This window comes from Streptomyces sp. NPDC058864 (assembly GCF_042742985.1).
In the GTDB taxonomy this organism is placed as follows: domain Bacteria; phylum Actinomycetota; class Actinomycetes; order Streptomycetales; family Streptomycetaceae; genus Actinacidiphila.
In genome coordinates this window covers 1-57,671 of sequence record NZ_JBHYMQ010000039.1, presented here as the reverse complement: position 1 = coordinate 57,671, position 57,671 = coordinate 1, and the positions used below count along the sequence as shown (strand labels likewise).

Here is a 57,671-nt window from a genome sequence, read left to right as displayed (position 1 = left end):
CGCGATCAGCACCAAGATCGTCCCGACGAGCGTCCTGGGGTCGCTCGACGTGGCGAGCGGTGAGCCCGGCGATTCGCCGGCGGTGCGCCGCGGTCCGTCCGCGGCCATGGCGGTCGACGGCCGGAACCGGGTGGCGGTGGCGGCGTTCGCGGCACCGGAGGGCACGAGCTACACGGGCTCGGGCACCCCGTTCGTGGCGGACAACAACGCCACCGGGCAGGTGCTCGTCGTCGACCTGGCGACCGGCGGCGTGCTGCGGACGCTCGGCGGGTTCCAGTTCGGCGGGCACGGCGGCGAGTTGGTGCACGGCGGCCTGATGAACTCCGTTCAGCTGGACCCGGCGACCCGCACCGGCTGGACGTACGGCCCGTACGACGGACAGATCCACCAGTTCTCGTACTGAGCGCGAGTCCGGGGCGGGGAGCGGCGCGCGCCGCTCCCCGCCCCGGCCGGCGTGCGGCCGCTCCTCAGGCCGGTGCGGTCAGCGGGCGCGCGGCACGGCGCCCGCGCGGCGGGCCGGTGACCGCCCAGCCGTACACCGGCCCGACGACCGGGCGGACGACCGGCCGGACGACGGTCCAGAGCGCGCGCACGCAGGCCAGGAGCCCCCGCGGGCGCGGCCGGTGGGACGGGTGCGCGCGCCGGTGCCTACGGTGCGCGCCGTGGGGCTGTGCGGGGTCGGTCGTGTTCATGGGGATCACCTCGTCGTGGCGGGGCCGTCGTCTCGGGTGCTGCCTCGCCACCAGCAGACAGGGGGACGGACGGCGCTGTCATGCCCCGTGATCGCGGGGCTTGCCGGGCCTCCGCCGTCCTGCTAAGCCCGGCCCGGACGCCGGCGCCGTCATCGTCGAGTACACCCTCAACGACCGGACACGGCCGCCACGTCGGCGCGGGTGCGACGCGGCACGGCGGGGCCTCGGGGTTTGCGTCCCCCAGCGGGACGATGATCTACTTGCTTGGCGCAGCAAATACCCTCCCGGCCGTGGCGTACCACCGCCGCAGGGACCGCTGCGAAGCCGGGGGCCGCCTCGCCCGGCGGCCCGGCCCGGCTCGTAACCACGACGAACGGACACAGATGAAGAGAACACTGACCCGGCCCGGCGCCCGCCGCCGGGCCGCACTCGGTGCTGCCGCCCTGACGGGCATGGTGACGCTGCTGGGCTTCGGAGCGGGAACCGCCGGCGCGACGCCGGCCGGTCACGGCGGCCGGGACCACGTCGCGCTCGGCGACTCCTACGCGTCCGGTCCGCTGATCCCCGAACAGGTCGACGCGGCCTGTCTCCGGTCGAGCCGCAACTACCCCTCGCTCGTCGCGGCGCGCACGCACGCCCGCCTCACCGACGTCAGCTGCTCGGGGGCGACCACCGCGGAGATGACCGCGCCCCAGGGCAGCGCCCCGGCGCAGCTCGACGCCCTGGGACGCGGCACGGACCTGGTCACGCTCAGCATCGGCGGCAACGACATCGGCTTCAGCAGCGTCATCGCCACCTGCGCCGGCGTGACGGCCTCCGACCCCACCGGAGCCCCCTGCCGGGCCCACTTCACCGCCGACGGCCACGACCAGCTCGCGGAGCGCGTCGCGCAGACCGCTCCCAAGGTCGGCACCGTCATCCGCGACATCCACCGGCGCTCGCCCCACGCGCGCGTCGTGGTGGTCGGCTACCCGGACCTGTTCCCGGACGACGGATCTGCCTGCACCAGCCCTTCGACGCCCTTCGCGGCCGGTGACTTCGGCTACCTGCGCGACACGGAGAAGACCCTCAACGCCATGCTGGCCACCCAGGCCCGCAAGGCCGGCGCGCGTTACGTCGACACGTACACCCCGACCGTCGGTCACGACATGTGCGCACCGACGGGCACGCGCTGGATCGAGTCCCTCGCCCCCGCGACCCCCGCGGCACCCGCGCACCCCAACGCCCTTGGCGAGGAGGCCATGGCCGGCGCGGTGCTCCGCACCATCGCCCGCCACCACCGCTGACCCGGGATCACCCCTGGTCCCCGGTCGGCGCCGGGGCCGTGCGGTGACGAGGGCCCGCCTCCCCTCGGGGAGGCGGGCCCTTGCCGTGTGCCGCGGCGTCAGGCCTTGCGCATGTCCCGGTAGGTCTCCAGCACGCGCAGCCACACCTCGCTGATCGTCGGGAAGGCCGGGACGGCGTGCCACAGCCGGTCCACCGGGATCTCACCGGCGATGGCGACGGTCCCGAGTAGAGCAGTTCCTGCACCCCCGGGCCGACGAAGGTGACGCCGACGACCGTGCCGCGGTCCGGGTCGATCAGGACGCGCGCCTTGCCCCGGTAGTCCTCGACGTACTGCACGGCACCGGCGAGGCGCCCGATGTCGTAGTCCACGACGTCCACGCGCCGCCCCGCGGCCTCCGCCTCACGGGTCGTCAGGCCGACGGACGCGACCTCGGGGTCGGTGAAGACCACCTGCGGCACGGCCTCGGTGTCCGCGGTCGCGGCGTGCGCTCCCCACCGGCCGTCGTCGACGGGTTCGCCCTTGGCCCGTGCCCCGATCACCGCTCCCGCGATGCGGGCCTGGTACTTGCCCTGGTGCGTCATCAGGGCACGGTGGTTGACGTCACCCGCCGCGTACAGCCAGCCGTCGGCGACGGCCGTCACCCGGAAGGTGTCGTCCACGGCCAGCCAGTCGCCCGGGGTCAGGCCGACCGTCTCCAGGCCGAGGTCCGCGGTGCGGGGGGCGCGCCCGGTCGCGAAGAGGACCTCGTCGGCGACCACCGTCCCGCCGTCCGCCAGTGTGACGCGTACGGGACCGTCCGGGCCGTCCTCGCGCGCCACCGCTGCCACGGAGGCGCCGAACCGTACGTCCACACCCGCCTCGCGCAGGGCGTCGGCGACCATCTCCCCGGCGAACGGCTCCATACGGGGCAGCAGTCCGCCGCTCCCCCGGACCAGCATGGTCACCTCGGAACCGAGCGCCCGCCACGCGGTGGCCATCTCGACGGCGACGACGCCGCCCCCGACCACCACCAGGCGGCCGGGAGCCTCGCGGGCGCTCGTCGCCTCGCGGTTGGTCCACGGACGGACCTCGGCGAGCCCCGGCAGTTCGGGGAGCCGCGTGGTGGTTCCGGTGGCGACGACGACGGCGTGGCGCGCCGTGAGACGGACCGTCCCGCCGTCCGGCGTGGCCACGACGACACGGCGGGGGCCGTCCAGGCGGCCGTGGCCGCGGACCAGGTCGACGGAGACGGAGTCCAGCCACTCCACCTGGTCGTCGTCCTTCCAGTTCGCGGAGAGCCGGTCGCGGTGGGCGAGGACCTCGGCCACGTCCAGCGGTCCGCCGACCGCGCCCTTCAGGCCGGGTATGCGGCGGGCGTCGGCCCGTGCCACCACCGGCCGCAGCAGTGCCTTGCTGGGTTCGCACGCCCAGAACGAGCACTCGCCGCCCAGCAGTTCGCCCTCCACGAGCACCGTGGCCAGTCCGGCGGCGCTCGTCCGGTCGGCCACGTTCTCGCCCACCGGTCCGCCGCCGATGACGACGACGTCGTATTCCCGGGACGTGCCACTCATCGATTGACCCGTCGTTTCGTCGGTCTTCATAACCTGCTTCCAAGGGGGGCCGGAGGGAACCCGGTCAGGGGCCCGCGGTGCCGCGGAGGGGGGATCCACGGCACCGCGGGGGTTTCGGGGGGAGGGTCGGTCGTCGGGGAGGGAGTGCGGGATCAGCGTCCCGGCAGGCGCTCCGTGACCTCCTGGAGCGCCCAGCCGTTGCCGTCCGGGTCCGTGAAGGTCGCGAAGGAGCCGTAGCTGACGCGTGCCGGGTGCGGGCCGGCGACCCGGGCGGTCTCACCGGCGTGGTGGAAGACGCCGCCCGCGTCGTGGAAGACCTCGCTGATGTCGACGCCGCGGGCCGCCAGGTCGGCGCGGGCCGCCACGATGTCCTCGACGATCAGGTGGAGGCCCTGAACGGAGCCCGGGGCGGCCGTCGTCACGCCGTCGCCGAAGAGGATCGAGGCCCCGGATCCCTCCGGCGTGAAGTGGACGACGCGGAATCCGTCGTCGCCGACGTAGTCGACGTCCAGCCGGAAGCCCATCGCCGCGTAGAAGTCCTTCGCGCGGTCCACGTCGGACACGGGCAGCACCACAACCTCGAGCTTCAGTTCCATCACGTTCTCCCAGTTCTGCAAATCGTCACCGCTTTAACTGGTGATGAGCATGGCCCAGCGGTACGTAACCTGTCAAGGCGGTGACGCACAGTCTCCCCCCACGGGGGTTGGTGTGGGGGTTGCCAGAATATACTTGACGAGTCAATTAACCCCCATCGTGATCTCGGCACGTCCACTCTTTCGTCGACCGAATACGCGACCGGTGTCATCACCGTGTGCACGGCGGCCACCAGCCGCCGCGCAACAGAGGCTGACCAGCAGCCCCGACATCACCGCCAGGCACCCTGTAACCGTCTCCGTGTACGGAGCGGGCGATATCCGGCGAATTGCCATCTCGCGGTAACTCTGCGTGCGGGATGCATGAGGTGTCCCCGAAAAACGGAAGCAGTTCGGTGCGCGGGAGGATGACCTCGGCTTCTGTGCGTTTGCGCCGGGTCAGGCGGGCTATCCACCCAGTGTCGGGGTCCGTTGACGAGCGGTCGCCCAGGCCGCCGGTCCCCGCAGGGGAAGGAGCCGACCGATGACAACCGTCAAGGACATGCTCGCGACCTACCCTGCTGACCTTGGCAACGTCGACCGGGAGAAGCTCAGCCGCTGCATCGAGGAGTGCATCGCCTGCGCGCAAGCGTGTACCGCATGCGCGGACGCCTGCCTCTCCGAGGGCATGGTGGGCGATCTCGCAAAGTGCATCCGCACCGACATGGACTGCGCGGACATCTGCACCGCCACGGCGTCCGTCCTGTCCCGCCACACCGGGTACGACGCCAACGTCACCCGCGCGATCCTTCAGGCATGCGCGACCGCGTGCAAAGCCTGTGCGGACGAATGCGGTCGACACACCGGGATGGAGCACTGCCGCATTTGCGCCGAGGCGTGCCGTTCTTGCGAGCAGGCCTGCAGTGACCTGCTGCAGGCACTCGGCTGACCTGGCCGGAACCACCGATGTGACGTGGAGGACGCCAGGGATCTGGCACATCCGGAGAGCCGTTACGGCGACGCGGAATACGAGGGCCTCGCTGTCCGTCTGCGACTGGCAGTCGAGGCCCTCTCATGACCACGCCTTCGGTGCCCAGCAGTGCTTCAGGAGGCGCGTGAGCCCTCACAGTCGCAGTGCCCGCCGCAAAGCCCCGTTCGGTTCGTAGAGCTTCGCCTCGCTCGTGGGCAGGTCCGAACGCGCGGCGCTGATCACACGGTGCCGCACGCGGTCATTGACCTGGGCCAGAACGACCTCTTGCAGCGCGTGGCCGGCCGCGCCGATCTGGGTGAGGACGTCGACCTTGTGCGGACGAGCCATGTGGTCGGACTTGTGAGCCGCGTACCCGGGCGGGAGTTCACGCCTGCTTCGGCGGGTCATGGCGAGTGGCCTTCCTCGCGGGTGCCGTGAACCTGCGGCGCGCGGTAGCGATCAGGTGCGGAGTCGAAGGCTGCAGCGCAGTGCGATGAGCAGAAGTAGTAGGTGTCCCGCTCGTACTCGCGTTGTTCGGCCGCGTTCACCGGGTCGACGGGCATTCCGCACACCGGGTCGGCAGTGATCTCACGCCGGCCTTTCTCCGCGGTGGTCTCGCTTGCCGTCAAGCGATCGGCCGCGCTCTCGACCCGGGGCTGTGCCGGCGGGGTGAGGGCAGCAGGAAGCGAGGTGGGATGCCAGCGGCGCAGGCGGGAGGAGTTGGTGACGACCGACAGCGAGGACAGGGCCATGGCTGCTGCAGCGATGATCGGGCTGAGGCGGACGCCCCACAGCGGGTAGAGGACGCCTGCCGCAACGGGGATGCCGACGGCGTTGTAGATCAGAGCGAAGAACAGGTTCTGGCGGATGTTGCGCATGGTTGCCCGGGACAGCCGGATGGCTGTGACGACACCGATCAGGGAGCCGGAGATCAGGGTGATGTCGGCGGCTTCGATGGCGACGTCGGTGCCCGTGCCGACGGCCAGGCCGACATCGGCGGCGGCCAGCGCCGGTGCGTCGTTGATGCCGTCGCCGACCATGCCGACGGTGCGGCCCTCGCGCTGCAGACGGCGGATCTCGTCGGCTTTGTGTTCGGGCAGGACCTCGGCCAGCACGCGACCGATGCCGACCTGGGCGGCGATGGCGGCGGCCGTTCGGGCATTGTCGCCGGTGATCATGACGACTTCGATGCCGAGATGGCGCAGAGCGGCGATGGCCGCGGCCGAGTCCTCCTTGACCGTGTCGGCGACGGCCAGAACGCCCGCCGGCCCTCCGTCGACGGCGACCAGGACGGGGGTGGCACCGTCCGCCGAATACGAGGAGGCGACATCGGCGAGATCACGGGTGTCGATGCCGACGTCACCGAGCAGCCGTGCGGTGCCGACCAGGACGGCGCGGCCGTTCACCGTTGCCTGAACACCCTTGCCTGTCACCGAGTCGAACCCGGAGGCGGCGGGCGGAGTGAGCCCGCGCTTCCGTGCACCGGCAACGATCGCTCCGGCCAGCGGGTGCTCGCTGTCGGTTTCGGCGGCAGCCACCAGATCCAGCAGTGAGTACTCGTCGAAGCCCGCTGCAGGATGGACCCCGGTCAGGACCGGGGCGCCTGCGGTGATGGTGCCGGTCTTGTCGAGGACGACGGTGTCCAGTTTGTGTGCGGTCTCCAGGGCCTCCGCGGAGCGGATCAGAATCCCTGCTCGGGCGCCCTTGCCAGTGCCGACCATGACCGACAGCGGCGTGGCGAGTCCCAGGGCACAGGGGCAGGCGATGATCAGCACCGAGACCGCGGACACCAGGGCCAAGGTCAGTGCCGGTGCCGGACCGGCGGTGAACCACACCGCGAAGGCAGCGACCGCGATGGCGATCACGACGGGCACGAAATAGGCGGAGACGGCGTCGGCGAGACGCTGGATCGGCGCCTTGGACGCCTGGGCCTGCTGAACGAGGCGGATGATCTGCGCGAGCATGGTGTCGGCGCCGACCTTGATCGCGCGTACCCGCAGGGATCCGGTGCCGTTGACCGTCGCGCCGATGACGCTGTCACCGGCCCGTTTGGTGGCGGGCATCGGCTCGCCCGTGACCATTGACTCGTCGACGGCCGAGGACCCGGACAGCACTACCGCGTCCACCGGCACCTTCTCCCCGGGCCGGATGACCACCTCTTCGCCCACGGCGACGTCCTCCACGGGGATCTCGGTCTCCGCACCGTCGTGGATCACGCGAGCGGTGCGCGCCTGAAGCCCCAGCAGGGCGCGGATGGCCTCGCCGGTGCCGGCCTTGGCCCGGGCTTCCAGGAGCCGGCCGAGCAGGATCAAGGTGAGGATGACGCCGACCGCTTCGTAGTACACCTCGCGAAGCTCATTGGGCAGCACACCCGGCGCGAAGGTGACCAGCAGGCTGTACCCGTAGGCGGCCGTGGTGCCCAGGGTGATGAGGCTGTTCATGTCCGCGCTGCGGTGCCGCAAGGCGAGCCAGCCCGTCACGTGGATGGGCCGGCCGGTGTAGAACATCACCGGTGTGATCAGCGCGAGCTGCACCCAGTGGTTCAGCAGCCAGGCAGGCACCCAGTCGGCGCCGAACAGTTCGTGCGCCATGACCGCGAACAGCACCGGGAGCGTGAGCACCGCACCGATCACGACACGGCGGGTCAGGTCCGTGATCTCCGCCTGCCGCTCCGCGGCGTCCGCGGCCTCCGCCTCCGCCGCGCCGGCGTCGGTCGGCGGGACCCGTGGAACCGCGTAACCGGGAACCTCGCCGGACGTCCCGCTGTCGTGTGCGCCCGTGTCGCCGTTGCCGGGTTCGACCAGGAGCGTCCCGTGGATCATGTGCATGCCGCAGTCGAAGCCGTACGAGCCCGCCCTGTCGGGGCTGAGCCGCACGGTGGTGCGAGTATGCGCGGGAAGCCCGGCGCCCACCTTGAGCTCGGGGAAGACCACCCGTGAGGTGCACTCCCCCGCCTCCTGACGGTCGAAGACCACCTCGACTGGGATCCCCTGCCGTACGCGAATGACGTTCGGGCTGTAGCCCCCGCGAACCGTCACCTCCACGCGCTGCACCCCGTCCTCGAGCCGAGCGGACCGAGCGCGCCGCGGCCCGAAAAAGAACCAGCCCAAGGCGGTTATCAGTACGGCTGAGACGATGACGACGACGAGATCGAGAGCGCCCACGGCGGATCTCCCCTCTGCGTGGTGACCCTTCCAGCCTGCCCCCGGCTACCCCTGCGGGGTAGGGGCTGCTCGACCCGGGAAGCAGGTCCCACCCGGCCCCGGCGCCTTTACCGCCGCACCGCGAAGCCGGAATCAGGCGAAGCGATTCGGTTCGGAGCAGCGCCGACCAGCCTCATCTGGCCGGCCCTCGTGGCGGTCTGCCCACCGATGATGTTCTTCATGATGCGCGGCATGCGCGGCAGCAGCACTGGCCGGAGCAGCGGAGACCATGACCCGTCGACCCCAGGTGTCCCTCCCCGGGGCATTGGCACGCGCAGGACTCAGCCACCCATCGCGCACCAATGGTGACCGCACTCCTCCCGGCCTGGCCTTGTCAAGGTGCCCCCGGTCACAGCGCGTCCCTGGTTACGATGGCGCCGTGAGCCGCATCAAGGCGATCTCCGCCTCGTCACAGCCGCAGCCGACGCTGCGGCTGCCGGCGTTGCTGGTGCTCACCGTTCTGCTCGGCTTGCTGGGCATGCATGGCCTGGCGGCGGGCAGCGCTACGCCCGTCGCTCACACCGGCGCCCACACTGCGCATCACCGGATGATGGCGGCGGAGCCCGGCCACGCGTACGCCTGCCACGACACCGGCGATCCGGCCGGCCATCACGGCGCCCACGCGGATCAGCTGTGTGTCTCGGGTGCGGTACCGGGCTCAGCGGTGGCCCCGGCCCTGACATCGTCGGGCCTGGAGTCATCGCCCCAGTTGCAGCACATCGTGGCCGCAGCCCCCAAGGAACCGAACGGCGGGCGCGCTCCCCCCTCACTGGCGGAACTCCAACTCCTGCGGATCTAGAGGCACCCCGCGGAACGGCACCTGTCCCCTCAGGACAGGGTCGCCGTCCCGCGCGCAGGCATGCCTTCATCCCCGCAGACCCCAGGAGTTACCTCAACCATGCACGCCAATCGTTCCCTTGCCCGTCGCGCCTGGCTCGTCGCCGCTGCGGCCGCCACTGGTCTGCTGCTCGCCGCCTGCGGCGGTGGCAATGACCACTCCGGAGCCACGCACGGCGCACCCGGCAACAGCGTGTCGGCCTCGGCCTCCGTCGGCGAGTACAACCAGGCCGATGTGTCCTTCGCACAGCAGATGATCCCGCACCACCGCCAGGCCGTCGCCATGGCCGGGATGGCGGCGTCCCACGGAGCCTCCAACGAGGTCAAGGCACTCGCCGAGAAGATCGAGAAGGCACAGGACCCGGAGATCGAGACGATGTCCGGGTGGCTGAAGACCTGGGGCGCGAAGGTCCCCGATGCCATGGAGGGCATGCCGGCGATGGGCGGTATGGACCACGGCGACCACGCCGCCATGCCCGGGATGATGGGACAGGAGGACATGGACGAGCTGGATGGCGCATCCGGCAAGGACTTCGACCGTGTGTTCCTGACCATGATGATCGAGCACCACGAGGGTGCCATCGACATGGCGAAGACGGAGCAGCAGAAGGGCTCGGCCCCGGACGCCACCTCCATGGCCGGTGACATCGTCACGGCTCAGACCGCGGAGATCACGCAGATGCGGCAGATGCTCGGCACCAGCTGATCCCAGAGCGCTGTGCGGGGGTGGCCTCATGCCGCCCCCGCACCGTCAGTGCAGCCGCAGTGCTCGCGTGATCAGCCGGGCCGGCGCGGTGGCCGCGTGCAGCACGACCTCCAGCGGCCCGCGCCGGAAGATCCGCTTCCATGCCGGTGCCAGAACCATCGCGGCCGCGGCGAAGCAGAGCAGAACCGGCCGCGCAGCGGAGTCGGGCAGGCCATGGGTCTGATGCAGGTTTTTGCGCGTCGCCACGAAGAGCCCTTCCTCGCAGGGCTCTCTCCGGCTCCGCCCTTGGGGGCGTTGCCGCTGCTCACGGGGGCGGTGGTGACGGATGTTCACATTGCGCATTCCGGATCATCACCCGTTTCACGGCAATGGGACACCAACGGCACCTCAACTGAACGGCGACCACCGGCCCAACAGGGAAAGAAGTCAGCAAGTGCCGTTCCCCCTCCAGCCCGCCGCCCCCGGTCCGCGTTCCGCGGCACGCCGTGGCGCCGCCGTGCTCGCCCTGGCCACCGCGCTCGGCATCGGCGCCGGGATGATGACGACCGCCCAGGCGTTCACGCCCGAACAGCTCACGTCGGCACCCGCGGGCACGACGAAGCCGGGCGCCTCCGGCCGTGGGCTCATCCCGAGCACCCCCGGCGAGTCGATCGTCACCCGCGATACCCGCACCCCGATCGCGCCCGGGCTGAACCTGACCCGCTTCGACCGCTTCGACGCCGGCGGCTGGGTCCGGGGGCAGGTGCTCGTCGCGGACCTCGCCGAGGACCGGCTCAGCGTCGACCACATATCCTCCGGCACGGTCACCGGGAAGTCCCGCGTGACGGAGCAGGCCAGGCGCACGGGCGCCGTCGCCGCCGTCAACGGCGACTACTTCGACATGAACGACACCGAGGCCCCGATCGGCGGCGCCGTTTCGCGCGCGGGCGGCCTGGTCAACTCGCCCACCGTGGGCCGCAACCAGACGGTCGCCATCGGCGCGGACGGCCTCGGCCGGCTCGCCCAGGTGTTCCTGGAGGGCGACGTCACGGTCGGCGGCACGCAGCACCTGAAGCTGGCCGGGGTCAACTCCCCCGTCCTGGCGGCCGGCGGGATCGGGCTCTTCACCGACCAGTGGGGAATCGCCCCGCGCACCAAGCCGGTCAGCGGCGCGGACCGGGTCACCGAGGTCCTGCTGCGCGACGGCAAGGTCACCGAGGTGCACTCGTCCGTGAGCTCCGGCCCGATCCCGGCGGGCACCAGCGTGCTGCTGGGCCGGGAGGCGGGGGCCGACGCGCTCGCCGGGCTCGCGCCGGGCGACCCCGTGACCGTCGCCTACAAGCCGCGCGCCGACTTCGGCGACGTGGCGGTCGCCGTGGGCGGCGGGCAGGTCCTCGTCGAGGACGGCACGGTCAAGCACTTCACGGACGGCGACACCGTCACGGCGACCTCCCGTACCAGCGTCGGCTTCTCCGCCGACGGCCGCACCATGTACCTGGTCGCCGTCGACGGCAAGCAGACCGACAGCCGCGGCATGGACCTCAACGAGCTCGGCGCCTTCATGAAGGGGCTCGGCGCGCGGAACGCCCTCAACATGGACGGCGGCGGTTCCACCACCATGGCCGCCCGGCTGCCCGGCGAGAGCACCACGGGCCTGGTCAGCAGCCCCTCGGACGGTTCGGAGCGCCAGGTCGCCAACGGCCTCGGCCTGTTCGCGGCGCCCGGCTCCGGCAAGGTCCACGGCTTCCGCGTGCGGCCCGCGCTCACCGCGGACGGCTCGGACAAGGTCTTCCCGGGGCTGCACCGCACCGTACGGGCGCTCGCCCACGACGAGACGTACGCACCGGTGTCCGCCGGGCGGGTGCAGTGGCACGGCGACGGACGGCTGGACGTCCGGGCCGGCCGGGACGGCTCCGCCGTCGTCACCGGCAAGCGCTCCGGCAGCGGCCGGGTGGAGGCCTCCTCCGGTCACCGCGCCACGGGGTCCGCGGAGCTGACCGTGCTCGCCCCCGCCGTCCGCATCGCCCCGGGCAGCAGCCTGGTGGCCCTGGACGGCCTGGACGACACCGCCCGCCTGACCGTCACCGGGTACGACGCGCTCGGCGACTCCGCCCCGATCGACGCGTCCGACGTCAAGGTCACCGGTGGCGAGGGGGTCGTCTCGGTGTCGCCCGCGGACGACGCGACGTTCACCGTGCGCGGCCTGACCGACGGCGCCTCCACCACCCTGCACCTGACGGTCGGGAAGATGACCACCGACGTCGCGGTCACCGTCGGACTGGCCGAGAAGACCTTCGCGGACCTGTCGGACGCGTCCTCCTGGACCTCGGCGAACGACCGGGCCCCCGGTGGCTCCGTCGCCCCGGCCGAAGGCCACGACGGCGCCCCCGGCCTGAAGCTGACCTACGACTTCACCCAGTCCACCGCCACCCGCGGCCAGTACGCCGTGCCGCCGCAGCAGATCCAGCTGCCCGGCCAGCCGCAGGCCGTCACCATGTGGATCAACGGCGACGGCAACGGCGAGTGGCCGCGGCTGCAGTACCGCACGGCCGCCGGTGTGACCGCCAACCTGGACGGCCCCACCATCACCTGGACCGGCTGGCGCAAGGTCGAGTTCCCCGTGCCCGTGGGCACCCCCTACCCGCTGACGTTCCAGCGGGTCCGGCTGCTGGAGACCAGCGCCGCCCGCTCCTACACCGGGTCGGTCACCGTCAGCGACCTGCGGGCCAAGGTGGCGCCCGACGTGGAGCTGCCCGTGCAGCCCAGGGTCGAGGACCCGGTGGTCGTCACCAACGGCACCGTCGACGGCCGTCCCCTGCGCGTGGCCGTGATGTCCGACGCCCAGTTCGTCGCCCGTGACCCCGGCAGCCCGCTGGTCGCGGCGGCCCGCCGGACCCTGGAGGAGATCGCCGAGGCCGAGCCCGACCTGCTGGTCATCAACGGCGACCTCGTCGACGAGGGCTCCCCGGCCGACTTCGCGCTCGCCCGCACGCTGCTCGACGAGTTCGACGCCCGCACCAAGGGCACCGTCCCGTGGCACTACGTCCCGGGCAACCACGAGGTGATGGGCCCCGGGAACACCTCCAACTTCAAGGCCGCCTTCGGTGACACGACGTCGGTCTTCGACCTCGAGGGCACCCGCTTCATCACCCTCGACTCCTCCAGCGGCACCCTGCGCGGCGGCGGCTTCGCCCAGCTCCAGCTGCTGCACGACCAGCTCCGCGACGCGGCCTCGGACCGCTCCGTCAGCGGTGTGGTGGTGTTCGAGCACCACCCGACCGAGGACCCGCTGCCGGACAAGGCGAGCCGGCTCGGCGACCGCAAGGAGGCCGCCCTGGTCGAGCAGTGGCTCGCCGACTTCCGCGCGGAGGGCCACAAGTCCGCCGCGTTCGTCGCCGGTCACGTCGGCGCTTTCTCCGCGGCGCAGGTCGACGGGGTCCCGTACCTGGTGAACGGCAACTCCGGCAAGAACCCGGCGAGCACGCCCGACAACGGCGGCTTCACCGGCTGGACGATGCTGGGCATCGACCCGCGCCACGGCCGGGTCGGCGACCCCTTCGACGTCCCCTCCGGCGACTCCGGGACCTGGCTGCGCGCCGAGGTGCACGCCCGCGCCGACGCGGTGGACATGGTGGCCCCGGCCACGCTCACGGTCGGCGGCCTGGGCCACGCCTCGGCGACGGTCACCCAGGACGGCACCCGCACCGTCCCCGTGGCCTGGCCGGTCGGCGCCACGTGGTCCGGCAGCCGGGTCGACGTGGCCGGCGCCGACGGCGGCGACCACGGGCACGGGCACGGCGACGGGGCGCCCGTCGTCACCTACGACCCCGCCACCGGGGCGCTCAAGGGGCTGCGCACCGGCACCGCGGTGCTGCGCGTGACCGTCAACGGCGTGACCGCCGAGCGGACGATCACCGTACGCCGCGGCTGAGCGATCGCATCCGGCACCCGCCCCTTCCGGGCGCTCCCTCGTACGGGGAGCGCCCGGAAGGCTCCGCCGATCGACGGAGCCGTCGCGTGCGCGGGCCTGCCCGCGGCGCGGTGCGGGCAGGCATGGAGCCGGAGGTGCGTGATCCATGCCCAGCGGTGACGTGCTGGTCCTCGTCGACGAGGACGGCCGGGTGGTCGAGTGGGGGCGTCCGGCCGAGGAGCTGTTCGGGTGCTCCGCCGAGGAGGCCGTCGGCCGGTCCCTGGGCGCGCTCCTGCGCGGGTCCGCCACGGCCGCCGGAAGCCACCGCGCCGGGCTCGCCGGCGGGGTCGCGGTACGGATCGAGCCGCTGCTGCGCGGCACTTCGGTGCTGTGGCGGGTGCGGACGGCGGGTGACCCGGCGCTCTCGCAGCAGGACGTGGCGATCCTGAAGACCGTCTTCGCCCACACGCCCATGGAACTGCTCGTCCTCGACCGGCAGTTGCGCGTGGTCCGGATGAGCGCCGCCTTCGGCACGGCGCGTGGCGCGTCGGGCGGGAGCCCGCTGGGCCGGCACTTCACCGAGGTGTACGACCTCGGCGGCCCCGAGGAGGAGGCCGCCGTGGCGCACGGGGTCCTGGAGAGCGGGGAACCGGTCCTCGACCGGCTCGTCCACGGCGCCGGGCCGCCGGGGCGGCGCGGCTGCCGCAGCCGTTCCGTCTGCTATTTCCGGCTGGAGGACGCCCGGGGCGAGGCGCTCGGACTGGTGGCCTCCGCGGTCGACGTCACCGACCGCGAGAAGGCACAGGGCCGGCTGGACCTCCTCGAGCAGGTCCGCACCCGGCTGGGGCAGGTGGCGAACGTGGGACTCGTCTGCCGGGAACTGGTGGACGCGGTCGTGCCCGCCCTGGCCGACACGGCCGTCGTCGAGATGGTCGACGACGTCGTCCGCGGGGAGGAGCCGCCGAAGGTGCCCGTCCACCAGGACGTGCCGCTGCGGCGGGCCGCGTTCCGGGGCCGGCTGCCGGCGTACCCGGTGGGCGAGGTGCGTCCGCTGCCGCCCGGCACCCCGTTCGCGGAGGTGCTGTCCGACCCGAGGGCGCGCCTGGTGCCGGTCGACGAGGACGCCACGTGGCTGGCCGCCGACCCCGCCCGGGCGGAGGCCATCCTGGGCAGCGGCACCGAATCCCTGATCGTGGCCCCGCTGGCGCTGCGCGACCAGGCGCTGGGCGTGGTCAGCCTCTACCGCGAGCAGGACCGGGACCCCTTCGACGAGGACGATCTGCGGCTGGCCTCCGCCGTGTGCGCGCACGCCGCCCTGTGCATCGAGAACGCCCGCCAGTACATGCGCGAGTGGATCATCGCCTCGACGCTCCAGCGCAGGCTGCTTCCGGGGCAGCCTGCGGACCGGCCCACCGTGGAGGTCTCCCGGCTGCACCATTCCGGCCCGGAGGGCGGCGGGGCGTGGTCCGACGCGATCCCGCTGCCCGGTGCCCGTACCGCGCTGGTCGTCGGCGACGTGGCCGGGCGGGGGATCGTCGCGGCCATCACGATGGGGCTGGTCCGGACGGCCCTCCACACGCTCGCCGCCCTCGACCTGCCCCCGGACGAACTGCTGGCCCGGCTGAGCGAGACCGCCGGCCGGCTCGCCGCCGCCTCCGCCGCGCTGCCCCAACTGGACTTCGAACCGCTGGGCATCGGCTGCGTGATCGCGGTGTACGACCCGGTGGAACTCACCTGCACCGTCGCCCGCGCCGGACTGCCGGAGCCGGTCGCCGTCCTCCCGGACGGCAGCTCGGCCACCCTGGCCGTCCCCGCGGGCCCCCTGCTCAGCGGGCCGTACGACGCCCCCTTCCCCGCGACCACCGTCGCCCTCCCCGCGGGGAGCACCCTGGCGATGGCGACGACCACGTTCGCGGAGCGGGTCCTGGCACCCTCCGCTCCGCTGCGTCCGCTCCTGGACGGCGCGGCTCGCCGGCCCCTGCCCGAGGTGTCCGACGCCATCGGGTCCGGGTTCGCCGGCTCGGGCCGGAGCGACGAGACGGTGATGCTGCTCGCCCGCACGAGGGCGCTTCCCGCGGACCGGGTGATGACCTGCGCGCTCCCGGCCGGCGCCGAGGCCGCGCCGATCGCCCGCGCGGCGGCGCGCCGCCGGCTGGCGGCCTGGGGCGTGGCGGAGGAGACGGCGTTCACCACCGAGCTCATCGTCGGCGAACTGGTCGGCAACGCGGTGCGCTACGGCGCTCCGCCCCTGCAACTGCGCCTGGTTCTCGAACAGATGCTGACCTGCGAGGTCAGCGACACCGCGGCCGGTGCCCCGCACGTGAAGCACGCGCGGACCGTCGACGAGAACGGGCGCGGGCTGTTCATCGTCGCGGGCCTCGCCGACCAGTGGGGCGTCCGCTACCGCGCCCAGGGAAAGACCGTATGGGCCCAGCAGCCGCTCGGCCCCGGCTCGGAGGGGACCTGACCACTCCCCGCGTCACCCCCGCCCGGGTCGCGCTCCCGGGTCCGCGGCCCGGGGAGGCTCGTGGTGGTCGAGGGCGGTACCCCCATGGACTTCCACGACATACCCGAGTACGTCGACCGGGCTGTCGCCGAGGCCGTCCCCTTCCTCCGGCAGCACCTCGCCGTCCCGGGCGCGGCGCGGGACTGAGGTCTCGCAGGTCCCGCCGGGACACCTATTCCCGGCACGGGGGGATGTTTTTGTCCCCTTTTCGCCGCATGTCCGGCATGTCACGGTGAAGTCACGTCGAATCCAGCAGCCGAGGAGCAGGGAAACCCACCATGACCCGCATCGGAAACCGTCACCCCAACACCGCCGAGGTCCGCGAGGACGCCGGCAGCACGGGCCGCGACCGGTGGTTCGTGGGCTTCCGCTTCCGCACCCCCCGGGGCTCCGTCGGCCGGCAGTTCTTCGTCGTCGGCGAGGCCGCGGACGCCGAGGACGCGGTGGCGATCGCGATGGCGCGGGCCTCGCTCCCCCGCTCCCGCGGCGCGCGCGAGGACGACGCCGAGATCGACGGCGTCGAGGTGCGGCGCCTGCGGTGGAACCCGCTGGGCTGGGCGTACCTCACCCGCTCCTGCGCCTGAGGGCGACACCGGTACGGGTCGGCGGCGCCTCCGGCACGACAGGAGGAGACGCCGCCGGGTGAGCGAACGGCGCACCCGCGACCCGTCGGTCGAGCGGGTGCGCCGTCGGCGTGGGATCAGCCCGCGAGGCCGCTGTTCAGCGCGGCGGTGAGCTTGATGACGCGCTCGGTCTGGATGCGGGCGGCGGTGCGGGTGGTGTCGTTGACGGGGTTGTTGCCCTGGGCGTCCACGTGGGAGGTGCCGTAGGGGTTGCCGTCGACGAACTTGGACGGGTCGGTGTAACCGGGGGTCACGACGATGCCGCCGAAGTGGTGGATGGAGTTGTACAGGGCGAGGAGGGTCGACTCCTGGCCACCGTGGGAGGTGGCGGTGGAGACGAAGGCGCTGTAGACCTTGTCGGCCAGCTTGCCCTGCGCCCACAGGCCACCGAGGGTGTCGATGAACTGCTTGAGCTGCGAGGACATGTTGCCGAAGCGGGTGGGGGTGCCGAAGATGACCGCGTCGGCCCACTCGACGTCGGCCGGCGTGGCCACGGGGATGTCCGCGGTGGCGGCGTGGTTGGCGGCCCAGGCGGGGTTGGAGTCGATCGCGGCCTGCGGGGCCAGCTCCGCGGCCTTGAGCAGGCGCACCTCGGCGCCGGCCTTCTCCGCGGTGTCGGCCATCTCCTTCGCGATCTCGGTGATGGTGCCGGTGGAGGAGTAGTAGACGATCGCAAGCTTGATCGACAAGGTGGTTCCTTTCAAGGAGGACCTGCCCCACGCGTCGGGGGTGCACGGCCCAGGGACACCGCGGCCCGTGGGGGCGGGCCGCGCTTCACTGGTTGAAGAATAAACAACATTGGGGCACCCCTGTCCACCGGTGTCCGTGCGACGAATGTCACGCGGTCCGCTTCCGAGCCCCCGCTCCACCGGCCTTCCCCCGCTCGGTGCGGGCGAGGGCGGCGGCATCCGGTGTCACGCGGTCCGCTTCCGAGCCCCCGCTGCACCGGCCATCCGCCGCGCGGTCCCGGCGAAGGCCGCGACATCCGGGCGCGAGGCCTCCCGCGGCCAGGCCAGCGCCAGTGTCGTCGCCGGCAGGTCCGCCACCGGGACGGCGACCACGTCCCGGGTCAGCCGGTCCGCGGCGGCCGAGCCGACGACGGTCACCAGCCGGCCGAGCGCCACCCGGTCGACGATCTCGTCGAGGCCCACGGGCGGGCACTCCTCCCGGTAGCCGGGTTCCTCGCGCAGCTCGGCGGTGGTCACCTCGTGCCGGGTGGCGAGCCGGTGGCCCCGCGGCAGCAGCGCGACGGGCAGCTCCTCCGCCACCTCGACCGTCCCGAGGCCGGTCAGGTCGTCACTCCCGACGCACAGCAGCGCGACATCGGCCGAGCCGTCGCGCAGCGCGCCCACCCGGTCGTAGGTGAAGACGAGTTCGGGGACGGCGCCGTCGTACGACCTGAGCAACTCCGCCAGCAGACCCGAGCCGGTACCCGGCCGGACCGCCAGGGCGAGCCGCGCGGGGGCGGCCGCCCGCCGGGCGCGGTCCACGGCCCCGTCAAGCTCCCGCAGCAGTCGCCGGCACTCGTCCAGGAAGACCTCGCCGGCGGGGGTGAGGGTGACACGGCGGCTGGTCCGCTCCAGCAGCCGGACCTCCATACGGCGCTCCAGCCGCGCGATCGCCCGTGACAGCGGCGGCTGCGCGATGCCCAGACGCTCCGCCGCGCGACTGAAGTGCAGCTCCTCGGCGACGGTCACGAAGTACTCGAGCTCACGTGTCTCCAGCCGATCCATACCTCCAGAGTATCGCCGCATGTCAGAAGCGTCATGGCTCCCGCGCACAACCCTTGGTCCACTGGGACCGGGCACCGCGGGGAACGGGTGCCCGAGACGCACGAGGAAAGGGAGGCACCGCACATGAGCACGCAGGAGCGCGAGGTCCAGGAGGTCCTGGCCCGCTATGTCCGCGCGACGGACCGGCGGGACGGCAAGGGCCAGGGAGCCCTGTTCACGGACGACGCCGTCGTACAGATCTACGCGAGGACCGGCGCCGGCGACCACGAACCCGTCGGCGAGCCCCTCGTCGGCGGGGCGGCCGTGGCCTACGCGGTCGAGCACTACATGGCCCCGCACCCCGAGGGCGGTTCCAGCCACCACATGACCGCCGACCACCTCATCGAGGTCGACGGCGACCGTGCCCATATGAACGCCCAGTTCGTCGTCTTCCGGACGCAATCCGCCCCGCGCCCCGCCGACGGGTGGCCCGCGGGCGCCTTCGGCGCCCAGGGCACGGTGGAGCCGGTCGAGTCCGGCTACTACGACACCGACCTGCGCCGGGTGGACGGCGTGTGGAAGATCGTCCACCACCGCGTCCTGATGGACATGCCGATCGCCCTCCCGGGGGCGTGATGCGGGCCGTGGTCTACCGCCGCTACGGCGGCCCCGAGGTGCTGGAGCTCGCCGAACTCCCCACGCCCAGGACGCATGTCGACTCGGTGCTGGTACGGGTGCGCGCGGCAGCGCTCAACCCCGCCGACCTGGCACTCCAGGCGGGCGCGCTCGACTCCGCCGTCGACACGTACTTCCCCGTCGTCCCGGGCTGGGACATCGCGGGCGTGGTCGAGCGCGCCGGGCCCGCCGCACCGGAGTTCACGCCGGGCGACGAGGTCATCGGGTACGTCCGCGGCGACGTGCAGCGCGCCCACGGCGGACTGGCCGAACTGGTCGCCGCCGACGTGCGCACCCTGGCGCACAAGCCCGCCGGGATGGACTTCGCCGAGGCCGCCGGACTGCCCCTCGCGGGGCTCACCGCCCGCCAGGCGGTGGTGCGCGCGCTGGACGTCCGGCCGGGCGAGACCCTCCTCGTGCACGGCGCGGGCGGCGGCGTCGGCTCCCTCGCCGTCCAGATCGCGCTGGCCCGCGGCGCCCGGGTGATCGGCACGGCCTCCCCCGCCGACCAGGACCACCTGCGCTCGCTCGGCGCGGAACCCGTCGCCTACGGCCCGGGAACCGCCGCACGGGTAAGGGAACTGGCCCCGCGCGGCGCCGACGCGGTGCTCGACACCGCCGGTGGCGGCACCCTCTCCGCGACGGCGGACGCCGCCCGTACGGGCGCCCGGGTGGCCTCCGTCGTGGAGACCGGGTTGCCGGGGGTCGTACCGGTCTTCTGCCGCTTCGACTCTGCGGACCTGGCCGCGCTGGTGGTGCTCGCCGAGGCCGGGAGGCTGTCGGTGCGGGTCGCCGCCACTTACCCGCTGGAACGCGCGGCCGACGCCCAGCGCCTGCTTGCTGCGGGCGGAACCCGGGGCAAGGTGGTGGTCGACCTCACCTGACCTGCGGCTTTGAAGTTACCGTCCGTTCTTGGTTCCATCGCGTCGGCTATGTGGACGGCAGGAATGGATGCTCTCGTGGAGAATGACGCACCGCTCGCGTGGGTCGGGGTGGACACGGTTGCGGAGCGGGCCTACCGCCTCCTGTTGTCCCGCGACAGCACGACCGTCGACGACGTGGTGTCCGCGCTGGGCGTGCCGGCGGACGAGGGACTGGCGGTCCTCGAACGGCTGCACCACGCGGGGTTGATGAGCCGCCGCTCCTCGGGGGAGTTCTTCACCGTGGACCCGCGGCACGCGCTGCGCTCGCTGGTCGAGTCGCGGGAGCGCCAGCTGGCCGCCGTGCGCGAGGCGGCCGGCCCGCTGGGGGCGCTCTTCGACGCGGCGAGGAGGGCCTCGGACGGCGGTCCCGGCACCGGCGTGATCAGCGGCCTGGAGGCCGTCGGAGACCGCTACTACCGGCTCAAGCAGACCGCGCGGACCGAGCTGTGCGCACTGGACCGCCCGCCGTTCCTGCTCGCCCCGAACGAGCCCCTCGACGAGGCGGCGGTACGGCGCGGGGTGCGGGTACGCGCCGTCTACGCCGCCGCCAGCTTCGAGGCCGACGGCGGCTGGCAGGACCTGGGCAGCCTCGTGTCGCGCGGGGAGGAGGCCAGGGTCGTGCCGGCGCTGCCGATCAAGCTGGCGATGGCCGACCGTTCGGCCGCGATGGTGTCGCTGAGCCTGTCGGCCGGGAGCGCCGAGTACCTGTACACCGAATCCCCGCCCCTGCTCGCGGCCCTGGGCGAATTCTTCGAGAACTACTGGTCCTGCGCCGCCCCGTTGACCGTCGAGCCGGGATCCGGCACCCTGCCCGCAGCTGTGCCGGAGGTGCCGGCCGCCGGAGGCGGCGGGTCCCAGCGGCCGACCGACGAGGAACGGAACCTGCTCGCGCTGTTCGCGGCCGGCGTCAAGGACGAGGCTATCGCCCGCCAACTGGGCATCTCGCCGCGGACGCTGCGCCGCAGGATCCAGGAGCTGTTCACCGAGCTCGGCGCCACCAACCGGTTCGGCGCGGGCGTCGCCGCGGCCCGCCGCAACTGGATCTGACCGGAGGCGGTGGCCCCTTCTGGCCACTGGCCGGTTTCGGCAGCGCAGGACGTTGGTCACCAAAGGATCACCCGGCTAGAACTTGTGTGCGCCCGCACGGCGTTTCGCTCGGCCGGGAATCCCGGCCGCCCCCCGATGAAGGAGCTTTGGTGGCACCACCTGCCCATCCTCCTGCGCGCCGACGGGCGATACCGCGGTCCCTCGCGGCCCTCGTCGCCGGCGTCAGCCTGACGGTCCTCACCGCCGCCGGACCGGCCGTCGCGGCCCCGGTCCCCACGCCACCCGCCGTCCCCGCGCCGTTCGCCGCGCACGACCCGGGGACCGGCGAACAGCCGTCCGCCGGGCGGTACATCGTCACCCTGCGCGAGCCGGCCGCCGCCACGTACACCGGCGGTGTGGCCGGAAAGGCCCGCACGGCCCCCCGCGAGGGCGAGGGCCTGAAGGCCGGCTCGGCCCCCGTGAAGGCCTACCGCGGCTACCTGCGCCAGCGCCAGGACGACGCGGCCAAGACGGTCGGCGCCCGCGTGATCTCCTCGTACTCCGCGGCGCTCAACGGCTTCACGGCCGAACTCCAGCCGCGGCAGGTCGAGGAGTTGCGTGCCGACCCCACGGTGGTGTCGGTCGTCAAGGACGACCTGCGCAAGCCGCTGGCGGCCGTCAACTCCACGGACTACCTGGGCCTCAGCGGCGGGAGCGGGGTGTGGGCCGGCAACGGCGGCGTCGGGAACGCCGGCAAGGGCGTGGTCGTCGGCGTCGTCGACACCGGCATCGCCCCGGAGAACCCCTCGTTCGCCGGTGCGCGGCTCGGCACCGAGCCGGGCCCCGAGCCGTACCTGGACGGCTCCGTGGTCACCTACCGCAAGGCGGACGGCGGGACCTTCACCGGCGCCTGCACCGCGGGCGTCCAGTTCACCGCCGCGGACTGCTCCACCAAGCTGGTGTCCGCGCGCTACTTCGTCGACAACTTCGGCGCCACCCACATCGGCGGTCCCTCGGTCGGCGAGTACCTGTCGCCGCGTGACGGCGAGGCCCACGGATCGCACACCGCCAGCACGGCGGCAGGCGCCAACGGCGTCGCCGCCGACCTCGGCGGCGTACCGATGGGCCCGATCTCCGGCGTCGCACCGGCCGCCAAGGTGGCGGCCTACAAGGCCTGCTGGAGCGGTCCCGACGCCAAGGACACCACGGACGACGGCTGCGCCACCGGTGACCTGCTGGCCGCGATCGACGCGGCCGTCGCCGACAACGTGGACGTGATCAACTACTCGATCGGTTCGGCCGACGGCGCCCGCACCACCGACTCGGTCGTGGACGAGGCGTTCCGCAACGCCGCCGCGAGCGGCATCTTCGTCGCCACCGCCGGCGGCAACTCCGGACCCGGCGACAGCACGGTCGACAACGCCTCGCCGTGGATCACCACCGCGGCGGCGAGCACCATGCCGACCCGCGAGGCCACGGTGGAGCTCGGCGACGGCCAGAGCGTCCTCGGGGCGTCCGTCTCGCTCCCCGCGGACGGCCGCAAGGTGTCCGGCCGGCTGGTGGCCGCCTCGGGCGCCGGCACCGACATCTCCGTCCGGCCGCAGCTGTGCGGTCCGGACAGCCTGGACGGCGCCAAGGTCAAGGGCGCGATCGTGCTGTGCGAGCGCGGCACGTACGACCGGGCGGCCAAGTCCGCTGAGGTGAAGCGCGCGGGCGGCATCGGCATGGTCCTGGTGAACCCCTCGCCGGACTCGACGGACCTCGACACCCACGCCGTCCCGACGATCGCCGTCGACGCGGACGGCTACGACGCGCTGTTCTCGTACGCCGCCACCGAGGCGCCCACGGCGACCCTGGTCGACGGCAACCCGCACGGGCTGGCGTCGGCGGCGGTCCCGCAGATCGCCGGGTTCTCCTCGCGCGGCCCGGTCCAGGCCGACGGCGGCGACCTGATCAAGCCCGACCTCGCGGCACCGGGTGTGGCCGTCCTCGCCGACGGCGCCAACGCCGCCGGCGGGCGGCCGAGCTTCACCTTCATGTCGGGCACCTCGATGGCCTCCCCGCACGTGGCCGGTCTCGGCGCGCTCTACCTGGGCCTGCACCCGCAGGCCACCCCGGCCGAGATCAAGTCCGCGCTGATGACCACCACCCGGCCCACCGTGACGGGGGCGGGAGAGGCGTCGGAGGACGTCTTCGCGCAGGGCAACGGCCAGGTGGACGCGACCCGTTACCTGCACCCCGGGCTGCTCTACCTGAACGGTCCCGACGACTGGGCGCGATACGTCGCCGCCGTCAAGGGCGACCGTACGGCTCCCGCGCCGTCCGACCTCAACCTGGCGTCGATCGGAGTGGGTTCGCTGGCCGGCCGGCAGACCGTGACCCGCACCGTGACCTCCACCGGGCCCGGCACCTTCACCGCCGACCCCGTGCGGATCCCCGGCGTGGACACCGTCGTCGAGCCGCGGTCGCTGACTTTCACCGCGGCCGGGCAGTCCGCGACGTTCAAGGTGACGTTCACCCGGACCAGCGCCCCGCTGGGCGAGTACGCCACGGGATACCTGACCTGGCGCGACGGCGAGCAGAGCGTGCGCAGCGCCCTCGCCGTACGACCGGTGACCCTGGTGGCGCCCACGGCGGTCGCCGCCTCGGGCAGCACCGGCCGGACCACGGTGACCCTCAAGGGCGGTGAGGACCGCGACGTGCCGCTGGACCTCACCGGGCTCTCCCGGGGCCTGCGCGTTCAGGGCTCGGGGACCGTCGGCGGTCCCGCGCGGACCCACGTCGTGGAGGTGCCGGCCGGGACGGAGCACGCCCGCTTCGCCCTCGACGCCGCCGACGACAAGGCCGACCTCGACCTGTCGGTGTACCGGCTCAACGAGTACGGGGACACGGCGCTGGTCGACCGGGCGGCCACCGAGTCCGCCGACGAGCAGCTGGACCTGGAGGACCCCGAGCCCGGTCTGTACGAGGTCGAGGTCGACTTCTTCGCCGGGTCCGGACCGCTCGACTTCACCGTGACCAGCTTCGCGCTGGGCGACAAGGGTGCCGAGGGCTCGTTCACCGCGCAGCCCGCCACGGCGGCCCTGCGCGCGGGCGGCACCACCCCGGTCGCCCTGTCCTGGAAGGGCCTGCGCGCCGGAGCGGTCTACCTCGGGCGCGTCACGTACGGCGACACCGGACGGACCACCTATGTGACCGTCACCGGCGACCCGCGCACCGGCCCGCCCGGCGGTTCCCCCGGCGCCCGGCCCGCGGTCGCCGTGAAGCCCGCCTACGCCGTTCCGGGCCAGTCCGCGGTGATCGTGGCGACCGGGCTGACGCCGGCCGTCGACTTCCAGATCCGGGTCAAGGGCTCCGGGCGGGTCCTGGCGAGCGGACGCACCACCGACGACGGCGGCGTGGGCCGTCTGGTCACCCTCCCGGCCGACATCGCCACCGGGAAGCAGACCCTGGAGGTCCGGTACGGCAACCGGAGCGCGGGCGGCTCCTTCACCGTCGCCAAGCTGGTCCTGGGCGACGCCGAGCACTCCGACGCCCACGCCTTCGACGGCAACCCGCTGGCGGCGATGACCACCGCCATCCGGGGCAAGGGCACGGTGCGCATCACCGTCCGCGGCTCCTCCGGCACCTACCTGAGCCGGACCCTCGCCGTCGACGCCGGTGAACTGGGCTGGTACGCCTGGAAGTCCGAGCCGGTCGAGACCAGGCCGGAGAAGCTCACCGCCACGCTCACCGTGGTCGCGGACCACGGCCGCACCGGGCAGAGCAGGTCGGTGACCTGGACGCCCACGGCGGTCAAGGCGAGCAGCGCGTCGATCACCGAGGACCGCGGCACGGCGCACTCCGCGCAGGTGAGCTACACCAACAACTCGGACGTGCCGGTCTTCCCGACGCTGCGCTACAAGCTGACCAACGGCGACCTGGTACTGACCACCCTGCAGGCCGACCCGGAGGACACGTTCACCCGCTCCTACGACACGACCGGGGTGGACCGCCTCGACCTCGTGATCGACGGGACGACCGTGGCCACGTACCGGAACAAGGACCGCGCCGGGCTCACCGGACGTCCCGCGATGGTGGAACCGTTCTACGCGACCTTCCAGCGCGGCACCCCGGCCGGGCACCACGGCGGTCCCGCGCCGCTGAAGATGACGGTGACCAACCGCCCCGCGGCGTACAGCGCGGGATTCGCCCTGACGGTCGGCGAGGGCCCGGAGATCTACGCGGGCACGTCGCTCCTCCTCGACGAGCGCATCCCCGTCACGCGCAGCGCGCAGGAGGGGGCGCCCGTCTCGCGGACCGTCACGGTACCCGCCGGGCGACCGCTGTGGACCACCGCGTACTACGAGATCCAGGGCCCGATCTTCCAGGCCCTGGCGGTGCGGCGGATCCTCGTGCCGCCGGTGGACGCGGCGGACCTCGAACCGGTGCGCGGCTCCGGTTCCCGGTCGCCGTTCGTCGTGGACGCCATGCCCACGGAGGCGGCCGCGGGTTCCACCGCGTCGGTCACCGCGGCGGGCCTGTCGCCCCGTGAGCGCTTCACCGTGCGGCTCGACGGCCGCGTCGTGGGCTCCGGCCGCGCGACGGCGGGCGGCTTCGCCCACGCGTTCGTCACCGTCCCGCACGGCCACGACCGGACGCTGACGGTACGGGTGACCGGAACCGGGGCGGGTCGTTCGGGCGGGACCGTGCTCGGCGTCTCCGGCTGACCGCCGGCCCGGCCGGCGTGCCCTCCCCAGGGGTACGCCGGCCGGGCCGCGCCCGGGCCCCCGCCGAGGAGGCGCCGACGCGCCTGGGTGCGCGTGACCGACCGGGACCCGCCCGCGCAGGCACACCCGGTCCATGAACACCCCGCCGGCCGCGGCAGACCCGGAACGCCGATCATCTCCACCGGTCCGGCGACGCCCGTGAGCAGACCGGCGGTCAATGCTCCCGAGGCCGACCCGTACGGGCGGGAACACCCCCATCGCGCCGTCGGCGATGACGACCGGCACCGGCTCCGCGGCCCGGCGCAGCCGAAGTGAACGTGCACACCCGCCGCCGCGACGGGCCTTCCCCCTCGCAGCCGAGATCCGGCCGCGTTCCGCCCGGTCCACGCCCGGCGTCGCTGATCACGGCGAGCCCGTTCCTGCCGGTGGCGCGGCGCGCCGCCGGCAGGCGGTCACGCGCTCTCAGGGACCCGGCTCGGCCGGTTCCCGGTCCCCCGGCCGCAGGCTGCCCCGGTTGGCGAGCCGGAACAGGAGCGCGATCGAGGGGAAGATGAGGAGTCCGGCCACCACGGCGACGCCGATCGTCACCGCGAGCGTGGCCTCGGGGGCCGCCGCCGCGTCGATCTCCAGATGGGTGCCGAGCAGGTACGGGAACTGGGCGACGCCCCAGCCGAGCACGACCAGGGCGACCGCCGCCGCGGCGAGCCCGCGCAGGAACCTCGTCCGCTCGCGCCACACCATGACCATGGTCGCCACCCCGCAGAACGCGGCCAGCAGCACCAGCGGCAGTGCGCCGTGGCTCAGCCGGCGGAACAGGTGCGGGGAGTCCTGCCGGAGGACGAACACACCGGCGATGCTGACGCCTCCGGTCAGCACGGCGGCGAACAGGGCCCTGCCGCGGAAGTGCCGCTGCAGGGCGTGGTCGCGCTGCTGACGGGCCGCCACGTACAGGTAGGTGGCCGCGAGGTAGGCGCAGACGAGCACCGCCAGCACGCCGCCGAGCACCGACGTGGGATTCAGCCAGCTCGTGACGGCCTCCCCGTTGCCCGCCGTGGGCACGCGCCCGGAGGCGATGCCTCCGGCGATCGACCCGAAGCAGTACGGGGTCAGGACGGACGACGCGGCGAACGCGACGCCGTACAGGCGCTGCTCGGGGGTGCGCAGCGAGGCCTTGCGGAAGGCGAAGCCGGCGCCGCGCAGCACGATGCCCAGGACGGCGATGCCCAGGGGGATGTAGAGGGTCGTGGTGATGGCGGTGAACGCGACCGGGAACCCCGACCACAGGAAGACCAGGCAGTAGACGAGCCAGGTGTGGTTGGCCTCCCACACCGGGCCGACGGAGGTGTCGATCAGGTGCCTGGGGCGTCTGCCCCGCTCGGCCCCGCCCGCCGTGAGGTCCCAGAACCCGGCGCCGAAGTCGGCACCGCCGAACAGGCAGTAGGCGATGACGCCGAGGAAGAGGAACGCGGCGACGGCGTCCGGCATCACTCCTCCGTCCCGGCGCGCGCGCCGACCGGTTCCGGGCCGCTGCGCGGACCGTAGGGGACGTCCACGCTGTCGTCGCCCTCGGCCTGCCAGCGCCGCTTCATCGACAGCAGCACGGTCACCGCGCCGACGCCCACGGCCGCGTAGATGACGACGACCGACCCGAAGAAGGGCCACAGGTTGCCCTGGGTGGTCACCGCGTCCCGGGTGAGGAGGTGACCGACGACGGTCCAGGGCTGGCGGCCCACCTCCGTGACGACCCATCCGCTCTCCAGGCAGGCCACCGCGGCGAGCCCGCTGACCGCGCAGCAGCGCAGGAACCACCGCTGCCGGTCCAGGGAACGCCGCCGCCACCACAGCCAGGCGAACCACGCGGCGAGCGCCAGCAGGGCGAAGGAGAGCCCGACCATCACGTCGAAGGCGAGGTGGACGGTGCTGACGATCCGGTCCGAGGGACGCACCTCGGCGGGGATCGCGTCGAGCCCCTTGATCTCGGTGGAGGGGTGGAAGCCGGCCAGCAGGGAGGCCATGTCCGGTACGGGGATGCCGTACCGGACCTTTCCGTCGACCAGTACGCCGCCGAGCGTCTCGGGGACGTGCGTGCCGGTGTCCGGCAGCAGCTCGATCGCGGCGAACTTGGCGGGCTCGGCCTGGTACACGTACCGGGCGATGGTGTCGCCCACCAGGACCTGCAGGGGCAGCGCGAGGGCGGCGGTGACGAAGCCGATGAGGAATCCGGTGCGGTGGTAGCGGGAGGTGCGGCCGCGCAGCATGCCCACCGCGTAGACGCTCGCCACCGCGAACCCGGCGACGATGTAGGCAGCCAGCAGCATGTGGAGGAACTCCCACCAGAAGGCCCCGTTGAAGAAGACCTCCACCGGCCGGACGGCCACGATCCTCCCGTCGCGCATCGTGAAGCCGCCCGGCTGGTTCATCCAGCTGTTGGCCGCGATGACGGCGCCGGCGCCCCCGATGCTCGACAGCGCCACGGGTACGCCCGTCCAGAAGTGCGCCCAGGGCGAGAGCCGGTCCCAGCCGTAGATGTAGAGGGAGACGAAGATCGCCTCGAGGAAGAAGAACAGCCCCTCGATGGCGAACGGGAAGCCGAACGCCGGGCCGAAGCCGCGCATCAGGCCCGGCCAGAGGATGCCGAGCTCGAAGGAGAGCACGGTGCCGGTGATCGCCCCCACGGCGAAGAGCACCGCGGCCACCTTCGACCAGCGCCGCGCGAGCAGCATGGCGTCGGCGTCCCCGCGGCGCAGACCGCGGTGGTTCGCGATGAGCATCAGCGTGGTGAGGGCGACACCGAACGGCACCAGGATGATGTGGAAACCCAGGGTGAAGGCCATCTGCTGACGGGCCGGCAGCAGCTGAGCCGGATCACCGGCCGACCCGGGGCCCAGCGCCAGCAGGTCCCAGGCCCCCGTCATCGTCCGCACCGCCCGTCGGCGAGGATCCTCCGGCCCGTACCACTCGTGTTCGCCACCGCCATCACATCGACCACGACCCTTTCGCGACAGGACGATCACCTTAGGTCACGACGGTCGGTATGAGCGGGAATGCGCACTGCGGGCGGGTGCCGATGACCCGTTCGGTGGTCGTGGAGCCCGTGCCCCGGGCCGGTCGGTCCGGGGCGGGGCGCCCGGCGGTCAGCGGGTGCGCGCGAGTGGGGACAGCTCGCCCGAACCACGCGGCACGAGCCGGGTCCCGACCAGGATCGTACGGGCGCGGGTGCGGTCGCCCTCGAGGCGTTCGAGGGCGGTGGAGCCCGCCAACTCGCCCATGGTGGAGGGGTTCTGGGCCACGACGGTCAGCGCGGGTTCGAGGATGCCGGCCATGGGGACGTCGTCGAAGGCGACCACCGCGACGTCCTTGCGCCCGCTGCGGGAGAGCTCGGTCATGACCCCGATCGTCATGACGTTGTTGCCCGACAGCAGCGCGGTGGGCGGGTCCGGGAGGGCGAGCAGCCGGGCCGTCGCCTCGGCTGCGCCCGCCGGGTCGTGGGCGTCGGCGACGAGTGTGCGGTCGTGGGGCAGGTCCGCCCCGGCGAGCGCCGCGCGGTAGCCGGCGAGCCGCTCGCGGCGCGTGTACAGCCGGGCCGGCAGGTCGCCTATGAAGCCGATCCTGCGGTGTCCGCCGGCGATCAGGTGGGCGACGCCCTCCTGCGTGCCGGCCCGGTTGGAGCTGACCACGGTGTCGGTGGTGAGTCCGTTGCCGGGCCGGTCGAGGAAGACCACCGGCATCCCGGCGGCCCGGTGGGACTTGAGGTGGGCGTGGTCGGCGCCCACCGCCGGCGCCACCATGAGCACGCTGACCCGGCGGGCCAGGAAGGTGCGGATCAGCGCGTGCTCGCGCTCCGGGTCGTCGTCCGACGAGCCCATCAGCAAGGTCAGTCCGTGGCCGTGCACGGCGTCCTCGATGCCGCCCGCGACGGCGCCGAAGAACGGGTTTCCGAGGTCCGGCACCACCAGCCCCACGGTGGTGTCGGGGCCGCCCACCCGCATGCTCCTGGCCATGAGGTTGGGCTGGAAGCCGAGCTTCGCCACGGCTTCCAGCACCCGCCTCCTGGTCTCCGGGGAGCTGGGACCGTCCTCGTTCAGCACCCGGGAGACCGTCTTGGCACTGACACCCACCTCGCGGGCCACGTCGGCGAGGGTCGGTCTGCGGGTCGCTGTCATGGACCACCTTTTCTCCGTGTGTCGGCCCCGCGGATGCCGGAGCGCGTCGGTCAGCTCCCCAGGACCCCGGCGGCCGAGGCTGCGTCACTGTCCGCCACGACCGTACCGCCGTCGGGTCGCACGCCGAGCGCGCCGGTCATGATGGCCACCACCTCGGCCATGGAGTAGTCCGACGGCTTGATGACGGCCTCCCGCCTGCCGAGCCGGTGGACGTGGACGCGGTCGGCGATCTCGAAGACATGGGGCATGTTGTGGCTGATCAGGATCACCGGGATGCCCTTGTCCCGGACGCGGCGGATGAGGTCGAGGACCTGTCCCGACTCCTTGACGCCGAGGGCGGCGGTCGGCTCGTCCATCACCACGACGCTGCGCGCCCAGGCGGCGGCGCGGGCGACGGCGACGGCCTGGCGCTGGCCGCCGGAGAGCGTCTCCACGGGCTGCGTGATGGAGCCGACCCCGACCTTGAGCGCGGCCATGTGGTCGGCGGCCTGACGGCGCATCGTCTTCTTGTCGAGGAGGCGGAGCACCGAGCCGAGTACGCCGGGGCGGCGGATCTCGCGGCCCAGGAACATGTTGGAGGCGATGTCCATGGACGCCGCGACGGCGAGGTCCTGGTACACCGTCTCGATGCCGTGCGCCCGCGCGTCCTGCGGCCCGGCGAACCTGATGGGCCGCCCGTGCAGGCGGATCTCGCCGGCGTCGGGGACGAGCGCGCCGGTGAGTGCCTTGATCAGGCTGGTCTTGCCGGCCCCGTTGTCGCCGATGACGGCCAGCACCTCGCCGGGCATGAGCTCGAAGTCGGCGTGGTCGATGGCGGTGACGTGCCCGTAGCGCTTGACCAGCCCGCGCGCGCTGAGCACGGGTTCGGGCCCGGCGGCGGGCGCGGAGGCCTCCGGTGCGGGAACGTCCGGTGCGGGAACCTCCGGTGCGGGAGGCGCCGGGTCGTGGGAGGCGGGGCCGGTCATCGGGTCCCCTTTCGCGAGAGCTGGTCGACGGTCACCGCGAGGATCACCAGCACACCGGTGACCAGCGTCTGGTAGACGGACGAGACGCCCATCAACTGCAGGCCGTTGCGGAAGACTCCGACGATGAGCACGCCGACGAACGTGCCGAGGACCGTGCCCCGGCCGCCGAACAGGCTCGTTCCCCCGAGGACGACCGCGGTGATGCTGTCGAGGTTGTCGGTCTGTCCCGCCTGGGGGTCGCCGACCCCGGTCCGCGACACCAGCAGGAGGGCGGCGATCCCGTAGACCAGCCCGGCCACCGTGTAGACGCCGACGGTCAGCCGGGAGACCCGGATGCCGCTGAGCCGTGCGCTCTCCGCGCTGTTGCCGAGGGCGTAGACGTGACGGCCCCAGGCGGTGCTGCTCAGTGCGTAGGCGAAGCCCAGGAAGAGGGCGATGGTGACCAGCGACCCGTAGGTGACGTCCGTCTTCCCGAGGGGGAAGGTGCGGCCCAGCGCGGTGAGCGGTTCTGGCAGGCCGGTGACGGTCTGCTCGTCGGAGTAGATGTGGGTGAGGGCGAAGGCGACGTTGAGCATGCCCAGTGTCACGATGAACGGGGGCAGCGGCACCGTCCGCACCAGCAGCCCGTTGACCAGCCCGAACGCTCCGCAGACCAGGATGCCCAGGCCGATCACGAGCAGCGGCGGCAGCGGCCCCTGGACGGCGAGCTTGGCGATGAGGATGCCGCCGAAGGCCATGACCGCCCCGCACGACAGGTCGATGCCCGCGGTGAGGATGATCAGCGTCTGGCCGATCGCGAGCGTGCCGACGACCATGACCTGCTGGAGGATCAGCGAGAAGTTGCCGCCGGAGAGGAACTGGTCGGTGGCCAGGGAGAAGAACACCGAGGCCAGGACCAGGGCCGCGAACGGTCCCGCGGCGGGCGCCGCGAGGAACCGGCGCAGCGCGGCCGGCTCCTTGCCCACGGCGGCGAGCGAGGTGGATGCGGTCACCGTGGTCAGCCCCAGCAGTTCTGCAGGCCGAAGCCGGTGTCCTCGGCCTGCGCGCCCGGCTGCGCCTTGTCGGTGATCAGGGTGACGCCGGTGTCGGTGTAGCCACTGGTCTTCTTGCCGTCCTTGGCGAACGCGGCCACCGCCTTGACGCCGTCGGCGGCCATCTTCAAGGGGTACTGCTGGGAGGTCGCGGCGATCTTGCCGTCCTTGACCGCCTGCACGCCGGTGCAGCCGCCGTCGATGGCCACGATCATGACGTCCTTCTCGCGGCCCTTGGCCTTGATGGCGGTGTACGCGCCGAGCGCGGCGGGCTCGTTGATCGCGTAGACCAGGTTGATGTCCGGCGCCTTCTGCAGGCAGTTCTCCATGGCGGTCTGGCCCTTGGCCTGGTCGCCGCCGGTGTCCTGGGAGCAGACGATCGAAGGGTCGGAGGCGTCCACGCCGAACCCCTTGACGAAGCCCTCGTGGCGCTGCACGCCGACGGACACGCCGGGGGCGAGGTCCAGTGTGGCGATCTTCGCCGTCTTGCCGGCCATCGCGGCCTTGGCGTAGGCGCCGATCAGCTCGCCGGCCTTCACGTTGTCGGTGGCGAACAGCGCGTCGGCGGCGTCCTGCGGCTCCGGCGGGGTGTCCAGCGCGATGACGAGCACGCCCTTGGCGCGCGCCTTGGCGATCGCCGGGACGATGGCCTTGGAGTCGTTGGGGGTGATGAGCACGCCCTTGACCCCGGCGGCGACCATGTTCTCCAGCGCGGTGACCTGACTCGCGTTGTCGCCGTCGAACTTGCCCGCCGCGGTGGTCAGTTCGATGTTCTCGCTCTTGGCGGCCTGTTCTGCGCCCTGCTTCATCTTGACGAAGTAGGGATTGGTGTCGGTCTTGGTGATCAGGCCGACCTTCACCTTGCCCCCGGACGGGGAGCCGCCGCCGGAACCGGAACCGCACGCGGCCAGGGACAGGGCGAGGCCGGCGGCACCGATGACGAGGACCGGACGGGCTCTACGGGACATCTGCGACTCCTACGGGAAGCAGTGAGCGGGGACAGCCGTATGGCGCTGCGTTCGGCGAAGGATCTCGCCAGGAGAATGCCAACGTTGACACATGTCATCGTTGACACCGCATGCGGAGGATGATGGACTCCCGCTCCGGCAACGTCAATGCCCCTGCGGAGAAAGCCTGTTGGCGACACGGGGAGCCCACCCCCCGCATCCCGCCCGGGCCCTCGCCGGGGCCGGCCCGTGTCCCGTCCCCCACCTGGAGGAATCTCCCCATGCAGCCGCGTCAGGTCACCGTGCTCGGAGAGTGCGTCGCCGATGTCTTCCCCGAACCCGGGCACGCGGCGGCGGCCCCGCCCGGTGCGGACGGCCGCTCGCCGGAACGGGCGCCGGGGCTGCGGCTGCGCGTCCTGCCGGGCGGCGGCCCGGCCAACACCGCCGTGGGGCTGGCCCGTCTCGGTACGCCGACCCGGCTGCTGGCCCGGCTGTCCGGGGACGTCTTCGGGCGGCTGTTCCGCGTCCATTTGCTGGAATCCGGCGTCGACCTGTCGGCGGCCGCAGCCGCTCCCGAGTCCAGCACACTGGCGGTCGCCGACGTGGACGGCGACGGGCAGGCGGCGTACTCCTTCCACGCCGAGGGCACCGCGGACTGGCAGTGGACGCGCGGGGAGCTGGAACGCGCCGCGCTCGGCGACCCGGCGTGCGTCCACTCCGGTTCGCTCGCCCTGGTCAGGGCACCGGGCGCCGCCCTCGTGGAGGAGGTGCTGGCCGGGGCGCGAGAGCATGCGACGGTCAGCATCGACCCCAACGTCCGGCCCGCCCTGGTCGATCCGCGGGTGTACCGCGACCGCATCGGGACGTGGTGCGCGACCGCGGACATCCTCCGGCTGAGCGAGGACGACCTCGCCGTGCTGGCGCCGGACACCGCCCCGGAGGCGGCCTGCGACGGCTTCCACGCGGCGGGTGCCCGGCTGGTGGTGGTCACCCTCGGCGCACGCGGCGTCCTCGCCTCGCTCGACGGCCGGCGGGTCTCCGTACCCGGCGTGCCGGCTCGCGTGGTCGACACCGTCGGCGCCGGGGACTCCTTCACGGCGGGGCTCCTGCACCATCTCGGCGGCCGCGGGCTGCTGGGCGGCCGGCTCGACGGGCTGCGGACCGACGACGTCCGGGCGGCCTGCGCCTACGCGACCCGCGTGGCCGCGATGACCTGCGCCGTCCCCGGGCCGAACCCGCCGTGGGCCGCCCAAGTGGACGCGGCGCTCGAGGACTTGAACGCCCATCCGGAAGCATGACGGGCCCCGGCCGATCCTGTGCGAGGCGTTGACGGGCTCTCGGCAGGGGCCCATCATCGGTCATCGATCGGATGTCAGCGATGACATATGTCAACGATGACATCACCGGCGTGCAGAGAGTGGGTTCACATGCGTCGAAGAGTCGGGGCGCTGCTCGTCGCCCTGATCGCGAGCCTGGCCGCGTTACTGCCGGGCACCCCCGCGGTCGCCGGAACCGTGGGGGACTACGCGGAGTTCCCGTATCCGGCCACCACCTACAGCGAGCCGTTCCGCGGCCAGTTCCACTTCAGCTCCCAGTCGGGCTGGATGAACGACCCCAACGGCCTGGTGTACGCCAACGGGCTGTACCACTTCTTCTACCAGCACAATCCGCACGGCCTGGCCTGGGACACCATGCACTGGGGCCATGCCACCAGCCCCGACCTGGTGCACTGGACCCAGAAGCCGATCGCGCTCGAGCCCGGCGTCCATCCCGGCACGCTGTTCTCGGGCGGCGGCGTCGTGGACAAGGCCAACACCTCGGGGCTGAAGACGGGTTCCCTGGACCCGATCGTGGTGTTCTCCAACACCGACGGCGTGAGCGTCTTCTACAGCAACGACAACGGCCGGACGTTCCAGGCCTACGACAAGGGCCGCAAGCAGATCGAGATCCCCTCCGAGAGCCGCGACCCCAAGGTGTTCTGGGACGCGGCGCGCAAGCGGTGGGCCATGGTCGTCTGGTCGAACCAGGGTGGCAACGGGGTGAACATCTACACCTCCCCCAACCTCCTCGACTGGACCCTCGCCAGCCGCTTCCAGGCGCCCTGGCTCTTCGAGTGCCCCGACATGTACCCCCTGGCCCTGGACGGCAAGGCCGGGCAGCAGCGGTGGGTGCTGACCTCCGCGTCCAGCCAGTACGTCGTCGGCACCTTCGACGGCACGACCTTCCGCACCGACTGGACCGGCCCGCAGCAGATGGACCTGGGCACCACCTACGCCGGGGGCACCTTCTACGCCGCCCAGACGTTCGCGGACACGCCCGACGGCCGGACCGTGCAGATGGCGTGGCAGGGCGGCAACCGCGGCAGCACCTGGACGGGCAACTCGACCTTCCCCGCCACCCTCGGACTGGTCAGCACGCCCGACGGGCCGCGGATCACCCGGACGCCCGTCGCCGAGCTCGCCTCGCTGGGCTCGGAGACCCGCAGCTGGAAGAACCAGACGGTGAACGCGGCCAAGGGCGACAGCCTCTTCGGCGGCATCAAGGCCGACACGTACGAGATCACCGCCCAGTTCGACGTGCAGGGCGCGACCGCCACCCAGTTCGGCTTCGACCTGCACGCCCGCTCCGACGGAACGGCCGACCGCAGCGTCGTCTACGACACCAGGGCGCAGACCCTGCGGGGCAAGCCGCTCAAGCCGCGGAACGGCAAGGTCACCATGCGGCTGCTGGTGGACCGGGGGCAGTTGGAGACCTTCGCCGACGGCGGGCTCTACTCCCTGTCCGACAACGTCGACTTCGACTCCGCCGCCGACAGCCAGGGCATCCGGCTCTTCGCCGTCGGCGGCAAGGTGAAGCTGGACAGCGCGACCTTCACCCGCCTCAACACCAGCTGGGGCACGGCCCAGTCCACCCTGGAGAGCAACCTCAAGGGCCCGTGGCACGCCTCGGGCGGGGCCTGGACCGACGTCAGCGGCGGCAAGCGCGCCTCGACGAGCGGCGACGGGTTCTACCTGAGCGCGAGCAGCGCCGGTGACGCGGTCTACCAGGGCGACCTCACGCTGGACACCGCGCAGGCGGCGGGCCTGACGTTCCGCGCGAACGCCTCGGGCGCGGGCTACACGGCGAACATCGACACCAGCGGCGTCCTGAAGCTGTGGCGGCCGGGCCGGGACATCGCCACCTACGCCACCCCGATAGCCAAGGGCCGCGCCTACCACCTGAAGGTGCAGACGAACGGCCCCCGCATCCGGGTCTGGCTGGACAACGGCACCGACCCCGTCGTCGACGCCACCGACGACACCTACACCACCGGTGTGTTCGGGGTGAACGTCTTCAACGGCACGGCGACGGTGCAGAACCTCAACACCGGAACGACCGGCTTCTCGGCCTTCCCCGCCGGCAGGTGGACCCCGCGGGGCGGCACGTGGACGGTCACGCCGTCCGGGCTGAGGGGGAGTTCGCCGCAGGACGGCTTCTACCTCAGCGACCGTACCGGCGGTGACTTCACCTACGAGGGGGACCTGTCCGTCACCAACGGGACGGCGGCCGGTCTCACCTTCCGCGCCCGTGACGACGGCGCGGGCTACACGGCGAACATCGACACCAGCGGCGTGGTCAAGCTGTGGCGGCCGGGCCGGGACATCGCGACGTACGCCACGCGGATCGTCGAGGGCCGCACCTACCACCTGAAGGTGCGCACGGACGGCCCCCGCATCCGGGTCTGGCTCGGCGGCGCCGCGGATCCCGTCGTCGACGCCACCGACGACACGTACGCCGAGGGGCTGTTCGGGGTGAACGGCTTCGCCGCCAGCACCCAGGTGCAGAACCTGAGCATCGGCTGACCCGGCCGGGACCGCTCCGGTACGGGCCTCCGCGGCCCGCTCCGGAGCGGTCCCTCCGTCCTGCCATTTTCCAACGTTGAACACGTTCCGGATCGCCGTGGCGGCATGCCGCCCGCCCCGAGCGCATGCCTTGTCAGGGGCACATCACCCTCGTCGCCCGGGCCCGGTGATCCCCTTCCGCTCCGCTCCGGCAAGGGCACGGAGGCCCTCGCGGCGCGTTTCGCCACGACCTGACGGCCCGTTGACGAGCTTCTACGCGAGGTCTGGACATGGCGGCGGGGCGCTGCTTTCATGCTCTCCGCGCCGAAAATTTCCAACGTTGTACAACCGCGTTTCCGGCGCGCAGCGCTCTTGGTTCCAGGCACCGCACACTCCTGACCCGCAACTTTCCCGTCAAGGCGTCGACGACTCCCACGGAAGGTGCACCATGAGTCCTGGCCGACGACGTACCAACCGCTTTGCTCGGTTCACCGCCCTGGTGGCGCTCCTCCTCGGGGCGGCCCTGCTGACGCCGGTCACGGCGTCCGCCCGGCCCTCCGCCACGGCCGACGTCCCCACCGACGTCACCGCCGCCTCCGCGGACGCGGGCCTGCGCGGCGACTACTACCGGATGTCCAGCGGGACCGCCCTGGACTTCGCCCAGTACACCGGCACCCGCATCGACGGCTCGCTCCACGTCGACGACCTGCTGCCCACCCTGCGCACCTACGCCGGCACCACGGACAACGTCGCCGTCCGGTGGACGGGCCGCCTGGAGGTGCCCGCCGACGGCACGTACACCTTCTACATCAAGGGCGACAACGGCTTCCGCATGTCCCTCGACGGGGCGAGCGTGATCGACCACTGGACCACCGACTGGGACGTCCAGACCACCTCGCGGCCGATCACCCTGACCGCCGGCCTGCACGAGCTGTCCTACGACTACAACCAGGGCAACGGCGGCGCCTACCTGCACACCGAGTGGTCGGGGCCGGGCTTCGACCGCCGGCCCGTACCGGACTCCGCGCTGCACCTGCCGGCCGGATTCGCCCCGGCGGACGCCGAGGCTTCGGTGGCCACGACCGGCCGCACGGCCACCGTCGAGCTGGACTCCCCCGTCACCGCCCTCCCCGAGGGCGCGGCCTCCCACCTGGCCCTGCTGTCCGGCGGCACGCGCTGGTCGGCAGCCGTCTCCCGTGACCCCAAGCATCCCTCCCGGCTGGTCCTGAAGCCGGCCGAGGCCGACTCCCCGGTCTCGCTCAACGCCGACGTGCGGATCAGCTACGACGGCAGGGGCGGCATCACCACCAACGACGGCGACCTCGGTCCCTTCTCGGTCGTCGCGCGCAACGACTCGACCTGGTACTTCCGGACCAGGTGGGCCAAGGACGTCTCCCCGTCCAACCCGCTGCCCGATTACCCGCGGCCGCAGCTGACCCGCGAGAAGTGGAAGAACCTCAACGGGACCTGGCAGTTCCAGCCGACCGCGCAGGACGCGGCGCTCCCCCAGGGCAGGCTGAGCGGCAGCATCATCGTCCCGTACCCGATGGAGTCGGGCCTGTCGGGCGTCGCCCGGCACCACGACTGGTCGCTGTCCCAGCGCACCTTCACCGTCCCCGACGACTGGCGGGTCCGCTCCGGCAACCGGCTGAAGCTCAACTTCGGCGCCGTGGACTACGAGTCCTGGGTGTACGTCAACGGCCGTGAGGTCGCCCACCACACCGGCGGCTACCAGGCGTTCAGCGCCGACGTCACCGACGCCCTCGCCGGGCGGGGGCCGCAGACCCTGCTGGTGAAGGTCAAGGACACCACCGACGACCGTTACGCACTGGGCAAGCAGTCCCGCAACCCCAGCGGCATCTGGTACACGCCGAGTTCCGGCATCTGGCAGACCGTCTGGATGGAGCCGGTGCCCGAGGCGTCGGTCGACTCGCTGGTGCTCACCCCGAACCTGGCGGACTCCTCGCTCGCCGTCACCGTGCGGCCGGGCGCGGGCACCTCGCCGGCCGCGAAGGTCACCGCCACCGCGTACACCCGTGACGGCCGCAAGGCCGGCTCGGTCACCGGCGCCGCCGGGACGGCCCTGCGGCTGCCCGTCCCCCGCGCCCGCCTGTGGAGCCCGGACGACCCGTACCTGTACGACCTCGAGGTCACCCTGACCGACGGCCGCGGCAAGGACCGCGTCGGCTCCTACTTCGGCATGCGGTCGATCGAGGTGTCCCCGGCCGGCGGCACCAACCGGATCAAGCTCAACGGCAAGCCGGTGTTCGTCCTCGCCACCCTCGACCAGGGCTTCTGGCCCGACGGCCTCTACACCGCGCCGACCGACGAGGCCCTGAAGTACGACCTCGTGCAGCACAAGAAGCTCGGCTTCAACGCGGTCCGCAAGCACATCAAGGTCGAGCCCGACCGCTGGTACTACTGGGCGGACAGGCTGGGCCTGATGGTGTGGCAGGACATGCCGAGCCGCGGCACGGCGGCCGCCGGCACCCCGGAGACCCAGACCTTCCTCGACCAGGTCCACCAGATCGTCGACCAGCACATCAGCACCCCGTCCGTCCTCGTGTGGACGCTGATGAACGAGGGCTGGGGCGAGTGGAGCAAGCAGGCCACCGGTGAGCTCGCCGACGCCGTCAGGGAACAGGACCCCACGCGTCTGGTCGACGCCCATTCCGGCGTCAACTGCTGCGCCTCCAAGGGCGACTCGGGCCGCGGCGATCTGATCGACTTCCACGACTACCACGGCCCGGCGAGTCCGGCCCCGGACGACACCCGTGCCGCCGTCGACGGCGAGCACGGCGGCTACTCCTACCTCGTCCCCGGCCACATCCTCGGCACCGCGGGCGGCCAGGACTACGGCGACGCGGCCCACAGCAAGGAGGAGCTGACCGCGGCCTACGTGGAGAACACCCGCAAGCTGCTCCGCCCGGCGGCCTGCGGCCTGTCCGGCTCGGTCTACACCCAGATCACCGACGTCGAGGGCGAGCTCAACGGCCTGCTCACCTACGACCGCGAGGTGGTCAAGGTGATCCCGGAACAGGTACGGGAGGTCAACCGGCAGGTCATCGCGGCCGGTGCGGCCGCCGGCGGGGCCGACGTGCCGCCCGGCACGCCCGGGCCGAACGGCGTCGGCTGGTGGCCGCTGCACGAGGGCTCCGGCACCGTCGCGGAGGACGTCGCCGGGGACCACGACGGCACCCTGACCGGCGGCACGAGCTGGACGACCGGCCCGAACGGCGCCGCCCTGCAGTTCGACGGAAGCACCGGCTACGTCGACACCGGCGCCGCCGTACTGGACACCGACCGCCACGACTACTCGGTGGCCGCCTGGGTCCGGCTCGACGACAAGGGGCACTTCAGCACCGCCGTGTCCGTCGACGGCGACACCAACAGCGCCTTCTACCTGCAGTACTCGCAGGCCGACAAGCGGTTCGCGTTCAGCTTCGCCGGGAGCCGGGCCCTCGCGGGCACCATCGGCGAGCCGGAGGCGGGCCGCTGGTACCACCTGGTGGGCAGCTACAGCCACAGCGACGGGCGGCTGCGCATCTACGTGGACGGCAGCGAGTCCGGTTCCGTCCGCGGCTGCAACGCCGAGGGGCCCTCGGGCCACCTGGTGATCGGCCGCGGCAAGTACGGCGGCAACCGCGTCGACCACTGGAGCGGCGCGATCTCCGACGTCCACGCCTACGACCGCGCACTGACCGCCGCCGAGGTGGCGTCCCTGGCGGCCGGCGAACCCGCCGTGCCGGCGAAGCGCTGACCGGGCACCGACCACGGACCACCTGAGCGGCCCGCCCCGGCACGGGGCGGGGCGGGCCGCCTCCCGGGCCGTCCCCGGGGCGACGGCGGGACCACCGCCCCTGATCAGGCCGCACACCGCTCTCCGAGGAGTTGAACGTCCATGAGCACTTCCCGTTCCACCCGCTTCCTTGCCGTCGTGTGCCTCACCGCCGCGGCCGCCCTGACCGCCACCTCCTGCGCCAAGGAGGAGGGCTCCGGCAGCGCCTCCCCCTCCTCCTCCGAGGGCGCCCAGGTCGTGCAGTCGCCGACCGCGGCGACCGACGCGGCCGGCAGCGGCTGCACCCTGCAGACCTACGGGGCACAGAAGATCGACCTCAAGGACGCCGTCGTCGGCTTCTCGCAGTCGGAGAAGGAGGCGAACCCCTTCCGCATCGCGGAGACGCAGTCCATCAAGGACGAGGCGGCGAAGCTCGGCGTCAAGAAGCTGCTCACCACCAACGCGCAGTCGCAGCTGCCCAAGCAGATCAGCGACATCCAGGACATGCTCGCCCAGGGCGCCCAGCTGCTGATCGTCGCACCCCTCAACTCCGACGGCCTGGAGCCCGCGCTGCGCGCGGCGGCGGCCAAGCACGTGCCCGTCATCACCATCGACCGCAAGATCAACGCCACCGCGTGCAAGGACTACGTGGCCTTCCTCGGCTCGGACTTCGTCGAGCAGGGCAAGCGCGCCGCCGACCAGATGATCAAGGTCACCGGCGGCAAGGGCAAGGTCGCGATCCTGCTGGGGGCCTCCGGCAACAACGTCACCACCGACCGCACCAAGGGCTTCGTCGACCAGCTCACGGCGCAGGCCCCCGGTCTGGAGATCGTCGCCCAGCAGACCGGCGAGTTCGCCCGCGACAAGGGCCAGCAGGTGATGGAGCAGCTGATCCAGGCGAACCCCGGGATCACCGCCGTCTACGCGGAGAACGACGAGATGGGACTCGGCGCGGTCACCGCGCTCAAGGCGGCCGGGAAGAAGCCCGGCAAGGACGTCAAGATCGTGTCGATCGACGGGACGCGCAACGCCGTGCAGGCCCTGGCGAACGGCCAGTACAACGGCGTCATCGAGTCCAACCCGCGCTTCGGGCCGCTCGCCTTCGCCACCGCGCAGAAGTTCTTCGCCGGCGAGGCCATCCCCGAGGACGTGATCATCTCCGACCGCGAGTACGACGCGTCCAACGCCAAGGACTCGCTGTCCGGGGCCTACTGAGCCCCCGCGCCTGCCGCCCGGTCCTCCTCACCGGCCGGGCGGCAGGCCCGTCCCTCTCACGGCCCCCCGACACCGCGACCCCACGGAAGGCCCGCCATGGCACCCCCCGACGCGGCACCCGCCGCACCGCCGCCCGGTCCGGACGACGGCCCCACCGCGCCCGCGGTGCTGGAGGCCGTCGGCATCGGCAAGCGCTTCCCCGGTGTGGTGGCGCTCGACGACGTCTCGTTCACCCTGCGCCGGGGCGAGATCCACGCCCTCGTCGGCGAGAACGGCGCCGGCAAGTCCACCCTCATCAAGGTCCTCACCGGAGTGCACCGCCCGGACGCCGGCGAGGTGCGGCTCGACGGCCGCCGGGTCGCCTTCGCGCGGCCCGCCGACGCACAGCACGCCGGGGTCACCACCATCTACCAGGAGGTCAACCTCGTCCCGCTGATGAGCGTGGCGCGGAACATCTTCCTGGGCCGCGAGCCCAAGAACCGCCTCGGGCTGATCGACTTCCCGCGGATGCACCGGGAGGCGGCGGCGCTGCTCGCGGGCTTCGGCGTCACCGCCGACGTCCGCCACCCGCTGGGCAGCCTCGGCGTGGGCACCCGGCAGATGGTGGCGCTGGCCCGCGCCGTGTCGGTGCGCGCCAAGGTCGTGGTGATGGACGAGCCGACCTCCGCGCTGGAGCCGCGCGAGGTCGAAACGCTCTTCAGGGTCATCGGCGACCTCCACGACCGGGGCATCTCCGTCCTGTACGTCAGCCACCGGCTCGAGGAGCTGTACCGGATCTGCGATCGGGTGACGGTGCTCCGCGACGGGCGCCTGGTGCACTCCGGCGACCTCGCGGACCTGGACCGGATGCAACTGGTCGCCATGATGCTGGGCCGCGAGGTCTCCGAGGTGCGCCGGGACGGACGGACCGGCTTCGGTGAGGACCACCACCCCGACCGCGAGGCGGTGCTCACCGCCACCGGGCTGAACCGGCGTCACGTCCTGGACGGCGTCTCGCTGGAGCTGCGCCCCGGCGAGGTGCTGGGCCTGGCGGGGCTGCTGGGCTCCGGGCGCAGCGAGACCGCCAAGGCCCTGGCCGGGGCGCTGCCGCTGGACTCGGGAACGGTGACGGTCGCCGGGCGGCGACTGGGCCGCCCCTCCCCCGCCGCCGCGATCCGCGCGGGCATCAGCCTGCTGCCCGAGGACCGCAAGGCGGAGGGCATCGTCCCGGGCCTGTCGGTGCGGGAGAACATCGTGCTGGCCGCCATGCCGCGGTTGTCCCGGGCGGGTGTCGTCTCGCGCGCCCGGCAGGACCGCGTCGTCGAGATCTTCATGAAGCGCCTGCGGATCAAGGCCTCGGGACCCGAGCAGAAGGTGGGCGAACTCTCCGGCGGCAACCAGCAGAAGGTGCTGCTGGCCCGCTGGCTCTGCCTGGAGCCGAAGGTGCTGCTGCTCGACGAGCCGACGCGCGGTATCGACGTGGGCGCGAAGGCCGAGGTGCAGGCTCTGGTGGACGAACTGGCCCAGGAGGGACTGGCGGTGCTGCTCATCTCCTCCGACATCGAGGAACTCGTGGAGGGCGCCGACCGATTGGTGGTGCTGCGCGGCGGCGCGGTGGCGGGCGAGCTGACGGGCGAACGGGTCGGCGAGGGCGAGTTGCTGGAGGTCCTCGCGGCCCACGCGCCCGCGGCCCACGCGCCCGCGGCCGACAGCGGCCCGGACGACGAGGAGGTCCGGCACGATGGCTGAACTCTCCCCCACCGTGCGGCGGGGCCCGGTCGGACTCCCCGCCCCCGCCTGGTTCCAGGCCTACGGGGTGTACGCGGCGGTGGCCGTGCTGGTCCTGTTCAACGCCGTCTTCACCGACCATTTCCTGACCGCTGCCAACCTGCGGACCCAGCTCGTCCAGGTGGCCCCGGTGGTGATCGTGGCCCTGGGCATGGCACTGGTGATCGGCACCGAGGGCGTGGACCTGTCGGTGGGGTCCGTCATGGCACTCGCCGCGGCCCTGCTCCCGCTGTACCTGGGCTACGGGCTGCTGCCCGCGCTGCTCACCGCGCTCGCCGCCGGGGCGGTGGTGGGCGCGGCCAACGGCACCCTGGTCGCGGTGGTGGGGCTGCAGCCCATCGTGGCCACCCTCGCCCTGTTCGTGGGCGGCCGGGGCCTGGCCCTGGTCCTCGCCGACGGGCAGCTCAAGCAGATCGCCAACCCGGGCCTGCTGGCCCTGGGCACCGACGACGTCCTGGGCGTCCCCGTGGTCGTGCTGATCGCCGGTGTGCTCGCCCTGCTGGTCGCCGGGGTGGTGCACCGCACCACGTTCGGCCGGCAGTTGGTCGCGATCGGCGGCAACCGTGCCGCCGCCGGACTGGCCGGACTGCCGGTGAAGCGGGTGCTGATCGGCGTGTACGTGGTGTGCGGGGTGCTCGCCGCCCTGGCCGGGGTGCTGGCCACCGCCCGTCTGACGGCCAGTGACCCGTCCACCCTCGGCTCCCTGATGGAGCTGTCCGCGATCACCGCGGTGGTGGTGGGCGGGACCCCGCTCACCGGCGGGTCGGTACGCGTCCTCGGCACGGTCTGCGGGGCGCTGCTGATGCAGCTGCTGCGGGCCACCCTGGTCAAGCACGACCTCCCCGACTCCACCGCGCAGATGGCCCAGGCCGTCATCATCCTCGTCGCCGTCTACGTCGCCCGGGAGCGTCGATCCCGATGAAGTCACTCACCACGCCCCGCTCCGCCGGGGCCACGCCGGAGCCGCCCGCGGTGGCGGCGGCCCGCGCCGGGGACCGGAGGCGGCTCGCCGTGCTGGTGCAGCGGCAGGGCGTGCTCGCCGTGCTCCTGCTGCTGGTGCTGGTCTCCTCCTTCGTCTTCCCGTCCTTCGGAACCCTCGACAACGCGCGGAACGTCACCGTCCAGGCCTCGTTCCTGGCGATCGTGGCCCTCGGCATGACCCTCGTCGTCATCACCGGCGGCATCGACCTGTCGGTCGGCTCGGTCTTCGCGCTGGGCGGCGTCCTCGCCGCGTGGGCCGCGCAGTACGGGACCCTGCCAGCGCTGCTGCTGCCGCTCGCGGTGTGCGGTCTGCTCGGCACCGTGCACGGTCTGCTCATCGCGCGGGCCGGGATGGCCCCGTTCATCGTCACGCTGGCGGGGCTGCTGGCCGCCCGGGGGCTGCTGCTGGCCCTGACCGACGAGGGCGCCGACACCTACCTGGTGCCGCACGGATCGGCCTTCGCCGAGCTCGGGCAGGGCACGGTGGCCGGGTTCGGGTACCCGGTCCTGATCGCGCTGGTGCTGTTCGCCGCCGGCGGGCTGGTGCTCCAGCGGACGTCGTTCGGGCAGTCGCTGTTCGCGGTGGGCGGCAGCCCGGACGCGGCCACGCTGATGGGGCTGCCGGTGGCCAGGACCCGGGTGCTGGTCTACGCGGTCAGCGGGCTGCTCGCGGGCTTCGCGGGCGCCCTGAACGCCGCCCGGCTGTCCTCGGGCGTGACCATCATCGGCGTCGGCATGGAACTGGACGCCATCGCGGCGGTCGTCATCGGCGGCACGCTGCTGGTCGGCGGTGCCGGCTCGGTCAGCGGCACCCTGTGGGGCGTCCTGGTGCTTGCGGTGATCCAGAACCTCATCAACCAGATCGGCTCCCTCAATTCCTCGTACCAATCGGTGGTCAGCGGCGGCTTCCTTATCGTGGTGGTCGTGGCCCAGCGGTATCTCGCGCGGGGACCGCGCACCACATGACCGTGCCGGTGCCGGTGGACCGCGCGCGGCCCTCCGGCACCGGCCCAACCCGGAGGGAGCGCCGTGGGCGTCAGCCTCAAGGACGTCGCGCAGCGCGCGGGAGTGTCCATCAAGACCGTCTCGAACGTCGTGAACGGCTACCCGCACGTCACACCCGCGATGCGCGCGCGGGTCCAGCAGGCGATCGACGAACTGGGCTACCTGCCCAACCTCACCGCCCGGCACCTGCGCAAGGGCCGCACCGGCATCATCGCGCTGGCCCTGCCGGAGCTCGGCAACCCCTACTTCGCCGAACTGGCCGGTGCCGTCATCGACGCCGCCGCGCGCCACGACTACACCGTGCTGCTCGACCACACCGCGGGCGAACGGCGCAAGGAGATCCTGGTGACGCAGGGTTTCCGCACCCATGTGATCGACGGGCTGATCCTCTCGCCGATCGAGCTGGAGACGCCGGACCTGCTCGCCCGCACCGACAGCTCACCCCTGGTGCTCCTCGGGGAGCGCGAGTACGACGCCCCGTACGACCACATCGTGATCGACAACGTGGCCGCGGCGCGCAGCGCGGTGCGGCACCTGGCGGGAACGGGGCGGCGGCGGATCGCCTTCATCGGCGCCCGCAGCGAGGTCGCCCGGCAGCCGGCCCACCTGAGACTGCGCGGCTGGCGCGAGGAACTGGCCGCCTGCGGGCTGCCGCACGGCGACGACCTGGTCGCCACCGCCTCCGGGTACGGCCGGGCGGACGGCGCCCAGGCGATGGCCGACCTGCTGGACCGCGGGGCCCGGCCGGACGCGGTCTTCGCCTACAACGACCTCCAGGCCATCGGCGCCCTGCGGGTGCTGACCACCCGTGGGCTGCGCGTGCCGGAGGACGTGGCGCTCGTCGGGTTCGACGACATCGAGGAGGGGCGCTACGGAACGATCACCCTGACCACGGTCTCCCCCGACAAGAAGGCCATCGCCCGCCAGGCCGTCAACTGCCTCGTGCAGCGTCTGACCGGGGCGCCGGACGCCCCGCCGCGCCGTGTGCGGCCCGGCTTCGACCTGGTCGTCCGCGAGTCCACCCTGGGCCGCGGTCACTGACCCGCCGGGCGCCGCGCGTTCCGCTCCCACCGGCGGTGCGCGCGGAGGGCCGAAGAAACGAGCCGGGTACGTGTGCTTCGCGCGGCGGGCCGCGCTGAAGGAGCCGGCGAGGCGACGGTTCGCGCCGCGTCACTGAGCGGGGCGCGGAGTTCTGGCAGCGGTCGTCCGTCCCAGGGGGCTTGCGGATCGGCGCGGCGGGAGGCGACCCTGACAATCAGATGTTCGAGTACGGGTACGCCGGGCGACTGCCCGGCAGGTGGAACCAACCACCGCCAGGCTGGTACTCAAGCCATGGAGGTGGATCACCACGATGATGTCGCTGGCCGCAGCGGGGCTGCGCATCGTGGAGGGCTGGACCGCGCCCGACGGGCTCATTCCGCCCAACGTCACCGGACAGGCGCCGAGTGTCCCGTTCGAGGACGGGCGCGTCGAGGCCATGCTGGACTTCCTCGATCCGCAGCTGCACGAGAAGGCGAACGCCGACTGGTACCGGCTGTCGGTCGAAGGAGGACTCTTCTCCGAGACCGACCGCAGGTTCCTGATCGCGCTCCACCCCGGCCAGGACCGCCTCGCACGGTGGCACTGCGTCGAGCTGCAGAGCGAGTGGGACATCATGGGCAAGGGTGCTGACGGGCTGCTCGGCAGTGCCCCCTACCGGCCCGAGTTCCGCATGCTGTCGCTCGACGGGAACGTGCTGTGCTTCGCCACGACATGGGAGCACGACATCAGCACCTCGGTGCTGAAGGCGCCGCACCGTTCGCAGGTCCTCCGCCGCTGGGCGGAGGCGCTGACGGACGGCTCCATGGACTACATGGGCGAGCCGGACGACACGCCACTGAGCGTGGCGGCCCGCCGCTGGCTCGACAGCCACTAGAAGGACCGGGAGCCCCGACCGAGACATCGGTCGGGGCTCCCGCTGTTCGTCCAGAGACCGCCTACGGCCGCCCCCGCGCCTCCGCCTCGAGTTTCAGCGCCTCCTCCATCACCGCTCTCGCGATCGGTCGGTCCAACGCTGGACCGCCCTGGCGGCGACGGTTCACAACCTCACCGTCAGCGAGTGTTGGGATTCGCCCGGTACGTGGCCACGAGGTCGTGGGTCTCGGGATCGACCGAGAAGAACTCCCCGAGGTCTTCCCCCTGAGGAACGGCGTTCACAACTACGCATCGCCACGCCTCTACCACTGGTAGTAGATGAGAAGCAGTGCACGGCATCCCTCATGGGTGCCGTGCACTGCTTTGTGCAGAAAGGTTGAAGCAATGGACCACGCTGGGCGACTCGCCCCCGCCGGACTGGTCTTCCTGTGCCTGATGGACCTGGAACTCCCCCTCATCCCGCCGACGCTCGCCAACATGGCCACGGGATACAAGCCGCCGTCCGGCGAATGGCCGCGCTCGGTCGTCGGCCGCGACACCCCGGATTTTGTCGCCCAGGCGAACGAAGGCTGGTTCGAGCTCTCCCGCGAAGGCGGCCTCTTCGGGGACGACCGGGAATTCCTGGTCACTGTCCCGCTCCAGGAGGGCGGGAACGACCTGTGGTGGGCGCACGTCAGGCTGGCCGAATCCTGGGACGTGGTGGGGGCCGGTTCCGCCGCCGCGCTCGGCAGCGGTTTCGGCGAACCGGAGTTCACCGCACTGTCCCTGGCCGGAGACGTCGTCGCCTTCTGCTACGCGCACAGCGCCGCGGTCGGCAGCGTCCTGGCGACCGGATTCTCGGATCTCGCGGATCTTCGGAAGATGGCGGAATGGGAGGCGGACTATCCGAGAACGCCGAGGCAGGAGAAGGCGGCTGCCCGGCGATGGCTCGACGCCACCGCCGGCTGACAACCGGGGCACGACGCCAGTGGGCCGCCCTCACCACCACCGTGGTGAGGGCGGCCTTTTCCCTTCCAGCCCTACGGCCGCCCCGCGCCTCCGCCTCAAGTTTTTTAGAGCGTGCCGCCCATTCTGCTGACCAGCTGGTCGAGCGTGATGCCGTACGGCACGAGGAAGGCCGCGATCCTCCGGTCCTCGACCGGGTCGGGCAGGACCCGCTCGGCCTCGTCGGCGACCTCCGAGAGGCCCGCCTTGCGCAGCATGACCACGAAATGGTCCCTGGTGTACTCCACCGTCACCACCAAGCTCCGGTCAGGGGGCGCCGAGGTCGACGCGCACCACGGGCGTTCCGGTCCGTCGCGCCCTCGTATCCGTGCGAACAATCTACGACGGCCCGTGTCGGGGCGCCTTCTCCGCCGTGGGCTTTTCTTTACCTACCGTTCGTTCCAGATTGTGTTAGCCTCCGATGGCAGGCCGGGAAGAACGGCCCGCGCCCCGCGGAACCCACCGGGGCACAAGGGCCGGAGCCCGCAGAACCCCACATCGCACGGAACGGGAACCCCCGGGCCGGCCGCCGGCCGCCCGCGGGCACCGGAGGGAGCACACATGTCGAACCGTCTGGAATCCAAGGTCGTCATCGTCACCGGAGGGACGTCCGGCATGGGCGCCGCCTTCGCCAGGCGCGCCGCCTCCGAGGGCGCGACCGTCGTGATCGGCGCGCGCGACAAGGCGCGCGGCGAGGCGACCGTGGCCGGGATCGAGGCCGCGGGCGGCCGCGCGCACTTCCTGCCGACCGACGTCACCGCCGAGGACGACGTGGCCCGCCTCGTCGACCACGCGGTGACCGAGTTCGGCGGTCTGCACGGGGCGTTCAACAACGCCGGCGGCGGCGACAACCAGCGTACCTTCGGCACGACCGACGCCGCTTTCTGGCACCACATGATCGCCACCAACCTGACCAGCGTCTTCTACAGCCTCAAGTACGAACTCCCGGCGATCGCCGCCTCGGGCGGCGGGTCGATCGTGAACAACGCCTCGACGGCGGCCGTGGTGGGCGACGCGGGCATGCCGGCCTACGTGGCGGCCAAGCACGGCGTGGTGGGCCTGACCCGTTCCGCGGCCCTCGACTCCGCCAAGGCGGGCGTACGCGTCAACGCGCTGGTGACCGGGCTGATCGACACACCGCTGTGGCGCTCCGCCGTCCAGGCCCACCCCGAGATCGAGGACCGGTTCCTGGAGCGGATCCCCACCGGGCGGCCGGGCGCGGAGGAGGACGTCGCCGCCTTCGCCGCCTTCCTGCTGAGCGACGAGAGCCGCTTCGTCAACGGCGCCGCGCTGGCCATCGACGGCGGCTTCACCGCGCAGTGACGGCGGGAGCCCGGCCGCGAGGCGCGAAACGGCCGCCGGAGGATCAGTCGAGGGCGTCCAGGGCGGCGTCGACGACGGCGGTCAGCGCCTCGCGGTCGGGATCGATGGCCCCCATGACCCGCAGACCGTGCATCGTGACGACGAGGTACCGCGCGAGGTCCCGTGCGTCACGCTTGCCGGACACCTGGCCGTCCGCCTGGGCCTGCGCGACGACCTGCGTCAGCGCGTCCTCCAGCAGGGCGGTCGTCGACTCCACGTGCGAGGCGACCCGGGGATCGTGGGCGACGCGCTCCATGGCCGCACCGACGATCAGGCAGGCCCGCCGGCTGCCGTCCCGCGCGATCTCGTCGACCGCGGCGACCAGCACCTCGCGGAGCAGTTCGCGACCGGGGGCGCCGGAGCGCAGGACCTCGACCAGGGGCAGCGCGTACCGCTCCCGGTAGCGGTCCATGGCCGCCAGGTACAGCCCCTCCTTGCTACCGAAGGCCGCGTACAGCGAGCCGCGGCCGACGCCGGTGGCGTCCACCAGGTCCTGGACGGACGTGCCCTCGTAGCCCTTGCTGCGGAAGGCGTTCATCGCCGCCTCCACGGCCTTCTCGGTGTCGAACTCCCTCACGCGTGCCATGAGCGGAGTGTACGCCTATCAGGAACGAACGGTCCAGTTTTTCCCTCCGCCCCCTTCATCGAGGAGCACGACCATGTCCCACGACGACACCCTGCCGCCCGATCCGCGGCGCTGGGCGGCCCTGTTGTTCATCGGCATCGCCCAGCTGATGGTCTTCCTGGACGGCGCGATCATGAACATCGCGCTCCCGTCCGCGCAGCAGGACCTCCACTTCACCGACGGCGGCCGCCAGTGGGTCATCACCGCCTACGGGCTGGCCTTCGGCGGGCTGCTCATCCTGGGCGGACGGCTCGCCGACCTCTGGGGGCGCAAGCGGCTGTTCGTCATCGGGCTCGTCGGCTTCGCCCTGGCCTCCGCGATCGGCGGGGCGGCGCCCGGTCTCCCGGCACTGCTCGCCGCCCGCGCCCTCCAGGGCGCCTTCGGCGCGCTGCTCGCCCCGGCCGCCCTGGCCCTGATCTCGCTGGCCTTCACCGACACCAAGGAACGCGCCAAGGCCTTCGGCGTCTACGGCGCCATCGCCACGGCGGGCGGCGCGGTCGGACTGCTGCTGGGCGGCGTGTTCACCGAGTACGCCGACTGGCGCTGGGGGTTCTACGTCAACCTCCCCATCGCCGCCGTCGGCATCGCCGGAGTGCTGACCACCGTCCGGGACCACGGCATTCCCGCGGAGCGCGCGCGCCTGGACGTCCCCGGAGCCCTGCTGGCGAGCGGCGGCGCCGTCGCCCTGGTCTTCGGCTTCTCCCGGGCGGAGGGCGAGGGCTGGGGCGCCGGATCGACCGTCGGCATGTTCGCCCTCTCCGCCCTCCTGCTCGGCGCGTTCGTCCTCGTGCAGGCGAGGTCGGCGTCACCCCTGCTGCCGCTCCGGGTCCTCAGGGACCGCACCCGTGCCGGCGTCTATGTGTCCCTGGGGCTCTCCGTCATGACCATGTTCGGGATGTTCCTCTTCCTCAGCTACTACTTCCAGCTGGTCAAGGGATACAGCCCGGTGCAGAGCGGCGCCGCCTTCATCCCGATGGCGGCCGCCCAGGCCGCCGGCTCCACGCAGATCGGCGCCCGCCTCTTCCACCGCGTCCGCCCCGGCCTGCTGATGGGCACCGGTTTCGCGGTCTCCGGAGCCGGGGTGGTGCTGCTGGCCCTGCTGGACCCCGGCTCCTCCTACGGCTCCGTGGCACTCGCCGAGATCGTCGTCGGCGCCGGCATCGGCGCGGCGTTCATGCCCGCCTTCAGCCTGGGCGCCCACGGCGTCGAGGCGCGTGACGCGGGCGTGGCGTCCGCGATGACCAGCACCGCGCAACAGGTGGGCGGCTCCATCGGGACCGCGCTGCTCAACACCCTGGCCGCCGGCGCCACCGCAGGTTACCTGGCCTCCCATCGCGGCTCCGCCGGCCTCACCGGCCGCTCGTTGGTGCACGGCTACTCGGTCGCCTACTGGTGGGGCGCCGGGATCCTGGCCCTGGCCGCGCTGATCGCGTACGCCACCGTGGACGCGGGCGGGCCCGCGCGCGGACGGACCGTCCGGCGCGGGATCGTCCGGCGTGGTGGCGCGCGGGGCGGGGCGCTCCAGCACACGGAGTGACCCGGTCGCCGGAACGTCCCGGGGAACACCCGGGCGTCCGGGCGTCGCGGACACAAAACGCACACATGGGGTAATCCTTGATGAGGTGGATGCGCCACGCCGACGGGCCGCTGCCCGGCCGCCTCCGGAAGAGGGTGAGGGCATGGACGCTGCGGTTCCCACGGCCGCTACGGGCTTCGGGGCGATGTCGCCGGACACCGTCCTGGCCAGGGCGCTGCGGGACAGCGAGGCGTCCGTGGGCGCGGTCTACCTGCTCCCACCGGGGGAGCCGGTCCTGCGGCTGGCCGTGCTGAGCGGCGTCTCCCGCAGGACCGCCGTGCCGTGGACGCGGGTGGCGCTGACCGACCACACCCCGGTGGCCGACGCCGTTCGCGAGCGTCGCCTGGTGTGGGTCGGCGGCCAGGAGGAGATGGCGCGCACCTACCCCCGTCTCGCGCTCATGCTGCCCTACCCTTTCGCGCTGGCCGCCGCCCCGGTCACGGACGGCGACACCGCCTCGGGCGGGCTGGTCCTGCAGTGGCCCGGTACGCACCCGCCCCGGCTGAGCCCGCGGGAGCGGGCCACGATGGACAGCGCCTGCCGCGACCTGCTCCGGCTGCTGCGGCGTGCCGAGGAAGAGGGCCGGCCGCTCGCCGCGCCTCGGGAGCCACGCGTACTGCCGCCGGCGCGGCCGCGCGCGGCCTGGCCGGACGAGGCACGGTCCGCGGTGGACTTCGCCGAACGCCTCCCCGGCGGCTGCTGCACGCTGGACCTGGACGGCCGGATCCTGTTCGCCACCACCGGGGCCGCGGGCCTCCTGGGCACGGACATCACCGAACTGCTGGGCGCCTGCCTGTGGAAGGCCCTGCCGTGGCTGGACGAACCCGTCGTCGAGGACCATTACCGGGCCGCACTGATCAGCAGGCAGCCGGCCTCCTTCACCGCCTCGCCGCCGGCGGGCCCGTGCCTGTCCTTCCACCTGTACCCGAGCTCCTCGGGGGTCAGTGTCCGCATCGTCCCCGCCGCCCTCCCGACCGACCCCGCGCGGGTGCTGCGTCCCGCGCCGCCCGCCGAAGCGGGGCGGGGCGCCGTGCTGTACCACCTGATGCACCTGGCGGCCACGCTTACCGAGGCGATCGGCGTGCGGGACGTCGCCGACCAGGCCGCCGACCAGCTCCTGCCGGCCTTCGGCGCGCAGGCGCTGGCGCTGATGACGGCGGAGGACGGCCGGCTGCGGATCATCGGGCACCGCGGCTACCCCTCCGAGCTCATGGAACGCTTCGACGCGGCCCCGCTGACCTCGGACACCCCCGCCGTCCGTGCCATGACCACCGGCGCGCCCGGCTTCTTCCCGACCTTCGCCGGGCTCCGGCGGGCCTACCCGCCCGCCGTCCACCAGGACGGCATGAGCTCCTGGGCCTTCCTGCCGCTGATCACCTCGGGTCGTCCGGTGGGTTCGCTGGTGCTCGCCTACGAACGGCCCCACCTGTTCACCGACGAGGAGCGCACCGTCCTCACCTCCGCCGCCGGGCTGATCGCCCAGGCCCTGGACCGGGCGCGCCTTTACGACGCCAAGCACCGCCTCGCCCAGGGACTGCAGGAGGGTCTGCTCCCCCAGACCCTCCCCCGCGTGCCCGGGCTCGACGTCGCCGCCCGCTACCTGCCGGCCGGCCTCGGCATGGGCATCGGCGGGGACTTCTACGACCTCATCCGTCTCGGCACGCACCTCGCGGGCGCGGCCATCGGCGACGTGCAAGGGCACAACGTCAGCGCCGCGGCACTGATGGGGCAGGTCCGCACGGCCGTCCACGCCACCGCGGGCGCCCCGCCCGACGAGGTCCTGGCGCGCACCAACCGCCTGCTCACCGACCTGGATCCGGGTCTGTTCACCAGTTGCCTGTACGTCCAGCTGGACCTGGCGCACCACCGGGCCCGGCTGGCCACCGCCGGGCACCCGCCCCCACTGCTGCGCCACCCCGACGGGCACGTCGAGGTCCTCGACCTGGCACCGGGTCTGCTCCTGGGCATCGACCCGGCGGCGACCTACCCGCCGACCGACATCCCCCTGCCGCCCGGTGCGGTGCTCGCGCTGTACACCGACGGCCTGGTCGAGGCTCCGGGCACCGACATCGGGGACGGCATCGCCGCGCTCGCCGGACGCCTAGCGAGCGCCGGGGCCGGAACCGTGGACGAACTCGCCGACGCCCTGGTGCACCCGGCCGAGCAGTCCCCCGCGCGCAGCGACGACATCGCCCTGCTGCTCATCCGGGCGCGGCGGAAAGGCGGTTGACACCGCCCGGGCCGCCACCGGGTCTGCCGGCGGCGGCCCGGACTTCGTGCAGGAGGGAAGCCGCGGCGGTCAGCCGATGCGGCGGGCCTGCACGCCGTCGGCCTCGAAGTCGTACACGTACCGGTTGATCCGGAGGCCGTCGACCGCGCCCACCCAGTTGTGGTCACGGCCCTTGCCGACGGCGACGCTGTTGATGGTCGCCTGCGGAAGCGCGTTCCGCAGCGTCGTGAAGTTGCACGGGCTGGACTGGGTGCACAGGGGCGCGAGTTCGTTGCCCGAGAGGAACCACTCACCGGTCGCGGCGGTGGCGTCGAGGAACCCGCTCCATTGGTTCACCACCGCGACGGCGGGCGGGACCCACACCATCGTGGAGTAGGTGTCGCTCGCCGTGAGCCGCGGGTTGATCTCGATTCTGATGTTCGGCAGGTTGCGGGTACCGCCGTATCCGACGTTCTCGCCGGTCTGGAAGACGTGGAACCCGAGCCTGGTCAGGTCCCGGACCCGGCTGCCGTAGAAGTCGACCTCGTTGCCGAAGTCGACCTTCTCGCTGGGGGGAACGAGCGAGGTGGAGTCGTCCGCCACCTCGATGCCCAGGCTGCCGTCGCCGTAAGGCGGCCTGGAGACGGATCCCGTGACACCGTACGAACCGAACGGGCCGTCCCGAAGGGCGGCGACAGGAGAGCCGACGGTGTTCCGGGTGATGACACCCCAGTGGCCGGAGCCCGTGAAGTCACCCGAGTGTCCGTCCGCGACGGCGGACACCGATCCCGTGAGGGCCGAGGTGACGATCGTGGCCAGTGCGACGGTCACGAGCGTCCTTCCCCGGCTCAAGCCGATACGAGCCTTCACACCCATTCCTTCCGGGTAGCCGAAGGGGCCGGTGCGCTGCCCATGCCCGAGCGCCGCACGACTGCGCGGCAACGAGGCACGACGGGGCGGCGTCGAGGCGTGACCCTTCGCGTTTCAGCAGAACTTGGTGAGTGGTTGTCGTTCGTGCGGGGATCCGGACGAGGCCGGGGCCGACCGTGCCGCGGTAGACGTACCCGGGCGGTCGGCCTCGGCTCCCCGGGCGAGGCGGAAAGTCACACGACGGCCGAAGCCGTCCGGCAGTTCCCGCGGCCCAGGCGAACCCCGGACGCACATGTAGACCGTTACACATGGTCACTTGGGACGCACTCCGGGTGAGCCGAACGTAGCCGGGCAACCACGCGCGGTGCGGCTCACCGGAATGTTGCCTAACGTCTTTAGGTATGTGCATAATCCATTACGGAATAAAGGAGGCGCGCTGTGCCACGCGTAGGACTCACCACGGAACGCCTCACCCGGGCGGGCGCGGAACTCGCCGACGAGGTCGGCTTCGCCCAGGTGACCGTCTCGGCGCTCGCCGAGCGGTTCGGCGTCAAGGTCGCCAGCCTGTACTCGCACGTCAGGAACTCGCAGGACCTCAAGACCCGGATCGCCCTGCTGGCCCTGGAGGAACTCGCCGACCGGGCGGCCGAGGCCCTCGCCGGCCGCGCGGGCAAGGACGCCCTGGTCGCCTTCGCGAACGTGTACCGCGCCTACGCCCGGGAGCACCCCGGCCGCTACGCGGCGGCCCAGCTGCGGCTCGACCCGGAGACGGCCGCCGCCGGCGCCGGCGTCCGGCACGCCCAGATGACGCGGGCCATCCTGCGCGGCTACGACATCCCGGAACCGGACCAGACGCACGCCGTCCGCCTCCTGGGCAGCGTCTTCCACGGTTACGTCAGCCTCGAGCTGGCGGGGGGCTTCGACCACACACCCGTCACCGCGGAGGAGTCCTGGTCATGGGCGCTGGACTCGCTCGACGCCCTGCTGAGCCGGCGGCCGGCGTCCTGAGGGCGCATCCCGGCACCTCCCCACCGAACGTACGGGCACCCGGCCCGCGGACCGTCCACGGACAGGCATCGGACCATGCACACGCACCAGAACCCGATCACCACTCCCGTCACCGAGGAGCTGCTGCACGGCGCCCTCGACCTGGAGCGCACCCGCCACGGGCTGCTCCCCCACCGCCTGCCCGCCGCGGCACGCCGGCAGATCCCGGACGAGCAGCTGGCCATCGCGGAGGCGCAGCCGTCCGGCGTGCGGCTGGCCTTCCGCACCCGGGCCACCACCGTCGAACTCGACACGCTGCCCACCAAGCGCGTCTACCGGGGCTTCCCGCCACCGCCGGACGGCGTGTACGACCTGCTGGTCGACGGCCGTCTCGCCGCCCAGGCCACCGTGGCCGGCGGCAACGTCCGGGAGATCACCGACATGGTCACCCAGGCCTCGGAACTGCACGAGGGGCCGCCCGGCACCGCCCGGTTCGGCGAACTGCCGCCCGGGGACAAGGACATCGAGATCTGGCTGCCCCACAACGAGATCACCGAGCTGATCGCCCTGCGCACCGACGCCCCCGTCGAGGCGCCGGCACCGCGGGGCCGCAAGGTGTGGCTGCACCACGGGAGTTCCATCAGCCATGGCTCCAACGCGGCGCATCCGTCGGCCATCTGGCCCGCCCTGGCCGCCGCCGAGGGCGGAGTCGAGCTGGTCAACCTGGGCTTCAGCGGCAGTGCGCTGCTGGATCCGTTCACCGCCCGCGCGATGCGCGACACACCGGCGGACCTGATCAGCCTCAAGATCGGCATCAACATCGTCAACACCGACGCGATGCGCCTGCGCGCCTTCACCCCGGCGGTCCACGGCTTCCTCGACATCGTCCGCGAGGGGCATCCCACGACACCGCTGCTGGTGGTCTCCCCCCTCCTGTGCCCCGTGCAGGAGGACACCCCGGGCCCGCTGGCACCGGAATTCGACGGCGGCACCCTGCGGTTCAGGGCCACCGGTGATCCGGCGGAACGCGCCGCGGGCCGGCTGACCCTCAACGTCATCCGCGACGAACTGGCCCGGATCGTCGCCCGGCGGGCGGCCGACGACCCCCATCTGCACCACCTCGACGGCCGCGAGCTCTACGGGGCGGCCGACTACGCCGAACTGCCATTGCCGGACGAGGTGCACCCCGGCCCAGCGGGCCACCGGCGCATCGGCGAGAACTTCGCCCGGCTGGTGTTCGCCGGCAGCGGACCCTTCGCCACGGCGAACCGCTGACCGGCCCGCCGCCGGCCGACCCGTCCGGCGGCGGGCCGCAGGGCTGTCATCCAACTGCCATCGACCCGCCCCATCGCGGGATGCGGTCCATCGATTTGCCTCACCTGCCGCACGGATCCACCCTGGGCAGCACTACCCGAGGTCCGCCCCGCGAGAGTCCGGCAGGCAGCACGGCATGCCGCGCGGAACACGGCGATCGCCGGAGAGGTGGAGACATGTCCATGGACGCCGTGTGGGTCCGTGGCGTGAACGGCCTTCAGATGCACCACGTCACCGACCTCCAGGACGCCGGCAGGTTCCTGGGCAACGCAGCCA

General features: G+C 72.6%; 45 protein-coding genes and 1 pseudogene (1 of these 46 running past the window's edge). 29 read left to right on the top strand and 17 right to left on the bottom strand.

Annotation, left to right across the window (positions count from 1 at the left end; all coding sequences use genetic code 11):
* A protein-coding gene (locus tag ACFW3D_RS26195; RefSeq protein WP_500507684.1) for a S8 family serine peptidase crosses the window boundary here: on the top strand, positions 1-403 show its 3' end. 3,785 nt of this gene lie to the left of the window's left edge; the window shows 403 of its 4,188 coding nt (coding positions 3,786-4,188); its start codon lies off the left edge, out of view; its stop codon occupies positions 401-403.
* 64 nt (positions 404-467) lie between these two features.
* Here ACFW3D_RS26195 and ACFW3D_RS26190 read toward each other — a convergent pair whose 3' ends face one another.
* Positions 468-692 carry a hypothetical protein gene (locus ACFW3D_RS26190; RefSeq protein WP_500507682.1) on the bottom strand — a complete coding sequence of 75 codons (225 nt, stop codon included), beginning with the start codon at positions 690-692 and terminating at the stop codon, positions 468-470.
* Positions 693-1,075: 383 nt separating this feature from the next.
* On the opposite strand from ACFW3D_RS26190, the gene ACFW3D_RS26185 reads away from it, so the two are divergent.
* The gene (locus ACFW3D_RS26185; RefSeq protein ID WP_500507680.1) at positions 1,076-1,978 is read left to right on the top strand and encodes an SGNH/GDSL hydrolase family protein; all 903 of its coding nucleotides are present in this window, start codon (positions 1,076-1,078) and stop codon (positions 1,976-1,978) included.
* Positions 1,979-2,076: 98 nt separating this feature from the next.
* Here the strand turns inward: ACFW3D_RS26185 and ACFW3D_RS26180 are convergent.
* Together ACFW3D_RS26180 and ACFW3D_RS26175 are read right to left on the bottom strand one after the other, a co-directional pair.
* Positions 2,077-3,530 (bottom strand): annotated as a pseudogene (locus tag ACFW3D_RS26180) (dihydrolipoyl dehydrogenase family protein).
* A gap of 152 nt (positions 3,531-3,682) precedes the next feature.
* Entirely contained in the window at positions 3,683-4,126 is a 444-nt protein-coding gene (locus tag ACFW3D_RS26175; protein WP_500507678.1) for a VOC family protein, read from the bottom strand.
* 520 nt (positions 4,127-4,646) lie between these two features.
* Between ACFW3D_RS26175 and ACFW3D_RS26170 the strand changes: the two genes are divergently transcribed.
* Positions 4,647-5,051 (top strand): four-helix bundle copper-binding protein, encoded by a 405-nt coding sequence (locus ACFW3D_RS26170; protein ID WP_500507677.1) that lies wholly within the window; start codon positions 4,647-4,649, stop codon positions 5,049-5,051.
* Positions 5,052-5,225: 174 nt separating this feature from the next.
* On the opposite strand, the gene ACFW3D_RS26165 is transcribed toward ACFW3D_RS26170, so the two are convergent.
* Both ACFW3D_RS26165 and ACFW3D_RS26160 read right to left on the bottom strand, forming a co-directional pair.
* Positions 5,226-5,480, bottom strand: coding sequence for a metal-sensitive transcriptional regulator (locus ACFW3D_RS26165; protein ID WP_500507675.1), 255 nt, complete (start codon positions 5,478-5,480; stop codon positions 5,226-5,228).
* Positions 5,477-8,236, bottom strand: coding sequence for a heavy metal translocating P-type ATPase (locus ACFW3D_RS26160; RefSeq protein WP_500507673.1), 2,760 nt, complete (start codon positions 8,234-8,236; stop codon positions 5,477-5,479). Before ACFW3D_RS26160 ends, ACFW3D_RS26165 begins: the two co-directional genes overlap by 4 nt.
* 18 nt (positions 8,237-8,254) lie before the next feature.
* On the opposite strand from ACFW3D_RS26160, the gene ACFW3D_RS26155 reads away from it, so the two are divergent.
* From ACFW3D_RS26155 to ACFW3D_RS26145, 3 genes are all read left to right on the top strand, one after another.
* On the top strand, positions 8,255-8,584 hold the full coding sequence (locus tag ACFW3D_RS26155) for a DUF2933 domain-containing protein (protein WP_500507671.1): 330 nt from the start codon (positions 8,255-8,257) through the stop codon (positions 8,582-8,584).
* A gap of 70 nt (positions 8,585-8,654) precedes the next feature.
* The gene (locus tag ACFW3D_RS26150; protein WP_500507669.1) at positions 8,655-9,074 is read left to right on the top strand and encodes a DUF6153 family protein; all 420 of its coding nucleotides are present in this window, start codon (positions 8,655-8,657) and stop codon (positions 9,072-9,074) included.
* Positions 9,075-9,173: 99 nt separating this feature from the next.
* Positions 9,174-9,818, top strand: a complete 645-nt coding sequence (locus tag ACFW3D_RS26145) for a DUF305 domain-containing protein (RefSeq protein WP_500507667.1) — start codon at positions 9,174-9,176, stop codon at positions 9,816-9,818.
* A gap of 45 nt (positions 9,819-9,863) precedes the next feature.
* On the opposite strand, the gene ACFW3D_RS26140 is transcribed toward ACFW3D_RS26145, so the two are convergent.
* Complete coding sequence (locus ACFW3D_RS26140; protein ID WP_500507665.1) at positions 9,864-10,064, bottom strand: DUF418 domain-containing protein; 201 nt, start codon at positions 10,062-10,064, stop codon at positions 9,864-9,866.
* A gap of 187 nt (positions 10,065-10,251) precedes the next feature.
* Here ACFW3D_RS26140 and ACFW3D_RS26135 point away from each other — a divergent pair, with 187 nt between their 5' ends.
* The 4 genes from ACFW3D_RS26135 to ACFW3D_RS26120 all read left to right on the top strand — a co-directional run bounded on the left by ACFW3D_RS26135 (position 10,252) and on the right by ACFW3D_RS26120 (position 16,797).
* Positions 10,252-13,728 (top strand): phosphodiester glycosidase family protein, encoded by a 3,477-nt coding sequence (locus ACFW3D_RS26135; protein WP_500507663.1) that lies wholly within the window; start codon positions 10,252-10,254, stop codon positions 13,726-13,728.
* 145 nt (positions 13,729-13,873) lie between these two features.
* Positions 13,874-16,174, top strand: coding sequence for a SpoIIE family protein phosphatase (locus ACFW3D_RS26130; RefSeq protein WP_500507661.1), 2,301 nt, complete (start codon positions 13,874-13,876; stop codon positions 16,172-16,174).
* A gap of 63 nt (positions 16,175-16,237) precedes the next feature.
* Complete coding sequence (locus ACFW3D_RS26125; protein ID WP_500507659.1) at positions 16,238-16,360, top strand: hypothetical protein; 123 nt, start codon at positions 16,238-16,240, stop codon at positions 16,358-16,360.
* 131 nt (positions 16,361-16,491) lie between these two features.
* Complete coding sequence (locus tag ACFW3D_RS26120; protein ID WP_500507657.1) at positions 16,492-16,797, top strand: hypothetical protein; 306 nt, start codon at positions 16,492-16,494, stop codon at positions 16,795-16,797.
* A gap of 116 nt (positions 16,798-16,913) precedes the next feature.
* On the opposite strand, the gene wrbA is transcribed toward ACFW3D_RS26120, so the two are convergent.
* Positions 16,914-17,525 carry an NAD(P)H:quinone oxidoreductase gene (gene wrbA, locus ACFW3D_RS26115; protein ID WP_500507655.1) on the bottom strand — a complete coding sequence of 204 codons (612 nt, stop codon included), beginning with the start codon at positions 17,523-17,525 and terminating at the stop codon, positions 16,914-16,916.
* A gap of 225 nt (positions 17,526-17,750) precedes the next feature.
* Positions 17,751-18,569, bottom strand: coding sequence for a LysR family transcriptional regulator (locus ACFW3D_RS26110; protein WP_500507653.1), 819 nt, complete (start codon positions 18,567-18,569; stop codon positions 17,751-17,753).
* Between the two features lie 123 nt (positions 18,570-18,692).
* On the opposite strand from ACFW3D_RS26110, the gene ACFW3D_RS26105 reads away from it, so the two are divergent.
* The 4 genes from ACFW3D_RS26105 to ACFW3D_RS26090 all read left to right on the top strand — a co-directional run bounded on the left by ACFW3D_RS26105 (position 18,693) and on the right by ACFW3D_RS26090 (position 25,881).
* A complete protein-coding gene (locus tag ACFW3D_RS26105) occupies positions 18,693-19,184 on the top strand; it encodes a nuclear transport factor 2 family protein (protein ID WP_500507651.1) in 492 nt (163 codons plus the stop codon).
* Positions 19,184-20,107: an NADP-dependent oxidoreductase gene (locus ACFW3D_RS26100; RefSeq protein ID WP_500507649.1), complete on the top strand. Its 924-nt coding sequence runs from the start codon at positions 19,184-19,186 to the stop codon at positions 20,105-20,107. Before ACFW3D_RS26105 ends, ACFW3D_RS26100 begins: the two co-directional genes overlap by 1 nt.
* 75 nt (positions 20,108-20,182) lie before the next feature.
* Entirely contained in the window at positions 20,183-21,193 is a 1,011-nt protein-coding gene (locus tag ACFW3D_RS26095; RefSeq protein ID WP_500507647.1) for a helix-turn-helix transcriptional regulator, read from the top strand.
* A 149-nt stretch (positions 21,194-21,342) separates the two neighbouring features.
* Entirely contained in the window at positions 21,343-25,881 is a 4,539-nt protein-coding gene (locus tag ACFW3D_RS26090; RefSeq protein ID WP_500507645.1) for a S8 family serine peptidase, read from the top strand.
* A 462-nt stretch (positions 25,882-26,343) separates the two neighbouring features.
* On the opposite strand, the gene ACFW3D_RS26085 is transcribed toward ACFW3D_RS26090, so the two are convergent.
* The 6 genes from ACFW3D_RS26085 to ACFW3D_RS26060 form a co-directional block, all read right to left on the bottom strand.
* Positions 26,344-27,366 carry a cytochrome d ubiquinol oxidase subunit II gene (locus ACFW3D_RS26085; RefSeq protein ID WP_500507643.1) on the bottom strand — a complete coding sequence of 341 codons (1,023 nt, stop codon included), beginning with the start codon at positions 27,364-27,366 and terminating at the stop codon, positions 26,344-26,346.
* The gene (locus ACFW3D_RS26080) at positions 27,366-28,796 is read right to left on the bottom strand and encodes a cytochrome ubiquinol oxidase subunit I (protein ID WP_500507641.1); all 1,431 of its coding nucleotides are present in this window, start codon (positions 28,794-28,796) and stop codon (positions 27,366-27,368) included. The genes ACFW3D_RS26085 and ACFW3D_RS26080 overlap by 1 nt, the downstream gene beginning before the upstream one ends.
* Positions 28,797-29,015: 219 nt before the next feature.
* Positions 29,016-30,044: a LacI family DNA-binding transcriptional regulator gene (locus ACFW3D_RS26075; protein ID WP_500507639.1), complete on the bottom strand. Its 1,029-nt coding sequence runs from the start codon at positions 30,042-30,044 to the stop codon at positions 29,016-29,018.
* Between the two features lie 50 nt (positions 30,045-30,094).
* A complete protein-coding gene (locus ACFW3D_RS26070) occupies positions 30,095-31,009 on the bottom strand; it encodes an ATP-binding cassette domain-containing protein (protein ID WP_500507637.1) in 915 nt (304 codons plus the stop codon).
* The gene (locus ACFW3D_RS26065; RefSeq protein ID WP_500507719.1) at positions 31,006-32,010 is read right to left on the bottom strand and encodes an ABC transporter permease; all 1,005 of its coding nucleotides are present in this window, start codon (positions 32,008-32,010) and stop codon (positions 31,006-31,008) included. The genes ACFW3D_RS26070 and ACFW3D_RS26065 overlap by 4 nt, the downstream gene beginning before the upstream one ends.
* Positions 32,007-33,008: a sugar ABC transporter substrate-binding protein gene (locus tag ACFW3D_RS26060; protein WP_500507635.1), complete on the bottom strand. Its 1,002-nt coding sequence runs from the start codon at positions 33,006-33,008 to the stop codon at positions 32,007-32,009. The genes ACFW3D_RS26065 and ACFW3D_RS26060 overlap by 4 nt, the downstream gene beginning before the upstream one ends.
* Positions 33,009-33,268: 260 nt before the next feature.
* Here ACFW3D_RS26060 and ACFW3D_RS26055 point away from each other — a divergent pair, with 260 nt between their 5' ends.
* From ACFW3D_RS26055 to ACFW3D_RS26010, 10 genes are all read left to right on the top strand, one after another.
* Positions 33,269-34,285 (top strand): carbohydrate kinase family protein, encoded by a 1,017-nt coding sequence (locus ACFW3D_RS26055; protein WP_500507633.1) that lies wholly within the window; start codon positions 33,269-33,271, stop codon positions 34,283-34,285.
* A gap of 129 nt (positions 34,286-34,414) precedes the next feature.
* Positions 34,415-36,829, top strand: coding sequence for a glycoside hydrolase family 32 protein (locus ACFW3D_RS26050; protein ID WP_500507631.1), 2,415 nt, complete (start codon positions 34,415-34,417; stop codon positions 36,827-36,829).
* A gap of 427 nt (positions 36,830-37,256) precedes the next feature.
* Complete coding sequence (locus ACFW3D_RS26045) at positions 37,257-40,568, top strand: LamG-like jellyroll fold domain-containing protein (RefSeq protein WP_500507629.1); 3,312 nt, start codon at positions 37,257-37,259, stop codon at positions 40,566-40,568.
* A gap of 141 nt (positions 40,569-40,709) precedes the next feature.
* Positions 40,710-41,801 (top strand): ABC transporter substrate-binding protein, encoded by a 1,092-nt coding sequence (locus ACFW3D_RS26040; protein ID WP_500507627.1) that lies wholly within the window; start codon positions 40,710-40,712, stop codon positions 41,799-41,801.
* A 96-nt stretch (positions 41,802-41,897) separates the two neighbouring features.
* Complete coding sequence (locus ACFW3D_RS26035) at positions 41,898-43,529, top strand: sugar ABC transporter ATP-binding protein (RefSeq protein WP_500507625.1); 1,632 nt, start codon at positions 41,898-41,900, stop codon at positions 43,527-43,529.
* Positions 43,522-44,490, top strand: a complete 969-nt coding sequence (locus ACFW3D_RS26030; RefSeq protein ID WP_500507623.1) for an ABC transporter permease — start codon at positions 43,522-43,524, stop codon at positions 44,488-44,490. The genes ACFW3D_RS26035 and ACFW3D_RS26030 overlap by 8 nt, the downstream gene beginning before the upstream one ends.
* Positions 44,487-45,515, top strand: coding sequence for an ABC transporter permease (locus tag ACFW3D_RS26025; protein ID WP_500507621.1), 1,029 nt, complete (start codon positions 44,487-44,489; stop codon positions 45,513-45,515). Before ACFW3D_RS26030 ends, ACFW3D_RS26025 begins: the two co-directional genes overlap by 4 nt.
* Positions 45,516-45,578: 63 nt before the next feature.
* Positions 45,579-46,595, top strand: coding sequence for a LacI family DNA-binding transcriptional regulator (locus tag ACFW3D_RS26020; RefSeq protein ID WP_500507619.1), 1,017 nt, complete (start codon positions 45,579-45,581; stop codon positions 46,593-46,595).
* A 310-nt stretch (positions 46,596-46,905) separates the two neighbouring features.
* Complete coding sequence (locus ACFW3D_RS26015; RefSeq protein ID WP_500507617.1) at positions 46,906-47,469, top strand: hypothetical protein; 564 nt, start codon at positions 46,906-46,908, stop codon at positions 47,467-47,469.
* Between the two features lie 383 nt (positions 47,470-47,852).
* Entirely contained in the window at positions 47,853-48,416 is a 564-nt protein-coding gene (locus ACFW3D_RS26010) for a hypothetical protein (RefSeq protein ID WP_500507615.1), read from the top strand.
* A gap of 104 nt (positions 48,417-48,520) precedes the next feature.
* On the opposite strand, the gene ACFW3D_RS26005 is transcribed toward ACFW3D_RS26010, so the two are convergent.
* On the bottom strand, positions 48,521-48,700 hold the full coding sequence (locus ACFW3D_RS26005; RefSeq protein WP_500507613.1) for a hypothetical protein: 180 nt from the start codon (positions 48,698-48,700) through the stop codon (positions 48,521-48,523).
* A 313-nt stretch (positions 48,701-49,013) separates the two neighbouring features.
* On the opposite strand from ACFW3D_RS26005, the gene ACFW3D_RS26000 reads away from it, so the two are divergent.
* Positions 49,014-49,775, top strand: coding sequence for an SDR family NAD(P)-dependent oxidoreductase (locus ACFW3D_RS26000; RefSeq protein ID WP_500507611.1), 762 nt, complete (start codon positions 49,014-49,016; stop codon positions 49,773-49,775).
* Positions 49,776-49,818: 43 nt separating this feature from the next.
* Here the strand turns inward: ACFW3D_RS26000 and ACFW3D_RS25995 are convergent, their stop codons facing one another.
* Positions 49,819-50,400, bottom strand: a complete 582-nt coding sequence (locus tag ACFW3D_RS25995) for a TetR/AcrR family transcriptional regulator (RefSeq protein WP_500507609.1) — start codon at positions 50,398-50,400, stop codon at positions 49,819-49,821.
* Between the two features lie 73 nt (positions 50,401-50,473).
* Between ACFW3D_RS25995 and ACFW3D_RS25990 the strand changes: the two genes are divergently transcribed.
* A complete protein-coding gene (locus ACFW3D_RS25990; RefSeq protein WP_500507607.1) occupies positions 50,474-51,976 on the top strand; it encodes an MFS transporter in 1,503 nt (500 codons plus the stop codon).
* A gap of 142 nt (positions 51,977-52,118) precedes the next feature.
* Positions 52,119-54,245, top strand: a complete 2,127-nt coding sequence (locus tag ACFW3D_RS25985; protein WP_500507605.1) for a SpoIIE family protein phosphatase — start codon at positions 52,119-52,121, stop codon at positions 54,243-54,245.
* 69 nt (positions 54,246-54,314) lie between these two features.
* Here the strand turns inward: ACFW3D_RS25985 and ACFW3D_RS25980 are convergent, their stop codons facing one another.
* The gene (locus ACFW3D_RS25980; protein ID WP_500507603.1) at positions 54,315-55,055 is read right to left on the bottom strand and encodes a hypothetical protein; all 741 of its coding nucleotides are present in this window, start codon (positions 55,053-55,055) and stop codon (positions 54,315-54,317) included.
* 477 nt (positions 55,056-55,532) lie between these two features.
* On the opposite strand from ACFW3D_RS25980, the gene ACFW3D_RS25975 reads away from it, so the two are divergent.
* Both ACFW3D_RS25975 and ACFW3D_RS25970 read left to right on the top strand, forming a co-directional pair.
* Positions 55,533-56,102 carry a TetR/AcrR family transcriptional regulator gene (locus ACFW3D_RS25975; RefSeq protein ID WP_500507601.1) on the top strand — a complete coding sequence of 190 codons (570 nt, stop codon included), beginning with the start codon at positions 55,533-55,535 and terminating at the stop codon, positions 56,100-56,102.
* Positions 56,103-56,177: 75 nt separating this feature from the next.
* On the top strand, positions 56,178-57,356 hold the full coding sequence (locus ACFW3D_RS25970; protein ID WP_500507599.1) for a GDSL-type esterase/lipase family protein: 1,179 nt from the start codon (positions 56,178-56,180) through the stop codon (positions 57,354-57,356).
* Positions 57,357-57,671: the final 315 nt, after the last annotated feature.

Excerpts from the sequence above, each read along its gene's own strand:
- ACFW3D_RS26175 (WP_500507678.1), bottom strand. The coding sequence starts at position 4,126 with ATGGAACTGAAGCTCGAGGTTGTGGTGCTGCCCGTGTCCGACGTGGAC.
- ACFW3D_RS26105 (WP_500507651.1), top strand. The coding sequence starts at position 18,693 with ATGAGCACGCAGGAGCGCGAGGTCCAGGAGGTCCTGGCCCGCTATGTC.
- ACFW3D_RS26015 (WP_500507617.1), top strand. The coding sequence starts at position 46,906 with ATGATGTCGCTGGCCGCAGCGGGGCTGCGCATCGTGGAGGGCTGGACC.
- ACFW3D_RS25990 (WP_500507607.1), top strand. The coding sequence starts at position 50,474 with ATGTCCCACGACGACACCCTGCCGCCCGATCCGCGGCGCTGGGCGGCC.
- ACFW3D_RS26070 (WP_500507637.1), bottom strand. The coding sequence starts at position 31,009 with ATGACCGGCCCCGCCTCCCACGACCCGGCGCCTCCCGCACCGGAGGTT.
- ACFW3D_RS26075 (WP_500507639.1), bottom strand. The coding sequence starts at position 30,044 with ATGACAGCGACCCGCAGACCGACCCTCGCCGACGTGGCCCGCGAGGTG.
- ACFW3D_RS26045 (WP_500507629.1), top strand. The coding sequence starts at position 37,257 with ATGAGTCCTGGCCGACGACGTACCAACCGCTTTGCTCGGTTCACCGCC.
- ACFW3D_RS26080 (WP_500507641.1), bottom strand. The coding sequence starts at position 28,796 with ATGACGGGGGCCTGGGACCTGCTGGCGCTGGGCCCCGGGTCGGCCGGT.
- ACFW3D_RS26185 (WP_500507680.1), top strand. The coding sequence starts at position 1,076 with ATGAAGAGAACACTGACCCGGCCCGGCGCCCGCCGCCGGGCCGCACTC.
- ACFW3D_RS25995 (WP_500507609.1), bottom strand. The coding sequence starts at position 50,400 with ATGGCACGCGTGAGGGAGTTCGACACCGAGAAGGCCGTGGAGGCGGCG.
- ACFW3D_RS26040 (WP_500507627.1), top strand. The coding sequence starts at position 40,710 with ATGAGCACTTCCCGTTCCACCCGCTTCCTTGCCGTCGTGTGCCTCACC.
- ACFW3D_RS26145 (WP_500507667.1), top strand. The coding sequence starts at position 9,174 with ATGCACGCCAATCGTTCCCTTGCCCGTCGCGCCTGGCTCGTCGCCGCT.
- ACFW3D_RS26120 (WP_500507657.1), top strand. The coding sequence starts at position 16,492 with ATGACCCGCATCGGAAACCGTCACCCCAACACCGCCGAGGTCCGCGAG.
- ACFW3D_RS26085 (WP_500507643.1), bottom strand. The coding sequence starts at position 27,366 with ATGCCGGACGCCGTCGCCGCGTTCCTCTTCCTCGGCGTCATCGCCTAC.
- ACFW3D_RS26130 (WP_500507661.1), top strand. The coding sequence starts at position 13,874 with ATGCCCAGCGGTGACGTGCTGGTCCTCGTCGACGAGGACGGCCGGGTG.
- ACFW3D_RS26190 (WP_500507682.1), bottom strand. The coding sequence starts at position 692 with ATGAACACGACCGACCCCGCACAGCCCCACGGCGCGCACCGTAGGCAC.
- ACFW3D_RS26050 (WP_500507631.1), top strand. The coding sequence starts at position 34,415 with ATGCGTCGAAGAGTCGGGGCGCTGCTCGTCGCCCTGATCGCGAGCCTG.
- ACFW3D_RS26170 (WP_500507677.1), top strand. The coding sequence starts at position 4,647 with ATGACAACCGTCAAGGACATGCTCGCGACCTACCCTGCTGACCTTGGC.
- ACFW3D_RS26100 (WP_500507649.1), top strand. The coding sequence starts at position 19,184 with ATGCGGGCCGTGGTCTACCGCCGCTACGGCGGCCCCGAGGTGCTGGAG.
- ACFW3D_RS26025 (WP_500507621.1), top strand. The coding sequence starts at position 44,487 with ATGAAGTCACTCACCACGCCCCGCTCCGCCGGGGCCACGCCGGAGCCG.
- ACFW3D_RS26165 (WP_500507675.1), bottom strand. The coding sequence starts at position 5,480 with ATGACCCGCCGAAGCAGGCGTGAACTCCCGCCCGGGTACGCGGCTCAC.
- ACFW3D_RS26010 (WP_500507615.1), top strand. The coding sequence starts at position 47,853 with ATGGACCACGCTGGGCGACTCGCCCCCGCCGGACTGGTCTTCCTGTGC.
- ACFW3D_RS25970 (WP_500507599.1), top strand. The coding sequence starts at position 56,178 with ATGCACACGCACCAGAACCCGATCACCACTCCCGTCACCGAGGAGCTG.
- ACFW3D_RS25985 (WP_500507605.1), top strand. The coding sequence starts at position 52,119 with ATGGACGCTGCGGTTCCCACGGCCGCTACGGGCTTCGGGGCGATGTCG.
- ACFW3D_RS26000 (WP_500507611.1), top strand. The coding sequence starts at position 49,014 with ATGTCGAACCGTCTGGAATCCAAGGTCGTCATCGTCACCGGAGGGACG.
- ACFW3D_RS26060 (WP_500507635.1), bottom strand. The coding sequence starts at position 33,008 with ATGTCCCGTAGAGCCCGTCCGGTCCTCGTCATCGGTGCCGCCGGCCTC.
- ACFW3D_RS26035 (WP_500507625.1), top strand. The coding sequence starts at position 41,898 with ATGGCACCCCCCGACGCGGCACCCGCCGCACCGCCGCCCGGTCCGGAC.
- ACFW3D_RS26055 (WP_500507633.1), top strand. The coding sequence starts at position 33,269 with ATGCAGCCGCGTCAGGTCACCGTGCTCGGAGAGTGCGTCGCCGATGTC.
- ACFW3D_RS26030 (WP_500507623.1), top strand. The coding sequence starts at position 43,522 with ATGGCTGAACTCTCCCCCACCGTGCGGCGGGGCCCGGTCGGACTCCCC.
- ACFW3D_RS26110 (WP_500507653.1), bottom strand. The coding sequence starts at position 18,569 with ATGGATCGGCTGGAGACACGTGAGCTCGAGTACTTCGTGACCGTCGCC.